This is a genomic window from Rhizobium sp. 01L419 (assembly GCF_056400025.1).
This window is the reverse complement of the sequence record NZ_JBFTSM010000007.1, coordinates 217,251-272,805: the sequence shown is the minus strand read 5'-3', so window position 1 is coordinate 272,805 and position 55,555 is coordinate 217,251. Positions and strand designations below refer to the sequence as shown.

General features: G+C 60.6%; 52 protein-coding genes and 2 pseudogenes (1 of these 54 running past the window's edge). 27 read left to right on the top strand and 27 right to left on the bottom strand.

Annotated features, from left to right (window positions below; translation table 11 throughout):
• Positions 1-236 precede the first annotated feature (236 nt).
• Both AC1DUP_RS16425 and AC1DUP_RS16420 read left to right on the top strand, forming a co-directional pair.
• Positions 237-1,532, top strand: coding sequence for a sensor histidine kinase (locus tag AC1DUP_RS16425; protein WP_477833202.1), 1,296 nt, complete (start codon positions 237-239; stop codon positions 1,530-1,532).
• A gap of 168 nt (positions 1,533-1,700) precedes the next feature.
• Entirely contained in the window at positions 1,701-2,279 is a 579-nt protein-coding gene (locus tag AC1DUP_RS16420) for an LOG family protein (protein ID WP_477833201.1), read from the top strand.
• A 198-nt stretch (positions 2,280-2,477) separates the two neighbouring features.
• On the opposite strand, the gene AC1DUP_RS16415 is transcribed toward AC1DUP_RS16420, so the two are convergent.
• Positions 2,478-3,641 (bottom strand): M20 aminoacylase family protein, encoded by a 1,164-nt coding sequence (locus tag AC1DUP_RS16415; protein ID WP_477833200.1) that lies wholly within the window; start codon positions 3,639-3,641, stop codon positions 2,478-2,480.
• A gap of 167 nt (positions 3,642-3,808) precedes the next feature.
• The gene (gene soxR / locus AC1DUP_RS16410; RefSeq protein WP_477833199.1) at positions 3,809-4,267 is read right to left on the bottom strand and encodes a redox-sensitive transcriptional activator SoxR; all 459 of its coding nucleotides are present in this window, start codon (positions 4,265-4,267) and stop codon (positions 3,809-3,811) included.
• A gap of 626 nt (positions 4,268-4,893) precedes the next feature.
• On the opposite strand from soxR, the gene AC1DUP_RS16405 reads away from it, so the two are divergent.
• Positions 4,894-5,814 (top strand): ornithine cyclodeaminase family protein, encoded by a 921-nt coding sequence (locus AC1DUP_RS16405; RefSeq protein WP_477833198.1) that lies wholly within the window; start codon positions 4,894-4,896, stop codon positions 5,812-5,814.
• Between the two features lie 199 nt (positions 5,815-6,013).
• Here AC1DUP_RS16405 and AC1DUP_RS16400 read toward each other — a convergent pair whose 3' ends face one another.
• Positions 6,014-6,583: a DUF308 domain-containing protein gene (locus tag AC1DUP_RS16400; RefSeq protein WP_477833197.1), complete on the bottom strand. Its 570-nt coding sequence runs from the start codon at positions 6,581-6,583 to the stop codon at positions 6,014-6,016.
• 156 nt (positions 6,584-6,739) lie between these two features.
• Between AC1DUP_RS16400 and AC1DUP_RS16395 the strand changes: the two genes are divergently transcribed.
• Positions 6,740-7,312: a TetR/AcrR family transcriptional regulator gene (locus tag AC1DUP_RS16395; RefSeq protein WP_477833196.1), complete on the top strand. Its 573-nt coding sequence runs from the start codon at positions 6,740-6,742 to the stop codon at positions 7,310-7,312.
• Positions 7,313-7,329: 17 nt separating this feature from the next.
• Here the strand turns inward: AC1DUP_RS16395 and AC1DUP_RS16390 are convergent, their stop codons facing one another.
• Positions 7,330-8,217 (bottom strand): LysR family transcriptional regulator, encoded by an 888-nt coding sequence (locus AC1DUP_RS16390; protein ID WP_113301860.1) that lies wholly within the window; start codon positions 8,215-8,217, stop codon positions 7,330-7,332.
• 116 nt (positions 8,218-8,333) lie between these two features.
• Here AC1DUP_RS16390 and AC1DUP_RS16385 point away from each other — a divergent pair, with 116 nt between their 5' ends.
• The 5 genes and pseudogenes from AC1DUP_RS16385 (at position 8,334) to AC1DUP_RS16365 (ending at position 12,662) form a co-directional block, all read left to right on the top strand.
• Complete coding sequence (locus AC1DUP_RS16385; protein ID WP_113301875.1) at positions 8,334-8,729, top strand: (R)-mandelonitrile lyase; 396 nt, start codon at positions 8,334-8,336, stop codon at positions 8,727-8,729.
• Between the two features lie 88 nt (positions 8,730-8,817).
• Complete coding sequence (locus AC1DUP_RS16380; RefSeq protein WP_113301859.1) at positions 8,818-9,138, top strand: carboxymuconolactone decarboxylase family protein; 321 nt, start codon at positions 8,818-8,820, stop codon at positions 9,136-9,138.
• Positions 9,139-9,179: 41 nt separating this feature from the next.
• Positions 9,180-9,287: pseudogene (locus AC1DUP_RS16375) on the top strand (oxidoreductase); the annotation flags it as partial.
• Positions 9,288-9,320: 33 nt separating this feature from the next.
• Complete coding sequence (locus tag AC1DUP_RS16370) at positions 9,321-10,547, top strand: arabinose transporter (RefSeq protein WP_477833195.1); 1,227 nt, start codon at positions 9,321-9,323, stop codon at positions 10,545-10,547.
• Between the two features lie 324 nt (positions 10,548-10,871).
• Positions 10,872-12,662, top strand: coding sequence for a heavy metal translocating P-type ATPase (locus tag AC1DUP_RS16365; protein WP_477833244.1), 1,791 nt, complete (start codon positions 10,872-10,874; stop codon positions 12,660-12,662).
• 28 nt (positions 12,663-12,690) lie between these two features.
• Here AC1DUP_RS16365 and AC1DUP_RS16360 read toward each other — a convergent pair whose 3' ends face one another.
• The 3 genes from AC1DUP_RS16360 to AC1DUP_RS16350 form a co-directional block, all read right to left on the bottom strand.
• Complete coding sequence (locus AC1DUP_RS16360; protein WP_477833194.1) at positions 12,691-13,161, bottom strand: nucleoside deaminase; 471 nt, start codon at positions 13,159-13,161, stop codon at positions 12,691-12,693.
• A 190-nt stretch (positions 13,162-13,351) separates the two neighbouring features.
• Positions 13,352-14,185 (bottom strand): universal stress protein, encoded by an 834-nt coding sequence (locus AC1DUP_RS16355; RefSeq protein WP_477833193.1) that lies wholly within the window; start codon positions 14,183-14,185, stop codon positions 13,352-13,354.
• A 107-nt stretch (positions 14,186-14,292) separates the two neighbouring features.
• Positions 14,293-14,697, bottom strand: coding sequence for a hypothetical protein (locus AC1DUP_RS16350; RefSeq protein ID WP_477833192.1), 405 nt, complete (start codon positions 14,695-14,697; stop codon positions 14,293-14,295).
• A 201-nt stretch (positions 14,698-14,898) separates the two neighbouring features.
• Here AC1DUP_RS16350 and AC1DUP_RS16345 point away from each other — a divergent pair, with 201 nt between their 5' ends.
• Both AC1DUP_RS16345 and AC1DUP_RS16340 read left to right on the top strand, forming a co-directional pair.
• Entirely contained in the window at positions 14,899-15,045 is a 147-nt protein-coding gene (locus AC1DUP_RS16345) for a hypothetical protein (protein WP_477833191.1), read from the top strand.
• Between the two features lie 100 nt (positions 15,046-15,145).
• Positions 15,146-15,742: a GNAT family N-acetyltransferase gene (locus AC1DUP_RS16340; protein WP_477833190.1), complete on the top strand. Its 597-nt coding sequence runs from the start codon at positions 15,146-15,148 to the stop codon at positions 15,740-15,742.
• A 54-nt stretch (positions 15,743-15,796) separates the two neighbouring features.
• Here AC1DUP_RS16340 and AC1DUP_RS16335 read toward each other — a convergent pair whose 3' ends face one another.
• Both AC1DUP_RS16335 and AC1DUP_RS16330 read right to left on the bottom strand, forming a co-directional pair.
• On the bottom strand, positions 15,797-17,794 hold the full coding sequence (locus AC1DUP_RS16335; protein WP_477833189.1) for an ABC transporter ATP-binding protein/permease: 1,998 nt from the start codon (positions 17,792-17,794) through the stop codon (positions 15,797-15,799).
• Positions 17,795-18,053: 259 nt separating this feature from the next.
• Positions 18,054-18,854 (bottom strand): AraC family transcriptional regulator, encoded by an 801-nt coding sequence (locus tag AC1DUP_RS16330; protein WP_477833188.1) that lies wholly within the window; start codon positions 18,852-18,854, stop codon positions 18,054-18,056.
• 74 nt (positions 18,855-18,928) lie between these two features.
• On the opposite strand from AC1DUP_RS16330, the gene AC1DUP_RS16325 reads away from it, so the two are divergent.
• The gene (locus AC1DUP_RS16325; protein WP_477833187.1) at positions 18,929-19,870 is read left to right on the top strand and encodes an NmrA family NAD(P)-binding protein; all 942 of its coding nucleotides are present in this window, start codon (positions 18,929-18,931) and stop codon (positions 19,868-19,870) included.
• 144 nt (positions 19,871-20,014) lie between these two features.
• Here the strand turns inward: AC1DUP_RS16325 and AC1DUP_RS16320 are convergent, their stop codons facing one another.
• From AC1DUP_RS16320 to AC1DUP_RS16310, 3 genes are all read right to left on the bottom strand, one after another.
• Positions 20,015-20,923 (bottom strand): sigma-70 family RNA polymerase sigma factor, encoded by a 909-nt coding sequence (locus tag AC1DUP_RS16320; protein ID WP_477833186.1) that lies wholly within the window; start codon positions 20,921-20,923, stop codon positions 20,015-20,017.
• Entirely contained in the window at positions 20,920-21,663 is a 744-nt protein-coding gene (locus tag AC1DUP_RS16315; protein ID WP_477833185.1) for an SDR family NAD(P)-dependent oxidoreductase, read from the bottom strand. Before AC1DUP_RS16315 ends, AC1DUP_RS16320 begins: the two co-directional genes overlap by 4 nt.
• Positions 21,664-22,116: 453 nt before the next feature.
• Positions 22,117-22,734 carry a TetR/AcrR family transcriptional regulator gene (locus tag AC1DUP_RS16310; protein WP_477833184.1) on the bottom strand — a complete coding sequence of 206 codons (618 nt, stop codon included), beginning with the start codon at positions 22,732-22,734 and terminating at the stop codon, positions 22,117-22,119.
• A gap of 103 nt (positions 22,735-22,837) precedes the next feature.
• Here AC1DUP_RS16310 and AC1DUP_RS16305 point away from each other — a divergent pair, with 103 nt between their 5' ends.
• Genes AC1DUP_RS16305 through AC1DUP_RS16295 form a run of 3 tightly spaced genes read left to right on the top strand, consistent with a single transcriptional unit; the run spans position 22,838 to position 28,034 of the window.
• A complete protein-coding gene (locus tag AC1DUP_RS16305; protein WP_477833183.1) occupies positions 22,838-23,914 on the top strand; it encodes an efflux RND transporter periplasmic adaptor subunit in 1,077 nt (358 codons plus the stop codon).
• A complete protein-coding gene (locus AC1DUP_RS16300; RefSeq protein ID WP_477833182.1) occupies positions 23,911-24,981 on the top strand; it encodes an efflux RND transporter periplasmic adaptor subunit in 1,071 nt (356 codons plus the stop codon). Before AC1DUP_RS16305 ends, AC1DUP_RS16300 begins: the two co-directional genes overlap by 4 nt.
• 11 nt (positions 24,982-24,992) lie before the next feature.
• Positions 24,993-28,034 carry an efflux RND transporter permease subunit gene (locus tag AC1DUP_RS16295; RefSeq protein WP_477833181.1) on the top strand — a complete coding sequence of 1,014 codons (3,042 nt, stop codon included), beginning with the start codon at positions 24,993-24,995 and terminating at the stop codon, positions 28,032-28,034.
• A gap of 84 nt (positions 28,035-28,118) precedes the next feature.
• Here AC1DUP_RS16295 and AC1DUP_RS16290 read toward each other — a convergent pair whose 3' ends face one another.
• On the bottom strand, positions 28,119-28,889 hold the full coding sequence (locus tag AC1DUP_RS16290) for an alpha/beta fold hydrolase (protein ID WP_477833180.1): 771 nt from the start codon (positions 28,887-28,889) through the stop codon (positions 28,119-28,121).
• A gap of 169 nt (positions 28,890-29,058) precedes the next feature.
• On the opposite strand from AC1DUP_RS16290, the gene AC1DUP_RS16285 reads away from it, so the two are divergent.
• Positions 29,059-30,084 carry an AraC family transcriptional regulator gene (locus AC1DUP_RS16285; protein WP_477833243.1) on the top strand — a complete coding sequence of 342 codons (1,026 nt, stop codon included), beginning with the start codon at positions 29,059-29,061 and terminating at the stop codon, positions 30,082-30,084.
• A 225-nt stretch (positions 30,085-30,309) separates the two neighbouring features.
• On the opposite strand, the gene AC1DUP_RS16280 is transcribed toward AC1DUP_RS16285, so the two are convergent.
• Positions 30,310-30,720 (bottom strand): hypothetical protein, encoded by a 411-nt coding sequence (locus AC1DUP_RS16280; RefSeq protein ID WP_477833179.1) that lies wholly within the window; start codon positions 30,718-30,720, stop codon positions 30,310-30,312.
• 113 nt (positions 30,721-30,833) lie between these two features.
• On the opposite strand from AC1DUP_RS16280, the gene AC1DUP_RS16275 reads away from it, so the two are divergent.
• The gene (locus AC1DUP_RS16275; RefSeq protein WP_477833178.1) at positions 30,834-31,982 is read left to right on the top strand and encodes a hypothetical protein; all 1,149 of its coding nucleotides are present in this window, start codon (positions 30,834-30,836) and stop codon (positions 31,980-31,982) included.
• Positions 31,983-32,093: 111 nt separating this feature from the next.
• On the opposite strand, the gene AC1DUP_RS16270 is transcribed toward AC1DUP_RS16275, so the two are convergent.
• The 3 genes and pseudogenes from AC1DUP_RS16270 to AC1DUP_RS16260 form a co-directional block, all read right to left on the bottom strand.
• Positions 32,094-32,996: a dihydrodipicolinate synthase family protein gene (locus AC1DUP_RS16270; protein ID WP_477833177.1), complete on the bottom strand. Its 903-nt coding sequence runs from the start codon at positions 32,994-32,996 to the stop codon at positions 32,094-32,096.
• Positions 32,997-33,010: 14 nt separating this feature from the next.
• Positions 33,011-33,646, bottom strand: coding sequence for a LysE family translocator (locus AC1DUP_RS16265; RefSeq protein ID WP_113302025.1), 636 nt, complete (start codon positions 33,644-33,646; stop codon positions 33,011-33,013).
• Between the two features lie 85 nt (positions 33,647-33,731).
• A pseudogene (locus AC1DUP_RS16260) lies at positions 33,732-33,803 on the bottom strand (amino acid transporter); the annotation flags it as partial.
• A 350-nt stretch (positions 33,804-34,153) separates the two neighbouring features.
• Here AC1DUP_RS16260 and AC1DUP_RS16255 point away from each other — a divergent pair.
• Positions 34,154-37,435 (top strand): autotransporter domain-containing protein, encoded by a 3,282-nt coding sequence (locus AC1DUP_RS16255; RefSeq protein WP_477833176.1) that lies wholly within the window; start codon positions 34,154-34,156, stop codon positions 37,433-37,435.
• Between the two features lie 123 nt (positions 37,436-37,558).
• Positions 37,559-38,389 carry a DeoR/GlpR family DNA-binding transcription regulator gene (locus tag AC1DUP_RS16250; protein WP_113302024.1) on the top strand — a complete coding sequence of 277 codons (831 nt, stop codon included), beginning with the start codon at positions 37,559-37,561 and terminating at the stop codon, positions 38,387-38,389.
• Between the two features lie 96 nt (positions 38,390-38,485).
• On the opposite strand, the gene AC1DUP_RS16245 is transcribed toward AC1DUP_RS16250, so the two are convergent.
• A complete protein-coding gene (locus AC1DUP_RS16245) occupies positions 38,486-39,094 on the bottom strand; it encodes a LysE/ArgO family amino acid transporter (protein WP_115034787.1) in 609 nt (202 codons plus the stop codon).
• Positions 39,095-39,194: 100 nt separating this feature from the next.
• On the opposite strand from AC1DUP_RS16245, the gene AC1DUP_RS16240 reads away from it, so the two are divergent.
• The 3 genes from AC1DUP_RS16240 (at position 39,195) to AC1DUP_RS16230 (ending at position 41,565) form a co-directional block, all read left to right on the top strand.
• Positions 39,195-40,091, top strand: coding sequence for a LysR family transcriptional regulator ArgP (locus tag AC1DUP_RS16240; RefSeq protein WP_477833175.1), 897 nt, complete (start codon positions 39,195-39,197; stop codon positions 40,089-40,091).
• Between the two features lie 242 nt (positions 40,092-40,333).
• Positions 40,334-40,663, top strand: coding sequence for a hypothetical protein (locus AC1DUP_RS16235; protein WP_477833174.1), 330 nt, complete (start codon positions 40,334-40,336; stop codon positions 40,661-40,663).
• Positions 40,660-41,565 carry a hypothetical protein gene (locus AC1DUP_RS16230; RefSeq protein ID WP_477833173.1) on the top strand — a complete coding sequence of 302 codons (906 nt, stop codon included), beginning with the start codon at positions 40,660-40,662 and terminating at the stop codon, positions 41,563-41,565. The genes AC1DUP_RS16235 and AC1DUP_RS16230 overlap by 4 nt, the downstream gene beginning before the upstream one ends.
• A 522-nt stretch (positions 41,566-42,087) precedes the next feature.
• Here the strand turns inward: AC1DUP_RS16230 and AC1DUP_RS16225 are convergent.
• Positions 42,088-43,215: a hypothetical protein gene (locus tag AC1DUP_RS16225; RefSeq protein WP_477833172.1), complete on the bottom strand. Its 1,128-nt coding sequence runs from the start codon at positions 43,213-43,215 to the stop codon at positions 42,088-42,090.
• Complete coding sequence (locus AC1DUP_RS16220) at positions 43,212-43,460, bottom strand: hypothetical protein (RefSeq protein ID WP_477833171.1); 249 nt, start codon at positions 43,458-43,460, stop codon at positions 43,212-43,214. Before AC1DUP_RS16220 ends, AC1DUP_RS16225 begins: the two co-directional genes overlap by 4 nt.
• A gap of 524 nt (positions 43,461-43,984) precedes the next feature.
• Between AC1DUP_RS16220 and AC1DUP_RS16215 the strand changes: the two genes are divergently transcribed.
• The 4 genes from AC1DUP_RS16215 (at position 43,985) to AC1DUP_RS16200 (ending at position 47,976) form a co-directional block, all read left to right on the top strand.
• Positions 43,985-45,112 carry an alpha/beta hydrolase gene (locus tag AC1DUP_RS16215; protein ID WP_477833170.1) on the top strand — a complete coding sequence of 376 codons (1,128 nt, stop codon included), beginning with the start codon at positions 43,985-43,987 and terminating at the stop codon, positions 45,110-45,112.
• Positions 45,113-45,212: 100 nt separating this feature from the next.
• Positions 45,213-46,088, top strand: a complete 876-nt coding sequence (locus tag AC1DUP_RS16210; protein ID WP_113508740.1) for a hypothetical protein — start codon at positions 45,213-45,215, stop codon at positions 46,086-46,088.
• Positions 46,089-46,099: 11 nt separating this feature from the next.
• Positions 46,100-46,717: a DUF2272 domain-containing protein gene (locus tag AC1DUP_RS16205; RefSeq protein WP_113302018.1), complete on the top strand. Its 618-nt coding sequence runs from the start codon at positions 46,100-46,102 to the stop codon at positions 46,715-46,717.
• A gap of 461 nt (positions 46,718-47,178) precedes the next feature.
• Positions 47,179-47,976 carry a metallophosphoesterase gene (locus AC1DUP_RS16200; RefSeq protein WP_477833169.1) on the top strand — a complete coding sequence of 266 codons (798 nt, stop codon included), beginning with the start codon at positions 47,179-47,181 and terminating at the stop codon, positions 47,974-47,976.
• A 35-nt stretch (positions 47,977-48,011) separates the two neighbouring features.
• On the opposite strand, the gene AC1DUP_RS16195 is transcribed toward AC1DUP_RS16200, so the two are convergent.
• The 7 genes from AC1DUP_RS16195 to AC1DUP_RS16165 all read right to left on the bottom strand — a co-directional run bounded on the left by AC1DUP_RS16195 (position 48,012) and on the right by AC1DUP_RS16165 (position 54,486).
• Positions 48,012-48,938, bottom strand: coding sequence for an AraC family transcriptional regulator (locus AC1DUP_RS16195; protein ID WP_477833168.1), 927 nt, complete (start codon positions 48,936-48,938; stop codon positions 48,012-48,014).
• Positions 48,939-48,998: 60 nt separating this feature from the next.
• The gene (locus tag AC1DUP_RS16190) at positions 48,999-49,394 is read right to left on the bottom strand and encodes a hypothetical protein (RefSeq protein ID WP_477833167.1); all 396 of its coding nucleotides are present in this window, start codon (positions 49,392-49,394) and stop codon (positions 48,999-49,001) included.
• 137 nt (positions 49,395-49,531) lie between these two features.
• Positions 49,532-50,263, bottom strand: a complete 732-nt coding sequence (locus AC1DUP_RS16185) for a molybdate ABC transporter substrate-binding protein (RefSeq protein WP_477833166.1) — start codon at positions 50,261-50,263, stop codon at positions 49,532-49,534.
• The gene (locus AC1DUP_RS16180) at positions 50,263-51,048 is read right to left on the bottom strand and encodes an ABC transporter ATP-binding protein (protein ID WP_477833165.1); all 786 of its coding nucleotides are present in this window, start codon (positions 51,046-51,048) and stop codon (positions 50,263-50,265) included. Before AC1DUP_RS16180 ends, AC1DUP_RS16185 begins: the two co-directional genes overlap by 1 nt.
• Positions 51,038-52,072, bottom strand: coding sequence for an iron ABC transporter permease (locus AC1DUP_RS16175; protein WP_115034779.1), 1,035 nt, complete (start codon positions 52,070-52,072; stop codon positions 51,038-51,040). The genes AC1DUP_RS16180 and AC1DUP_RS16175 overlap by 11 nt, the downstream gene beginning before the upstream one ends.
• The gene (locus AC1DUP_RS16170; RefSeq protein WP_477833164.1) at positions 52,069-53,136 is read right to left on the bottom strand and encodes an ABC transporter substrate-binding protein; all 1,068 of its coding nucleotides are present in this window, start codon (positions 53,134-53,136) and stop codon (positions 52,069-52,071) included. The genes AC1DUP_RS16175 and AC1DUP_RS16170 overlap by 4 nt, the downstream gene beginning before the upstream one ends.
• 450 nt (positions 53,137-53,586) lie before the next feature.
• Positions 53,587-54,486, bottom strand: coding sequence for a LysR family transcriptional regulator (locus tag AC1DUP_RS16165; protein ID WP_115034778.1), 900 nt, complete (start codon positions 54,484-54,486; stop codon positions 53,587-53,589).
• A 179-nt stretch (positions 54,487-54,665) separates the two neighbouring features.
• On the opposite strand from AC1DUP_RS16165, the gene AC1DUP_RS16160 reads away from it, so the two are divergent.
• Positions 54,666-55,555: the 5' portion of an MFS transporter gene (locus tag AC1DUP_RS16160; RefSeq protein ID WP_115034777.1), read on the top strand. 445 nt of this gene lie beyond the right edge of the window; 890 of the gene's 1,335 nt are visible here — the first part of the coding sequence; its start codon is at positions 54,666-54,668; its stop codon lies beyond the right edge, outside the window.

Genomic DNA, 55,555 nt, shown 5'->3' with positions numbered 1-55,555 from the left:
CTGTTGACGGAAGCGGGCATTGTGCCGCCCTTGCCCCCGCTTTAACCTGCCACGACTCTATTCAGCCTGATGGCTACTATCATGACGGATGTGGTGTCGCCAATGGCGGCCGCGAGGTCGACGCGCGCTCAGAAACGGCGCGCGCCGCGACGGGGAAGTATTGTCTCAACCAGAATGTTGCCCAAGCCGAAACATATTGGCTGAAACATTTGGCCTGAAACCTATAGGAAGAGCCAATGGCCGACACGCCGATAGCGAGGAACGCCGCTGCCCGATGGAACGACCCCAGCCGGGGCGAGCGCTCTGCCGGGCTTGCTCCGATCGTCGTCATCAAGGGCGGCGCCGAAGGCAATCCGTCGGCAAGACGCCCGCGCGGCGAGGCGCACTATACGGCTTCCATCCATCACCTTCCGGTTCCGGTCCTGCAGCTCGATGCCGCCAGGCTCAGTGCGCTCTTTGCCGGATCGAAAGCCAGGGGCGATGCCGAGCACCTGTTCACCACTGCAATTTCCCGCGCCGGCCTGTTCATCGCCGATGCCAATGAGATGGCCGTTTCCCTTTTGCAGGCCTCTTCGTCGGACGATCTGGCAGGGCCGGCCAGCTACCTGTTTGCGGCATCGCCGGAGACCATCAAAAGGCTGATACGCGCCTGGTTCGACGGAGCGAAGCTCTTCAGCGAGCCAATGAAGATGCGCAGCTTCAAGGGCGCCGTCCTGGACGTCAAACTGTCGGTCACCTTCTCGCCCGACAGTCTCGACACATTGCTCGTCGTGCTGGAGGATATCACCGCACGGAGACAAGCCGAGGAACACGAAGTCGACCCGCTGCATACGGCGCGGCTCTCCACCCTCGGCAGGCTTGCGACCTCGATTGCCCATGAGGTGAACCAGCCGCTTGCCGCGATCGTCACGGACTGCGAGACGACCATGCGGCACCTTTCGCGCGACGAGCCGAACCTTGCCAAAATCAGCGAGCTTGCCACGCGCATGGCGGCGAGCGCCCATAGGGCAAGCGAAATCGTCAAGCGCGTCCGGGGCATGGCGAGCGGCCAACTGAACACGCGAATGCCGCTCGATCTCAACGACATCGTCAGGGACGCGCTGTCCTTCGTCCGCCATGAGACCGATATGCATGCGATCTCGCTTTCGGTGGTCTGCCGGCCCGGCCTGCCCACCTTCCTCGGCGACCGCATCCAGGTGCAGCAGGTCGTCGTCAACCTGCTCGTCAATGCCATCGAGGCCGTCGTCAGCGCCGCGAGGCGGCCACGCCGCATCGAGATCGCCACCAGCGAGGCGGACGGGAGAATCCAATTCTCCGTCCGCGACAGCGGTGACGGCATTTCGGCTGCCGATCTCGGCCGGATCTTCGACTGCTTCTACACGACGAAACAGGACGGCGTCGGCGTCGGCCTCTCGATCTGCCAGTCCATCGTCCTCAGCCACGGCGGCGATATAAACGCCGCCAATGCCGGCGATGGCGGCGCCCTCTTCCGCTTCTGGCTGCCGGCAGCCGAAACGCAGCCCGATCGGTAAGGCTTTATCGCAGCCCGAAACGTCACCCTTCCATTCGCATCTTTCCGAATAGCGGGATGGGGTTTGTGCATATCGGGGCTGACGCCGGACAGAGCCTCCTGCCAGCTTTCCTTTGCGGCGGCCGGCCGCTAATGCGTGTGAGCAAAAGCACAGGAAAGGCGCCCGAGCATGACACGTTCCATCAAATCCATCGCGGTATTCTGCGGATCGAATTTCGGCGCAACGGAAGATTTCGCCGATGGCGCCCGGGCGCTTGGCCGGGCCATGGCGCGTGAGGGCATCGGCCTCGTCTACGGCGGCACGACAAAGGGCCTGATGGGCGTCGTCGCCGATGCGGTGCTCGAAGCCGGCGGCACGGCGCATGGCGTCATCACCGAAAGCCTGCACCAGCGCGGCCATTCGCACCCGAAACTGACGACGGATGAAATCGCGCCGACGCTTCGCATCCGCAAGCAGCGCATGGCAGACCTTGCCGATGCCTTCATCGCCCTGCCGGGCGGTATCGGCACGATGGAGGAATTGCTGGAGGTCTGGACCATGAACCAGCTCTCCGAAATCGACAAGCCGGTCGGGCTGTTGAACTCCGCAGGCTTCTTCGATGCCTTTCTCAAGTTCATCGACCACATGGTGGAGACGAAATTCCTGCCGCCCGCGCATCGCTATTCGATTTCGGTCAATGCGGATGCGGGCGGGTTGATCGGGGATCTCAGGGCGTTTCAGCGGGTTGAAGTGCCGAAGTGGTTGTGAGGGGGTAGGCACCTCCGACATGCTGGTCTGTATCGTGGCAAAACCCCTCCCCAACCCCTCCCCACAAGGGGGAGGGACTAACCTGGACCACCGCCTCGCTCCTCCCGAAACGTCGAAGATACAGAACGCGATTGCGGCAGGTTAAGCCCCTCCCCCTTGTGGGGAGGGGTTTGGGGCGGGGTCTTTTCCGGCAGCCGCCTATTCCCCCCCAAGCTCCTGCCCGACCAGCGACAGCCAGTACCGCACCCCATGCGCAATCGCCTTGTCGTTGAAATCATAGGCCGGGTGGTGCAGACCCGCACTCTCCCCATTGCCGATCAGGATCATCGCACCGGGCCGCTTCTCCAGCATATAGGAGAAATCCTCCGCCCCCATCGACTGCTCGTAGGCCGCATCCACCTGGCTCTCGCCAGCCACCCGCGCCGCCGCAGAAACGATCGCCGAGGTCTTGTCGGGGTCGTTGACCGTGACCGGATAACCCGGCCGCCAGTCGATCTCGGCTTCCGTCTCGAACAGCTTCGCCGTGCCATGGACGATATCGCGGAACCGCTGCTCGACGGCCTTCCTCGTGTCCACCTGCATGGTGCGGATCGTGCCGCCGAGACGTACGGAGGCCGGAATGACGTTCAGCGCCTTGTCGTTGCCCGCTTCCGAGAAGGTGATGGAAACGACGACGGGATCGAAGGGATCGGTGAAGCGTGAGGCGATCGATTGCAACGCGGTGACCATATGGGCGCTGACGAGCACCGGATCGCGCGTCATGTTGGGCGAGGCCGCATGCCCGCCCTTGCCGTTGATGGTGATGACGAAACGGTCTGCACCCGCCATGAACGGGCCTGCGCGCGTGGCAAAGGAACCGATCTCCAGGCCCGGCTCGTTATGCATGCCATAGACCTCGTCTATGCCGAAGGTTTCGAGCAGACCTTCCTCGATCATCACCCGCGCTCCGCCGCCGCCCTCCTCCGCCGGTTGGAAGATCAGCACCACCTTGCCGGCAAAATCCCGGTTTTCGACAAGGCACTTTGCGGTGGCGAGCAACATGGCGGTATGCCCGTCATGGCCGCAGGCATGCATGCGGTTGGCATTTCTGGAGGCATAGGGAAGATTGGTCTGCTCCGACATCGGCAGCGCATCCATGTCGCAGCGAAGCGCGATCACCTTGCCCGGACCTCTCGCCCCCTCGATGACGGCGACGACGCCGCTCCTGGCAAGCCCGGTCGTGACGTCATCGCAGCCGAATTCCGCAAGCTTGCCCGCCACGAACGCCGCCGTCTCCGGCAGGTCGAAGAGCAGCTCCGGATTCTGATGGATATGACGCCGCCAGCCCTTGGCCTCTTCGGCAACGGCTTCGATGGTGCTCATGATAGTATCCTCGTGATAGTGCGGCCGGGATGGGGTGAGACCTCGACCGAAGGTGGGGTGGTGGGAGATTAGCCGCTGCGGCGGCGATTTGCCAACCCGGGAGTGGATCGGGAAGATGTGAGAGCCGGACATATCGATCGTCGCCGGCCATGCGTGTTCCAAGGCTCTTAGTTTTTGACTCTCCGCTTTTTCCCATCGATCAGTCGATGCGGGCCTGGCCCCCTCAACGCAAGTTTGTCTGCCCAGTTGACCAGCCCGCATTTATCGAGGGAAAGACACCCACAGCCGATGCAATCGGAAAGTCCATCGCGCAATTTCTGGAGTTGATGTATCCGCGAGTTCAATTCTTCTCTCCATCGCTGGGACATGGTCTCCCAGTCTTCTTTGGAGGGTGGTTGTCCCGCTGGAAGGCAGGACAACGCGTCACCAATGGAATTCAAGGAAATCCCAAGATTCTGAGCGACTTTGATTACTGCTACTCGCCGTAAAACATCGCGTGAATACCGTCTCTGATTTCCCGCCGTGCGGTAGCTTCGGATAAGGCCCTTGGTCTCGTAAAAGTGAAGCGCGGAAACCGCTACCCCCGACCGTTTGGCAACGTCTCCAACAGTAAGTTCTCGCGCCATTTGTCTGCCCCTTGACCTAAAGTTCACTTAAGGTTGTAGAGAACTTATCGCGGCAGGACAAGATACGCGATTTTCGCAGCTGGCCGCGGTCAGGATGACGGATGGCTTTCTTCAGATATTCAAAAAATCGGACCTCCAGGGGACGCACGGCGATCGCGGCAGCGGCCTCGCAAACCTTTGTCATTGCGTCCCTCGTGCTTACGTATCGCGCGATCAGTGGCTATAGCGGAGCATCAACTGACGCTGTCCCGGAATTGGTGACAGCGATCGTCGGTTTTGAAACGGGTTTTTTCTACGCTGCATTAGCCTGGCCGCTGTCGGTTCGACGGGCCGTCCTCGTTTCTGCCGCTGTAGTTGCTTTCGCAGCCGTTTACTGGGCGGTTTCACCGGAGCCTCAAGACCGGTGGCTTGCCGAAATCATAGCTGGCGCCGGCGTTGGACTTTTGACCGCGGTGGCATTTCGATGGCGGTTCTTCACACCCCCTGCTTTTCCGAGGGTGCCATAATTGTCGCTTCAGTGGCGGGGCCGGAGAATGCCCGATCAGCCCAATTGGTGATGCTTGTATCTGGAGATCTCACGATGCGTAGCATCAAGGCAACTCTCTCAGTCATCGGAAGGCGTGATAATGGTCAAGCTGCTCGGCGATCACGACCTCATCGGCCACGATGTGATGGCGAAGGCAATCGATGTCTTGGAACTCGCCTTTCGAGCGAGGCTCGATAACAAGATCGTATCGCCGCCAAGGCATCACGTCTCCTTCGGAGAGCATGGCGATCTGGTCTTCACGGTGGGCGGGATCCTTGGCGAAGCTCCACTGGCCGGATTCCGTGTGTACGATACGTTTCAGAATTCGAAGCAGTCTCAAATCGTCGCCGTCTGGTCGACGAACGAGGGAAGACTGAAAGGCCTGGTTCTCGGGGAACGTCTCGGTGCCATCAGGACCGGCGCAATCGGCGGCGTTGCGATCCGGCACCTGAGCTCACAGAATGCCAGGTCCGTGGCCGTAATCGGTAGCGGCGTCCAGGCGCGAGCCCAGCTTGCTGCGGCCGTAGCAGTCAGAACGATATCCTCCGTTCGTGTGTACAGCCGGGATGTGGTCAACAGAAGAGCTTTCGCCCAAGAGATGCAACGCGAACTCAGTGTAGAGGTCACGCCTGTTAAAAGTGTTGCGAAGGCGACGGCGGATGCCGACATCGTTATCTGCGCGACCTCGAGCCGGACCCCAATCCTGCATATTGCGGATCTGACGCCGGGCGCTCACGTCAACACCGTTGGCCCCAAGCTTGTCGGAGGGCATGAAATTGGGCTCGACGTCGCTGATGCTGCCAAAATCATAGCCACCGATGCGCCTGAACAAACGCGAGCCTACGCCTCGCCCTTTTTTCTCGCTGGCACGCGACACGAAAATCGAATGGTCGATCTCGCCGAGTTGGTTTCTACGACCGGAAGGATCCGGTCCTCGCCAGAGGACATAACTCTATTCTGCTCTGTTGGGCTCGCCGGAACCGAAGTGATGTTGGCATCAGCTCTGCTCGACGCATTTTGACCTCATAGATATTCCTGCGGCGTATGCGCGGTAGCTGGGCTGCCGTGGCGTCCCAGCTACCGCGCGTCCACACAGGAATTAAGGAGGTATATGGGTGCCTCACCGACAGCCCATCTCGCTGGGATACCTCTGATCTCGCGCGAGAAATTCGCGAAAAACACCCCACATTCCGGTTTGGGGCTGGGCGCCCCCTCACCCATCACGCATTCGCTTTCCTATTCGCGGCAACTGTCATCCATATTGCCGACAGAAGGAAATAGAAGGCACCGAACCCGGCATAGGGTGCAATGTCGAGGATGCTCGGCGGCGTGGTACCGAGCGACTGGCTGATCATGAACCCGCCGGCGAGCGTCGACTGCGCGCCGCTGAGGATCATCGCCCATTGAGCGCCGTAGGTGCTCCAGCGCCGCACGGCGGCCGAAAGCTGTAGCAGGCCGGATAGGATCGCCCAGACGCCGAAGACGGCGAGGACGGCATAGGTGCTGTTCAGGACGGCGATGATGACGGCGACGGTGGTGATCGTGCTGACGGCGACGTTGAACGTCTGGGCGGGGTTCGCCTTCAGGCCGCCGTTCGAGCGGGCGTCCACGAGGTTCGCCACCGCATCCCAGGCCGGATAGATGACGAGCAGCACGGAGGCGAGTGCCGATTGGCTTCCCGACAGAGTGGCTGAAAGAATGGCGGCGACGATCCAGCCGATCGAAAACAGCGCACGGACGAAGTAGTAGGATCGCAACCAGCTCGATTGCGGGGAAGATTGGTTCTGCATGACAGGCTCCTTGTTGTGTCTTCCTACTAGTAGGTAGATAAATTCATGGAGTCAATCGTCAAAAGCTCCTGCTTTGAGACGGCTGGAACACATGCTCGTGAGCGAACCAGCTGCGCCAACTTGACAGCCTTGCCTACCAGCAGGTAGCCAAGATCCATGGAACAGACGACCGCAGAAAAGATCCTTGACGTCGCGCAGTCCCTCGTCGTGGCGGGAGGCTATAACGGGTTCAGCTATGCCGATATTTCCGATGCGGTCGGCATCCGCAAGGCGAGCATCCACCACCATTTCCCCAGCAAGGCCGAGCTGGTGCAGGTGCTGGTCGACCGCTATACGCAGCGCGCCGAATCCGGCCTGAAGTCGCTGCGCGAACACGTCCCCGGCCCCGTCGAACAGCTGCAGGCCTATCTGAACTATTGGCAGAAATGCATCCTCGACGCGTCGGAGCCTTTCTGCGTCTGCGCCATGCTGGCGGCCGAAATACAGATGCTGCCTGACCATGTGGCATCACACGTGCGCCGGCATTTCGAAAACCTGGCCGCCTGGCTGACATCGGTGCTGAAGGCCGGTGCGGAGCAGAAACTCTTCCGGCTGGACAAGTCGCCCGAGGAGGAAGCGCAGATCCTGATGGCCTGCGTCCACGGCGCCATGCTGTCGGCCCGCGCGCTTGGCCATCCCGACCTCTTTGCCGCAATCGTCGGCCCGCAACTCGCCAGGCTCAGGGCCTAGAGGCGACGGCTGCGCCCTCACCGATGGCGCACGGCATCGACGAGCAGGGAAAACGCGGGCGAGGACTGGCGGCGCGTCGGGTAATAGAGATGATAGGGTTCCCAATAAGGGCACCAGTCTTCCAGGACGCGGCGCAGACGGCCGGCCTTTATGTGCGGGGCGGCCATCGGCTCCGGAACATAGGCGAGCCCGTATCCCGCGAGCGCGGCATTCAGGATCTGGAAAATTCCGTTGAATGCGACCTGGCCGTCGACACGAACCCTGAGCTCGCGGCCGTCTTTCTCGAATTCCCAGGCATAGAAATTTCCATAGGTCGGAAGCCGAAGATTGATGCAGATATGCTCGGTCAGATCCTGCGGCACCGTCGGGATCTGGCGATTTTCAAAGTAATCGGGGGACGCAACGACAGCGAAGCGTGAAGCGCCGCTGATCGGAACAGCGATCATGTCCTTCGCCACGACGCCGCCCAGACGTATGCCGGCGTCATATCCGCCGGCGGCGATGTCGGTCATGCTGTAATCGACGGCAATCTCGATCCTGATATCGGGGTGCTTTTGCAGGAGGGGCATGAGCTTCGGCCAGAGGATGTAATCGACGGTGAAGTCGATCGCCGAGATACGGAACGTGCCGGCCGGCTTATCCCGCAGCTCTTTCAGGGAATCCAGCTCAGCCGTGATTTCTTCCAGTCGCGGCCCGGCGGTCTGCAGGAGGCGCTGGCCGGCTTCGGTCGGCGAGACGTTCCTCGTGGTGCGCACCAGAAGACGCACGCCAAGCCGCTCTTCCAGCGCGCGAATGTTCTGACTGAGCGTCGGCTGCGCAATGCCGAGCTTTGCGGCGGCACGGGTAAAGCTCCGCTCCCGCGCGACCGTCAGAAACGCCATCAGGTCATCGAGACTTTCGGCCATTTATTGCCCCTGCCTATAGGTTCATTCGGATTATACCATCTAATCGGATGAGTTTGCAGGGCGTATCTTCTTTGTGAATGGCGGACATCACTCGCCAAGCAGCAATGGAGACGATCATGGATATCAGGCGCAGCGGCTCGCAGCCTTCGGTCAAAGGCCCGGAAGACTGGTTTACGGGCACGGTCCGGATCGATCCGCTCTTCGCGCCCCCGGAACCGGCCCGCGCAGCCGGCGCTCTCGTCACCTTCGAGCCCGGCGCACGTACGGCCTGGCACACGCATCCGCTCGGCCAGACGCTGATCGTCGTGTCCGGTCTTGGCCTGGTGCAGCGTGATGGCGGCCCGATCGAGGAAATCCGCCCTGGTGATGTCGTCTGGTTCTCCGCCGGCGAAAAGCACTGGCACGGCGCGAGCGAAACTGCGGCCATGAGCCATATCGCCATCCAGGAAAAGCTCGACGGCAGGAACGTCGACTGGATGGAGAAAGTTTCCGACGCGCAATATCGCCGCTGAACCGGAGGAGCGTCTCATGGATCGACGCTCGTTCCTTGCCGCCACGACGATGCTTGTCGTGGCCCCTCTTTTACCAGGAAACACAGCAATGGCAGATACACCATCCAATGGCCGTAAAGCCTTCGGCGATATCGCCCCCGCTTTGGCCGACTATACTGACAAGGTTCTTTTTGGCGACCTTTGGGAGCGCCCGAACCTGTCGCCGCGCGATCGCAGCCTCGTGACGATTACGGCGCTGATTGCGCTCTACCGGCACAATGAGTTGCCGTTTCATTTGAAGCGCGCGCTCGATAACGGCGTCACCCGCGACGAGATCGTCGAAACCATCACCCATCTTGCGTTCTATGGCGGCTGGCCGGTTGCCAGCACGGCCCTGTCGGTCGCCCGCAAGGTCTTCGAGGAGGCTTGAAACCATGACGGAAGGTATTGCCGGCAAGGTCATCGTCATAAGCCATTCCGGCCAGCTCCTTCGCCCGCACGGTGGCTTTCGCCATCAGCCAGCCTGATGACGTCGACATCAACGAAGTCCTGTTCCGGCCCACGGTTCAGGCTTACTAGGTTCACGGCCGACCGGATCAAGGACGCACCGTAATGTCGACGACGTCGCTGGCTCCAGCCTCCAGGCGCACCGTGATCATGACGCTTTTGCCGATCATGATCATGGTGCTTGTCGCCTTCCTCGTGATTGGCCTGGCCCTGCCGGTCTTGCCGCTGCATGTCCACCAGGATCTCGGCTATGGCACGTTCACCGTCGGATTGGTAACCGGCAGTCAGTTCGCCGCCTCGCTCTTCTCACGCGTCTGGTCGGGCAATGTCTGTGATCGCAGAGGCCCGAAATACTCGGTCATTTTTGGCCTTGTTGCAGCTTCCGCCGCCGGCCTCCTCTATCTGCTCTCCTTATGGTTCACAGCTCATCCGATCATCGCCCTGAGTGTCCTGCTGGCCGGCCGCGCAGTTCTGGGCGGTGCGGAAAGCTTCATCATTACAGGCGCGACCGTGTGGGGGCTCGGCCTCGTCGGAGCGAGCAATGCCGGCAAGGTCATCGCCTGGATGGGAACGGCGATGTTCGCTGCTTTCGCCGCCGGCGCGCCGCTCGGCATCGCACTTTACAGCGCCGGCGGATTTGCTGCCATCGCAGCAGCCACCCTGATTGCGCCGCTTCTGACGCTGGCTGTCGTCTTCCCTCTTCGCGCAACGCCGCCGGAGCATCGCCGTAGAGCCGGAATCCTTGCCGTTGCCCGGCAGATCTGGTTGCCGGGTCTCGGAGCCGCGCTCAGCAGTATCGGTTTCGGCGTAATCCTCTCTTTCGCTTCGCTGCTCTTTGCCGCGAATGGCTGGACGCCTGTCTGGCTGGCTTTTACGACCTATGCCGTTGCCCTGGTCATCGCCCGCCTGGCCTTTGGCCATCTGCCCGATCGGCTGGGCGGCGCAAAGGTTGCGCTGATCTGCGTTTTGATTGAGGTCGCCGGGCTCGTGCTGATGGGCCTGGCACCCTCGACGCTGCCGGCTGCCCTTGGCGCCGGTCTCGTCGGCTTCGGTTATGCGCTGGTCTTTCCCGGCCTTGGCGTTGAAGCCGTTCGCCGCGCACCACCCGAAAGCCGAGGTCTGGCGATGGGTGCTTATACGGCCTGCCTTGACCTTGCGCTCGGCATATCGGGGCCGGCGCTTGGCCTGGTCGCAACCGAGGCAGGACTTTCGGCCGTATTTCTGGTCAGTTCACTGGCGGTTCTCGGATCGGCATTCATCTCCGTGAAGCTGATGAACCGCGATGGCACGCGGTCACAGCAAACTTCCGAGCATGCGTCACCGAGCGAGTAGAGCCGGAAAGGCGGATCCGATCTCCGCAATGGCGCATGGTTGCCATGCCCGTCAGGGGTTCCGGACCTCAACCTGAAAAGCCGGTGCAGCTTGAGTGAGATCAAGGAGAAATCCTGTAATTATGCCAGATTCCTGACCGCATGACGGGTGCCAGGCGACGAGTTCAAAGCATCGATCCTGCGCAGCCAAGAGGAAACGCCCAACCGGAACATGGGAGGCGTGCGGGCCATGAGCGTTCTGGACGAACCGAAAGCGCATCCCCGAATTCGCATTTTCGGTAAATTGCACGCATGGCTGCCCGATGTCGGGTTGAGGTCGACGATCATGGCGGCGGCAGCGGTGATCGGTCTGGCGGGCGCGTTCGTCCTTTTCCTGCTGGATTACGGTTCCGCAAGCCGCCTTGCCCTTGCTGCAAGCACCAGCGCCGCCCTCGCATTCCTGTTGATCGACATCATGGCCAAGCTCAGAAACGGCGATTTTGGTCTCGACCTGATCGCGGCGCTCGCCATGGGCTCGACCCTCTGGTTCGGTGAATATCTGGCAGGAGCGATCATCGCGCTGATGTATGCCGGCGGCCAGTTTCTGGAAGCCTATGCGCATCGGCGGGCCGACGAAGGCATGTCGGCCCTGCTGGCCCAGGTGCCGCGAACGGCACTTCGCCTCCTGGAAGACGGCATGGAAGAAGTTCCCATTCCGGACATTGCGGTCGGCGATATCCTGATGATCCGCAGAGGTGATGTCATCCCGGCTGATGGTACGCTGATGTCGGACAATGCATCGATCGATCAATCCGTCCTGACCGGCGAAGCCTTCCCGGTTCACCTGCAGAGGGGCGAGCGGATCGAAAGCGGCGCCACCAATGCCGGGGACGCGATCGAGATCAGGGTGGAAAGCCGCGCCGAGGACAGCACCTATTCCGGCATCGTCAAACTGGTCGAGGCATCCCGGCGTTCCAAGGCGCGGATAGCGCGGCTCGCCGATCGATATGCGATCGCCTTTCTTCTCCTGACGCTGGCAATCGCGCTCGGCTCCGCCATCCTGTCCGGTGACATGGCGCGGGTCGTCGCGGTTCTCGTCGTGGCAACCCCCTGCCCGCTGATCCTGGCCGTTCCCGTCGCCCTCGCGGCCGGAACCTCGAAGGCTGCAAAGGCGGGCGTGCTGGTGAAGGGCGCAGGTCCGCTGGAAATCCTGGCCGACGCCTCCGTCGCGGTCTTCGACAAGACCGGCACGCTGACGGCGGGCGATCCCGAGGTCGTCTCCATCGAGGGGCCCGAAGGCACAGACAGGATCTTGCGTCTCGCCGCCTCGCTGGACCAGGCATCGTCGCATGTGGTCGGCCGTGCGATCGTCAGGGAGGCGCGGAGGCGCCAGCTGACGCTGTCGCGTCCGACCGACGTATCGGAGCTTGCAGGCGCCGGCATTTCCGGGCTTGTCGACGGTATCAGGGTGAGCGTTGGCGGCGACAATTACTTCACGCCGGATGGCAAGCCTTCCCGCCCCGCCGAGGGGAAAGGCAGAATGCAGGCAAAGGTCTTCTTCGACGGCCAGCTTGCCGGCGAAATCGGTTTCGAGGATCGCCTGCGCGGCGATGCCGTCGACCTCGTGGCCAAGCTGCGCAAGCTGGGTTTTGGCCGGATCGTGCTTGCGAGCGGCGATGAGCGCAGCGTCGCCGCCGCCATTGCCGGCTCCCTGTCGCTGGATGCCGTCGAGGCGCGACTGTCTCCCGCCGAGAAGGTCGAGGTCATCGCCAGGGAACGCGCGGCGAGCAAACGCCTGGGCGGAAAGGTTCTCATGGTCGGTGACGGCGTCAACGACGCTCCCGCACTCGCAGCCGCCGATGTCGGCATCGCCGTCGGCGCCACCAATCTCGCGGCCGCGGCCGAAGCCGCCGACATCGTCCTGATCCGCAACGACTTGAACAGGATCGCCTCCGCCATCGAAATTGCAAGACGTTCCCGCGCCATCGCTATCCAGAGCATTCTCGCAGGCATTGGTCTCTCGCTCATCGCCATGCTCTTCGCCGGCGCCGGCTTCCTGCCGCCGGTGACAGGCGCCATGCTGCAGGAAGTAATCGATGTGGCCGTGATCCTGAACGCGCTGCGGGCACTACGCTAGGCCCGCATCGCGACCCCTGAGCCGAGCTCTAAGCCTTGGCCAGATGCTTCGGCCAAAATTCCTGATGGACTGCGGCGGCTTCCTCTTCGATGTTTGGTCCATCGACGGTGACGATGCGCGCCCCGGTTTGCAGCACCGCCCGGCTCGGCACGTTCAAACCGATCCCGGCGATCTGGCCGAGCCGCGCTTCGGAGCAAGCAAACACCATTCGCCCGATGCCCGACCAGTAAATCGCCCCGGAGCACATCGCGCACGGCTCCGTGCTGGTGTAGAGCGTGCAGTCAGCAAGATATGCGGTGTCGTAATGCTGCGCCGCCAGTTTGATCAGGTTCAGCTCGGCGTGGTTCGTCATATCGTGGCCGGTAAAGACGCTGTTTTCGGCACGCAGGATGACTTCGCCGTCCTTCACCAGCACCGAGCCAAACGGCTCGTCCCCGTTTTCCATCGCGGATTTCGAGAGCGCAATCGCCTCGCGTAAAAACGGCTCGTGGTTTTCCATCAGAGTCTCCCCCAGAAGTTAGAGCGGGATGATTTTGTCTGGGATCGGGGAGATTTCCAAGGGCTGCAATTCAGATTCAGGATCGGCAGCCTGTGTCTCTGCCACCGTTACGAGGAATAGACGACGTCACCGTCACCTTTGTCCCATCGGGATCGCAGACGACGGCGGCGATGTTTATCGGTTGTCTCGTTCAGTGGGCGAGAAACAGCGGCAGCTTGCAATCCTCGATCATCCTGCGGGTCACGCCGCCGAACAGGCTCTGCTGCCATCTCGGGTGGTTGTAAGCCCCCATGACGATGAGGTCCGCGCCCATATCCACCGCATGCCGGGTAATGATCTCGTCGGCGCTTTTGCCTTCGCTCGAAAGGCGATCGACCTGCACCTTGACGCCGTGGCGGGCAAGGAAGGCCGCTATATCGGCACCCGGCTCTTCGCCGTTCACGCCTGTCCGCGCCATCGGGTCGACCATGGTCACATGAACGATCTCGGCCTTTTCCAGGAGATCGAGCGACTGGCGGGCCGCCCGCGCCGCCTCGTTGCTGGAATCCCATGCAAGGATGACGGCTCTTGGGGACGTGGTAATCGCGTGTCGCCCGCGGTTGATCAGGATCGGCGTCGGCGCCTGAAAAAGCGCGCCATCGAAGATCCGCTTTCTGAAACTCGCGTCCTCGGCCGCATCGGATCCCAGGAGCACGACGTCGGCATAAAGCGCACGCTGCGCGATATCTTCGTCGGCCCAGGCAAATTCGGTATAGAGATCCTGGACCTCGAACGAGAGGTCGCTGGTGGAAAGCGTCTCCCTGATTTTGGCGCCCGTCGACGCGAGTTCGTCGATCTCCCGCTGCCTCTCATCCAGCCAGACGGTGGAGATGGCATTGTATTCGCCGAGCGACGGGGCCGCGCCCATGAAAACGGCAAGCGCTGTCAGATGTGCCCCATACGCGGCGCAGAAGCTCGCCGCGCTTTTCAGATCCTGCTCATATCTGTTGCTTTTGAGGATGCTCAGAACTGTCGTGATGGCCATGATGGCTGCCCTCCGTGACTGATATCACGACGTTAGCAATCCCACCCGATGTGGTCTTTGACATCAGTCAACCACGATCCGCCGCCCGATCTCGCCTGAAAGTCCTGCTAGCAGTTGGGGCGGACCTGTGCGGATGAATCCCCGCCGGGAAGCCCTGCCGAGGAACCGGTGCTGGTCATGCCATTGCAATCGGGCGTCCCGGTGCCCATGCCATTGCCGGTGCCGGAGGGGCCGCGCACGGACGGGTTCGTACTGCCGGGATCGGGGACGATGCTGTTGGTGGTGCTGTTTGCGTCCGGCGCCAGCGTATCCCCGCTATTGGTACCCGTGCCGACGCTGCCGGATGTGCCAGCCCCGCCAGATGCGCCGGAGCCGATCGTACCGCTGCTGGAAGCACCACCAGCACCTCCCGCCGCACCGCCTGCGCCACCGCCCGCACCCGATGATTGCGCCATCGCAGAGGTAGCCAGCCCAATGGAAAGGATGGATGCCGTGATGAACTTCAGAAGCATGAGAAACCTCCATTGTGCTTCATTGGTCATCGGGGACAACTTCGCCTGCCGGTCGAGGTTCCCCAAATCACGGATAAGTTTTGACGTCAGTCGATGCGCAACAGCGTCCGGCAGCGGACTGCGAACGCGATCGATGCCGGCCCCGGCAAGGGGCCTGGTTAAGGCCCGGCACTCAGTCGATGCCGGGCGGGACAGTGATTAATGGCACGCCGCACGAGCGCGCACGCGCCCTTTAAGATCATGGGTGCGACGATGTTCGACCGAGAGAATGTCGATCAGGTCGACAAGCTCGAAATGGTGCTCGACGCCGCCGACATCGATGTGAACCTGGCCGTCGCTGATGTGTAAAGCAACGGCAACGAAGTTTCTCTCTTCGCCCTCATCCAATACCGATACAATAAACAGAGGCCCCTCCCTCTTACGCTTATCTCTTTTATAGAGAAGATCGGTGAATGCTTTATTATTAGCAGTTAATAATAATTTGTATTCAATAGATTGTACAGCTCCATATGCGAACACTCCGGAGATAGCCACAAATTCGAAAGGTATTTCAGTGCTCACAATTCGGCTGGCGGAAGCGGCGAACCAAGCTGGCATCGTGCGCCTGTGGCACCAGGGGTGGCATGATGCCCACGCCGCCCTTGTGCCCCCGGAGGTTCTGGCGTTCAGGACGATAGACCACTTTCATACCTGGCTTGGCGAGGCGCGAGACACCTTCCACGTCGCCATCGACACCGAACTGCGGGGATTCGTGACGGTAAAAGACGCGGAAATCGTCAAGCTCTATGTCGGCAGGAATGCGCGCGGGCAAGGCATAGCGCAAAAGCTTCTATCCTTTGCGGAGCGAAAGCTCTCGGAAAACGGGGTGCGGGAGGCCGAGTTGTTCTGTACGGCGGGCAACAGCCGCGCCGAAAATTTCTATCTTCGAGAGGGATGGACGCTCTCTCAGACGTTTGAAGATTATCTGTGGATGCCGAAAGGCAGCACCACAGGGCCTACTGTGCTGACCCATCGTTTTCAGAAAAATCTGTTGGCAGCGGCGTAACCTGCCGTTCGCAAGAGATATGTTCGCAGCAGCCGTGACTCGCCCAGGCGCTCTTCAGCTTTTCTTCTGTGACGCCGCCGCCTTGCTGGAACTCGTGCTGCCCTTCGGCCGCTTGTCCAGAAGGCGTGAGAGCACATTCCCTTTTTTCCTGCGGGGGACGAGATCGATGTCGCTCACGAGCTTTGCACCGCCCTCGCGCCGCTCCAGGGTGATCTTGCGGCTGTGGAAGGCTTCGAGCTCGACGCGGTGCGCGACGCTGACGATGGTGACCTTGGGCAATTCCCGGATCACCATCTCCATCATCTTGTCCTGGCTCTTCTCATCGAGAGCTGACGTCGCCTCGTCGAGTACGATGATATCGGGATTGTGCAGCAGCAGGCGCGCGAAGGCGAGCCGCTGCTTTTCGCCGCCCGACAGCGTCTGGTCCCACGGCGCGTCATCCTCGAGCTTCTCGTTGAGATAGGCGAGCCCGACCTTGTCGAGCGCGTTCTTGATCTCATCCAGCGGCCAGCCGTCGGCGGCATTGGGATAGGCGACGGCGCGGCGCAGCGTGCCCGAGGGGATATAGGGCCGCTGCGGCAGCATGAACAACCGCCTGTCGGCGTGGAAATCGACGCTGCCGCGACCCCACGGCCAGAGACCGGAGATGGCGCGCACCAGCGTGCTCTTGCCCGAGCCGGATTCACCGGCCACGAGCACCCGCTCGCCTGGCTCGATCTCCACCTGGGTTTCCGTGACCACGGCAGTACCGTCATCCAGCGACACGGCGAGATCGTTGAGGCTGAGTATCGCCTCGCCTTCCGTCTCACCATGCTGGATGCGTCCGAGCGCGTCGCTCTGTTCTGCGCGTTCCAGCCCGTCGAGCGACATCATCAATGAGGCGACGCGCCGCGCGCAGGCGTTCCAGTCGGCAAGCCGCGGGTAGTTGTCGACGAGCCAACCGAAAGCGGTCTGGACGATCGCGAAGGCTGACGCTGCCTGCATCACCTCACCCAGCGTCATGCTGCCTTCCAGAAACTTCGGCGCGCAAAGCAGCACCGGTACGACAGGCGCAATCAGCATCGACCCATGCGACACGAAGGTCGTGCGCATATATTGATGGGCAAGCTGCGCCCATTGGCTCAGCACATTGGAAAACGTCTTGTCGAGGTCGCTGCGCTCCTCCTCTTCACCACCGAGAAGCGCGATGCTCTCGCCGTTTTCGCGCACATGCGTCAGCGTATAGCGAAACTCGGCTTCCACCTGGTTCTTAACCTCGGAGACCTGAACGAAATGTCGGCCGATGACGGCAATCGTCGTCGACGTAATGAGCGCGTAGAGCACCGCCGTGACGACGAGAAAGCCGGGAATGGTGATCGACATCCCACCGATCGGCAGGGTCAGGGCACCACCGATCGTCCAGAGAACCACAATGAAGGTCGAGGCCGACAGAAAGGCCGAGATGACGCCGGCGGTGAAATCGACGGGCGACTCCGTGGCAATCCGCAGATCCTCGGAGATACGCGCCTCCGGGTTCTTGTGATCGCCACCGATGAGGTTCAGCTGATAGTAACGGCCGTTCGCCAGCCAGCGCGCAATGAGCCCGGTCGCCAGCCACCGGCGCCAGTGCCGCTGGATCATCATGCGGACATAGACCTGGCAGGTGACGAGGACGACACTGCCGGCCACCAGCGGCAGGAAGACGGCGCTCAGATAATAGACGGTGCCGGCATCGTGCCGCTCTATCGCGTCGAATATGCCGCGGTTCCACCTGTTGATCCCATACTGGAAACCGACATTCATGCCGATCATGATCAACAGCCCGATGGAGCATGGCCAGGCAAAACCGTCGCCGCCACGGCCCCAGTAGCCGCGCGCACTGATCCAGAAACGCTTCAGCAGATATTTCTTGCGCGCCCTCTCGGCCTCCTCGGGCGTCAGGCCCGGATCCGGTTCGATAACATCTGGCGGCGGCGCGACCTCGACAGTCGATGCCTTGCCCTGGTGCGTCTCCTCGGCACCATCAGGCTTGGCGCCGTCGACCGATGTCGGTTTCAGTTTTGCGTCGGTCATGCCAGCGGAAACGGATTACCGATCGAAAGGTTTCACGATGGGGCAAGCTTGGTGCTTGCCGGAAACCGGAAGGTGCATCGACGGCTTCGATCGAACCGATATCTCGGCGAGAACCCGAACCGCACCGCCGCAGGACACAACCAGGCGCGAAAATCCGCTATTCGGCAGCAGATACCGCCGTGACCGCAGCCGGCCCATTGCGGTCATGGCATGTGCCGCAAAGGCCGACCAGCGTTGCCGAATTCGGCCACTCGGCAAATCATCTCGCGAAGTAGCGTGTTGGTGTTGTGCCCAATGCCTTCTTGAACATGACGATAAAGGCGGTAGCCGATTCATATCCCAAGTCGCCCGACACCCTCTGGACCGTCGCGCCGCTGGCCAGTTCGCGCAACGCGATGACCAGGTGCAGTTGCCGCCGCCATCGGCCGAAGGTCAGTCCCGTTTCCTGGACCATCAGCCGCTTCAAGGATCGCTCACTCATGGCAACGTGTGCCGCCCAATCGACCAGGGTGCGACGGTCGCTCGGCTCCGCCATCAGGGCAGCAGTGATCGCGGCGATTTTGGGATGGCTGGACGCGGGCAAGTCCAGCCCCTGTACCGGCATTTGCGCGAGTTCATCCAGCAAGACCCGCACCATACGGCCGACATGATCGTCCGGAGCAGAGCTGACCGGTACATCCGCCAGTCGGAGGATCATCTCGCGGAGCATCGGCGACACAGACAGAGTGCAGCACTCCTGCGGCAGCTTGGCCGCTTCGGGTTGAACGAACAGATAGGACAGGCGTGCGATGGACGTGACCTGGTTGCTGTGGGGCACGCCGCCGGGTATCCAGACTCCGCAGTCTGGTGGGACAATCCAGATGCCATTCTCCGTCCTGCATGTGACGGCCCCGTGCAGAGCCAAAATGAGCTGCCCTTGCTTGTGCTGGTGCTGGGGCACTTCAGCCTCATAGTCACTGAAGTCGAGGCGGACAGCGATGGCCGGGCGATCTGACCAGTCGGGATCAAAGTCGTCGTAGCAGGAAGGCAGTTTTGCGGATTGACCCGATTTGGAGATCATTTGGCATTATCTCCAAATTCGTACGGACTGCAACAGTCTACAATCGGGCGATCAACAACCGAAAGGAGACTGTCATGCGAATTTCTGTCGTCGGCGCCACGGGACGAGTTGGCGCCAAGCTGACCCGGACCCTGCTGAGATCAGGGCATCAGGTCAGAGCGTTGTCGAGAGGTGGCCCAGCGCTTGACGCACTGGTCGAGCTCGGAGCAGAGCCATTCCTGGGAAGCTTTGACACAGGAGCGGGAGACCTTGACCAATTTTTCCAGGGTGCAGATGCCGCGTTCCTGATGGTGAAGACCGATTGGAACAACATCGAGGGACACTACCCCGCTGTTGCCCAGCGCTTTGTCGATGCGCTCGAAAAATCCTCCGTCAAACTGGCCGTAAGCCTGACGGCCATGGGTTCGGACGTGAAGGGGAAGACGGGTCATTTCGAGTGCTTCCACGATCTGGACGAAAAGCTCAACGAACTCGGCGATATCAATCTGGTCCACCTGCGCGCCGCCTGGTTCATGGAAGACGTGTCGGCGTGGACGGGGCCGGTTGCCAAATACGGTCGAATTGCCTGGTTCTGCAAACCTGATTTGAAGATGCCCTGGGTGGCGACCGATGACATCGCATGGCTGGCAGCGAAGGAACTGACCAATCCGACGGGCAGACACCGCGTCTATCTCGAAGTCGGCTCGGAAGATGTCTCGATGAACGAACTGGCGGTGATCATTGGCAAGGAGATCGGCAGGCCGGTGGAGTACCGATACATCGAGACGACCCGCAAAGACGTGGAGGCTGAATTTCTGGCGCGGTTCGGGACGCCGGAAAAATGGCAGGACGACACGCTGAGTGCTGACGCTTTGAACAATGGCATCGTAAGGTTCCATGGGGAGCACGAGGATCGTCCGAAATTGCCCACGACGATGGAGGTCTTCATTGCTGGCGTTTGGAAGCCGCGTTACCTGGAGGCGGTCAGAGCGGGAGACCAACGAGAGACGTTTTCCATGTGGACTGCCAGGGACTAGCTCGACGTCATGCTGGTTTTGTGAACCCTCCCAGCAATCTCCAGTCTTTATTGGACGCTGCCGCAAATTATTAAATTGCGGCAGCTATATGACCGCAATTGGCGCCATGCGGACGTCGAGAAGGCACGCATTACCTAATGTCGGTCACCGCGATGCAGCCAGCACGACATCAGCCCCTTCAATGACATAGGTCGCATAGCGATGGTCGCGGATCAGGCTTATCTTTTGCTCCCGCCATTCGAGCAGCATGAAATAGGAAGAACCATCAGGCGGTTCGGCTGATACCAGCAATATTTCCCGGCCTTCCAGCCAGGCCGGTTCGATCCTGACCGGCGGATATTCAGCATAATAGGTGAAAAATCGACCGACGTCGGCGGCACCGGAGATTTCCGGCCGTCGCGCCTGACGAAGCCGAACATCCTGCGCCAGCAGGCGACGCAGAGCGTCCCAGTCCCGGGCGTTGAAGAGCGCTGCGAAGTTCAGGACCTCGGGACTCGGCGGTGGCGCAACCTCGGACCGCACGTCGGAGATGGCGCGCAATCTCGCCCGACCGCGCGACAGATGGGCCTTGACGGCATCGACACTGAGTTCCAGCAGCGATGCGATGTCCGCAAGCGACTCTCCCAGCACATCCTTGAGAATGACAGCGCTGCGTTGCGGCACAGGCAATTCTGCAAAGTGGCCGAGCGCCACCCGCACCGCATCCTGCCGGATCAGCGCGTCCTCCGGGCCGACGGCGCTGATATCGGCCAGATCGAAAGCCATCTCAATGGGCTCAGATCGCAGCGTGCTGCGTCGGCGCAGCGCATCTATGGCTCTGTTATGGACGATGCGAAATAGCCAGGGTCGCAGCGGGGTGCCCGGCGGGATCGAGCCGGCCGTCGCAAATACCCTGGCAAACGCGTCCTGAATCACATCCTCGCCGTCGATGACAGAACCCACCAGACGAGCAGCATAGCGATGCAGTTCGGGGCGAAGCGCATCCGCTTCGCTGGCGAGCGCTGCGAGCAGTGCTTTCCTCTCTTCGTCTTCGAGAGCAGCGTCTTCTGTCATTCGATGACCGTCACACCCGTATCCCCACGCACCGCGTAGACCATGGCCTCGGCGAGAGCAGTCCTGCCGATCAGGTCGGCGACCATATCGCCGAAAGCCCGCGGCGTCATGTCCGGCCAGGTGGCGGCCTGTTCGGCAAATGTCCGACCCGCCGCCGCAGCATAGGCACCGATGCCGGTATCGCCCACACCGGTTCCGGCAAACATCTGCCGGGGAACGATGACCCGGAAGCGCAGACCCAGACCGAGTTGCGCCGACAGGCCCTCGGCATATTTTGCAATGAACCACTGCGCGCGCTTGGCGCCCGCATAACCGCCCGATAGCGGCGACCCTTGCACGGCGGCTCCGCTGGAAACCAGGACGACAAGCCCGCCCGGCGTCATCGGCAGGGTCAGGGCAGCCTGTACCCAGTGCAGCGCGGCCTTGACGTCCACATTCCAGTTGGCCGTGAATGCCTCCCAGCCAATCCGGTCGATCCGTTCCATGGGCGGTTCGGCACCGGCATTCATGATGACGAGATCGGGTCGCGTCTGCTCCATGATCCGCCATGCCGCGTCGACATCGGTTGCATCAGCCGATATGGCACTGGCGGCCGATTGCTCGCCTGCCCCCTGCACGGCATCAGCGTTTCGGGCGACCACGGTGACTACGGCCGCGCGAGCAACGAATGCCTCGGCGAGCCCCCTCCCCAGGCCGCGGCTTCCGCCGACAACCACAATTCGCTTTCCTTCCAGATCCATCTCTCAGTCCTCATTCGGGTCGAGTCCGACCGCTCGACGACGGTCGCAACAACGACGTTCCAACGAGGTGAAAAGAGTCATCGCCATTTGCGATTTGTGGGGGCCAGTGTCCAAAAGTCTGGCTCGACCGAAAATCGGCGGTGATCGATTGCGAATGGATTTCCGCGCCGGTCATGACGGCGGATTACAAATCGAAAGGTTTCACGATGGGAAGAGACGGGTAGCTGTGCGCTCGGCAAAGGACCCGGTCTGTAGTGCCCGGAGCCCCCTCACCCTAACCCTCTCCCCGCTGGGTAGAGGGGACGTGGCATACGACGCCCTTGAGATTGCCGAGGCGGTGCAACACACCCCTTCTCCCCTAGGGGAGAAGGTGCCCGAAGGGCGGATGAGGGGGCCACATACACCGTCTTTCACGGCTTGGATCACCTGACCACAACCCCACCACCGTGCCGATCAGGCCAACAACCCGTGGAGGACAAGATCGATATGCGCTTTCACGTAAGCATCCCTGTCCAGGGGCCGCCGCTCGTCGAAGAGAAGCTTGAAGAACAGGAAGGTTATGGCAGGCGCCACGACGGCATCGGAGAACGCAGCCGGCGCCGAGCGGAATTCGCCAAGCCTTACGCCGTCATCGATGAGGGACTGCATTTGCCAGTCGAGAGGATCGATGAATGCCTCGTGGTGCCTGTCGACGATCTGGGGGAAGCGCGAACCTTCGGCGATGATGAACCGCATCAGTTCGCGCAATCTGCGGTCCCTGACCACGAGATCGTAGATCAGCTCGATCGTCTTCTGAAGCCGCTCCGTGGCGGTTCCCTTCAACTCACTCGCGCTCGCCAGCAGACCTTCCAGGGGCACCGAAATGTGCCGGATCATCGCTTCGAAAAGCTGCTCCTTGGTCTCGAAGTAAACATAGACGGTTCCCTTCGTGACCCCGACCCTGCTGGCAATGTCTTCGACACGCGTCGCGACATAGCCGCGCTCGACGAACTCTTCGAACGCCGCATCCAGGATCTCTATGGGCCGGCGGGCCTTCTGCTCGGCACGCGTCAGTTTCTTCGTATCTAGCATGGCTCACCTTGAGCGTTTTTCGTGGTCAAGCGTCAAGAAATTTTCATTGACTGATGGGTTAGTCAATATTATTCGTCTGCCGAACCGATGCAAGAGGTAAATCATGAAAACTGTCCTTGTTGCCGCCTGGCTGGGCGTCAGCGCAGTCGCGCTCGCCTCATGCGAAGAGCAAAGCGCGAGTGAGGCAAAGCCCAGAAATGTGGAGGCTGTCGTGGCCAAGGTCACGCCAACAGTCGAAAGCAACGCCATCACCGGCGAGGTCAGCGCCCGCGTCGAAAGCGACCTTTCCTTCAGGGTCAGCGGGCGCATCATCGAGCGTTTCGTCGATGTCGGATCGTCGGTGAAGGCGGGACAGGTGCTGGCGCGCATGGACGCCGAAGAGCAGAAGGCCGATCTCGGCGTCGCCACCGCGAACCTGCAGTCCGCACTTGCCCAGCAGACGCAGGCCCAGCTGGCATTCGGCCGGCAGCAGAACCTCTTCAGGACGCAGGTTGCGACCCGTGCGGCACTCGATCAGGCGCAGGAAGCGCTGCTGACAGCCCAGGGCAGCGTGAAACTGGCGCAGGCTCAATTCGATACGGCACAGGATGCACTTTCCTACACGGAACTGCGCGCCGATGCCGATGGCGTCATCACCGCCAGGAACGCCGAAGTCGGCCAGGTCGCGCAAGCGGCGCAGCTCATCTTCACGCTTGCGCATGATGGGCCGCGCGATGCCGTCTTCAACGTCTTCGAGTCCCTTTATCTCGGCCGAAACCTTGAAAACACGGTCGCCGTCAGCTCCCTCTCGGCGCCATCGCACAAGATAGAAGCTTCCGTGCGCGAAATCTCACCCACGATCGACCCGTCGACGGGAACGATCAGGGTCAAGGTGGGCCTCGAAGCGACGCCCGACATGCAGCTTGGCGCGCCTGTCGTCGGCTCCTTCCGCTCCAAGGCGCAGAACGCAATCGAATTGCCGTGGTCGGCAATGGCCTCCAAGAGCGGCCAGCCGGCCGTTTGGATCATCGACCCCGCCTCCTCGAGCGTGTCGCTGCATCCGGTCGATGTCTCCGATTATGAGACCGGCCGTTTCGAGGTGCGCGCGGGTGTCTCCCCGGGAGACATCGTCGTCGTCGACGGCACGAAATTCCTGCGATCGGGCGAAGTCGTCGCATACGGCAAGGGAGCCGCAGAATGAATATCCGTATCACAGCCGGCCTTGCGATCCTCGGGTCACTGCTGCTGGCTTCCTGCGAGAAGCAGGAGGAAGCCCATGAGCAGCCGCCGCGTCCCGCCCTTTCCGTCGTCGTCAAGCCGACCGCGGCCTCCGCACTGACCCTGCCGGGAACAGTGCAGGCCAGGATCGAGACCCAGCTTGCATTCCGCGTCCTCGGACGGGTCATCGCCCGCAAGGTCAGCGTTGGCGACGTCGTCAGGAAGGGCGATGTCATTGCTGCCATAGATCCACTGGCGCTGGAGCTTGCGGTCAAGAGTTCGCAGTCCGAGCTTTCGAATGCCCAGGCACAGTTGGCGAATGCCGCATCGTCTGAAGAACGCCAGCGCTCCCTGCTCGCGAGCCGGTCGGGAAGTGAAGCAGCCTATGAAGAGGCCGAACTCGGGCGCAAGAGCGCCATAGCTGCGGTCGCCAAGGCGCAGGCCAATCTGGACAAGGCCGAAGAGCAGCTCGGATACACGCAGCTCAGGGCGGAATTCGACGGCGTCGTGACGGCGACATCGGCCGAAGTGGGCCAGGTCGTGGCCGCCGGCCAGAGCATCGCCACCATTGCCCGCCCCGAACAGAGCGACGCAGTGATCGACATACCGGTCGCAAGCTTCGATGGCCTCAAGGTGGGCTCGCCCTTCGAGGTCGCCCTCCAGCTGGACCCGACCATCCGCACGAGCGGCACGGTCAGGGAAATCGCGCCGGAAGCCGAGGCGACGACGCGCACGCGGCGCACGAAGATAACGCTCGTCGATCCGCCGCCAGCCTTTCGACTGGGCTCGGTCGTCACGGCAACCGCAACCGTCCATGCTGAGCCGATGATCCTGCTCCCCTCCTCCTCCATCCTGACGAAGGACGGAAAGCCGAACGTCTGGGTGGTCGATACCGCCTCGGCTAAGGTTTCCATACGCCCGATCAGGATCGACGGAGACATCGTCGAAGGAGGCTCCGTCCGCATCGCCGAGGGCGTCAGCCCGGGCGATCGCGTCGTCGTCGCCGGCGTTCACAAGCTTGTCGATGGCCAGGCCGTCAGAGTAGACTGAGGAAAATCCACGTGAAAAAATTCAACCTGTCCGACTGGGCGCTCGAACATCGTTCGCTCGTCTGGTACTTCATGATCGTCTTCATTCTGGCCGGCGCGTTTTCCTATATCGGCCTCGGCCGCGAGGAAGATCCCAACTTCACCATCAAGACCATGATCATCCAGGTGCAATGGCCTGGTGCATCAGCCGAGGAAGTGACCAAGCAGGTCACCGACCGCGTCGAAAAGAAGCTCGAGGAGCTGGAATCACTCGATTTCACCCGCAGCGAGACGGTTGCCGGGCAGACGACGATCTTCGTGGAACTCCTGCCGACGACCAAGGCCAAAGATGTGAATGCCATCTGGGTGCGCGTGCGCAACATGATCGGCGACATCAAGGGAGATTTTCCGAGCGGCGTTATCGGGCCGTTCTTCAACGATCGCTTCGGCGACGTCTTCGGTAATATCTACGCCTTCACCAGCGACGGGCTGACACAGCGCCAGCTTCGTGACCTCGTCGAGGATGCACGCGCAAAAGTGCTGACGGTTCAAAATGTCGGCAAGGTGGATGTTATCGGCGCGCAGGACGAGGCGATCTATCTCGAATTCTCCACGCGCAAGATTGCAGCACTCGGGCTTAACCAGCAATCCGTGATCGAAACGCTCCAGGCGCAGAATGCCGTCACACAGTCGGGCTTCGTCGACGCCGGTCCCGAGCGCATCGCCTTGCGGGTCAGCGGCCAGTTCACGTCGGAGGAAAGCCTCAAGGCGATCAATCTTCGTGTCAACGACCGCTTCTTTCCGCTGACCGATGTCGCGACGATCAAGCGCGGCTATGTCGATCCGCCATCCGCGCTGTTCCGCTATAACGGCCAGCCGGCCATCGGGCTCGCCATCGGCATGAAATCAGGCGCAAACCTGCTTGAATTCGGCGAAGCGCTCGACAAGGAGATCGAGCAGGTCACGGCAGACCTTCCCATCGGCGTGGACGTCGAGCGCGTCTCCGATCAGCCCGCCGTCGTGGATGAGGCCGTGTCGGGCTTCACGCGTGCACTCTTCGAAGCGATCATCATCGTGCTTGCAATCAGCTTCATCAGTCTCGGTGTTCGCGCCGGGCTCGTGGTTGCCATCTCCATTCCGCTCGTACTGGCGATCACCTTCCTCGTCATGGCCTACTCGGGTATTTCGATGCAACGTATTTCGCTGGGCGCCCTGATCATCGCCCTCGGTCTTCTGGTCGATGACGCGATGATTGCCGTGGAAATGATGGTGGCCCGCCTGGAGGTCGGCGATGACCTCCGAAAAGCGGCGACATATGTTTATACCTCGACCGCCTTCCCGATGCTGACAGGTACGCTGGTGACGGTCGCGGGCTTCATCCCCGTCGGCCTCAACTCCAGCGCTGCCGGCGAATTTACCTTCACCCTTTTCGTCGTCATCGCCGTCTCGCTGCTGGTGTCATGGGTCGTCGCGGTCCTGTTCACGCCGTTGCTCGGCGTGACCATCCTTCCGAAAACCATGAAATCGCATCATGACCAGAAAGGCCGTTTTGCACGCGCCTTTGCGTGGCTGCTCAGCGTGGCCATGCGCTGGCGCTGGATAACCATCGGCGCGACCGTGGCAACCTTCGCTCTTTCCATCGGCGGCATGAGCCTGGTGCAACAACAGTTCTTCCCCTCCTCCGACCGGCCCGAACTGATCGTCGACTGGAACCTGCCGCAGAACAGCTCGATTTCGGAGACGAACAAGCAGATGGCCAGGTTCGAAAGCGAGATGCTGGCCAACAACGGGGATATCGATCACTGGACGAGCTATGTCGGCCAAGGCGCTCCCCGCTTCATCCTGTCCTTCGATGTGCAGACGCCCGATGTCTCGTTCGGCCAGACCGTGATCGTCACCAAGGGGCTCGACGTCCGCGACAAGGTCAAGGAAGAGCTGCAGGCCTATCTGACGAAGACCTTCCCCGGCACCGACGCCTTCGTAAAGCTGCTCGACATCGGCCCGCCGGTCGGCAAGCCCGTGCAATATCGCGTCAGCGGGCCTGACATTCAGAAGGTCCGTGATCTCTCTCACCAGCTTGCCGGCATCGTCGGCCAGAATCCGCTGCTGTCCAACATGACCTTCGACTGGAACGAACCATCGCGTGTGGTCAAGGTCGATGTCCTGCAGGACAAGGCACGGCAGCTGGGCGTCTCGTCGCAGGATATCGCAACGGCGCTCAACAGCATCGTCGAGGGATCGGCGGCCACGCAGATCCGCGACGACATCTATCTCGTCGATGTCATCGGCCGCGCCCAGACCTCGGAGCGAGGGTCGATCGAGACGCTGCAGAACCTTCAGCTTGCCGGTTCCAACGGCAACTCCGTGCCCTTGTCCGCAGTTGCCAATTTCCACTACGAGCTGGAGCAGCCGACGATATGGCGGCGCACGCGCACGCCGACCATCACCTTGAAGGCTGCGGTCATAGGACCAACCCAACCGGCGACGATCGTCACCGAACTGCAGCCAAAGGTCGATGAGTTCCGCAAGGGCCTTCCGAGCGGCTACCGCGTCGTCGACGGCGGCTCGGTCGAGGAAAGCGCGAAAGCGCAGGGGCCGATCGTGGCGGTAGCGCCGCTGATGCTGTTCGTCATGGCGACGATCCTGATGATCCAGCTGCAGAGTTTCAGCAGGCTCTTCCTGGTCTTCGCCGTCGCCCCTCTGGCCTTGATCGGCGTCGTCGCGGCTCTGTTGCTCAGCAACGCGCCGCTCGGGTTCGTCGCCATCCTGGGTGTGCTGGCGCTGATCGGCATCCTCATCCGCAACTCGGTGATCCTCATCGTCCAGATCGAACACCTTCGAAGCGAGGGCATGCCGCCCTGGCAGGCCGTCATCGAGGCGACGGAGCATCGAATGCGCCCGATCATGCTCACGGCCGCCGCAGCGACGCTCGCGCTGATCCCCATTTCCAGGGAGATATTCTGGGGGCCGATGGCCTACGCGATGATGGGCGGCATTGTCGTCGGTACGGTCCTGACGCTGCTCTTCCTGCCTGCGCTGTATGTTGCCTGGTTTCGAATACCCCGCGAGGCCTGACAACATCAGACCCGTCCGGATCACTCCGGGCGGGCCACCTATCGGTCACCCAGGGGTAACCGATAGCGTCGCATTGCGGTGGGCCTATTTCGCGCCCGCAGCGGATTCGATGACCGCAGCCACCTCTTCGGCGTGCGACGCCAGCGAGGCATGGCTGCCGTCGACGGTCGTCACCTTGGCCTTCATCCGTTCGGCAAAGAAGGTCTGAGCGTGCGGATCGAGGAGTTGATCCTGTGCACTGAGAACGTACCAGCTCGGCTTGACATGCCATGCGGCGATCTTGGTGACCTCGTCAAAGGCGGTGTGATTGAGCGGCATCTGATGGGTGGCCAGATACTCGCCGATATTCTTGGGCAAGTCGCCTGCCACGGCGCTTGGGAATACTGCCGGATCGATGGTCAGATAGCCCCTGCCGTCGGCCCGGATGGCCTTGACGCCTGCGGTCGCCGGTCCGCTTGCCGCGAGCGCCGAAACCGTTTCACCCTTGTCAGGCGCGAAGGCCGAGACATAGACCAGGGACGACACCTTGGCATTGATGCCGGCTTCGCCGATCACCACGCCAGCCCAGGAATGACCGACGAGAACGGTCGGTCCATCCTGCGCATCGAGTGCCGCATTCGTGGCGGCGACATCGTCGGCAAGCGAGGTCAGCGGATTCTTGACGGCGGTCACCTTGTAGCCTTTGGCCGTCAGAATGGCGGCGACGCCATTCCAGCTCGTCTCGTCGACGAAGGCGCCGTGAACCAGCACGATATTCTTGACGACGCCGGCGGGAAGCGTCGGCTGGGCGGAAGCCGGCGCAGCGCCGAAAACGGCGGTGGACAGCATGAGGGCGGAGAAAATGAGGTTTTTCATTGGGGGCTCATTTGGTTGCATTTACTGCGGGGTTGATTTCAGTCCGGATAATCTGCAATACTCCTGGCCATCGGCAGGCTTGTCAGAACCATCCGCTCATATTTTCATAAGCATCTGTATATTCAGGATTTTATTCGCTGAACACACCCAAAACATAGGATCTGAAGCGATGAAGCGCCATGACCCGAACCCCGCAAGTCATGCTCCATCGTCCGGAAATGCGAGCATGCTTGCGGCCCGGGTCGATCTCCTGTCGCAGATACTGACGCTGATCAGGCTTGAGGGAGAGCTGGTGTTCGCGGCGGAGCTGACACAACCTTGGGCGTTGCGCTTCGAGCCCGGATCGGCCTATTTTTTCGTCGTTCTCGAGGGCGAGCTGACAGTTCTGGCTGCCGACGGGCCTCCGATCCGCGCCGTGACCGGTGATCTGGTCATGCTGCTGCGCGGCGTGGGGCATATCCTGAGCGACGGCGGCGGTTCAGCCGCGGCGCCGGTGAGCCAACTGATGGGCGAGCAGTTCACGACCGAGCGGCTGAGCGTGCGGCACGGAGGTGATGGCGCGCGAACCAAACTTATCGCGGGCGCTTTTCATTTCGAGAACGAGTCCATGCCCTGGGTCGTCTCGTCGCTGCCGGCCGTGATCCACATCCCGAAGGCGGGAGGCCAGACGGCAAGCTGGGCGGAGGGTCTCGCTCATTTCATGATGGTCGAGGCACAGGAGGTCCATCCCGGCTCGTCGATCATGATCTCGCGGCTCATCGACGTGCTGGTCATCCGGATCCTGCGCACCTGGGTGCAGACGGAAAAGGCCGGCGATACCGGCTGGCTGGGGGCGCTGGCCGATCCGCGCATCAGCCGCGCCCTGAAAGCCATTCACGACGAGCCGTTCCGGCGCTGGAGCGTCGTCGAGCTTGCGCATGTGGCGGGCATGTCGCGCTCGAGCTTTGCCGAACGCTTCTCCGCGCTGGTCAAGGAAGCGCCGCTTTCCTATCAGAGCCGATGGCGGCTGACCCTTGCGCACGGCATGTTGCGTCATGCCGATTCAAGGGTCAGCGACGTGGCGCGACAGGTCGGCTACGATTCCGATGCGGCATTCAGCAGAGCCTTCAAAGCACAGTTCGGCATTGCTCCAGTGCATGCCAGGCTGGCCACTCCGCCGGGGCTGCAACCGAGCCACGTTCAATCTGACAGCTAGGTTGAGGGCTCATCTTCCGGCTCCGATTTAACGAGTCCTGACCCTAGCAGTCGAGCGCGGCGCTGAGGCCCTCAAGCACCTTGCGCACCCGCCCACGCGCCTGCTCCCGAAGGCCTCGTCGCGGATCAAGTGGGCATGGCTGCCGCTCGAACGGCCGACCTGGCGGGATCAGCAGCTCCGATGGCAGCTTCGGCATCGTAGGGGATGCACGTTGATTGCAACCTCCTACTTGGTGACCTTCATATTGGCCACCTTCTCTTCGAGGCGGCCGTATTCGACGGGAGTCCTGAAAATGAACCTGTCACTGCCGATGTAGCCTCGCTGCGACGTGTAATAGATAGCGACCCCATTCGCTTTGACTTTATCGCATTTCATCTTCTTGCCCCCTGAATCGAAGACAACCGGTTGCTGGAGAATCTCGATGCGCCCATGCTTGGGCTGCTCCACCATATCTATCTGAGGATAATCAACAAACTTGCAGTCGCCATTGAGATGAATGTTCTGGTAAACCAATTCCCCTTCGCCACTGCGTGCTGTTATAGAGTGGGGGTCGCGTTTGAGATCCGACGTCGTCGTGCAGTTCGAAAGCGAAATCGCCGCGGTTGCCAATATCGAATATGCAAAAATATTTTTCACTATAAATCCTCAACTTTTGCTTGAACAAACATTGAATATTTCGGGGAGTCAAGCAGAGTGCAGGCTCAAATCCGGCAGTTTCTCCTGCTTCCAAACATTGGCGAGGTTCGATCTTGAAAAGACGTGTCAAGGCGTGTGTGTCCTCGCTTGCAGCAGGGATTGGGCTGCTAGCGGCGGGCATGGGAAATGCCGATGACATTCCTTTTTTCGTCAGCCGTGATGTGCCCGATTACAGGGCACTGATGACGGTTCGAGAGGCGGATCGCCCGACAAATACACATTTGCGCTCGGTTCTTCATCATCATGGATGGACAAGGGTCGAAGAGGGGACAGGCATTTCTTATGGAAGCTTCTTCGATAACGTCTTGTTGTCGACATGGAAGGCTCATGACGACGAAGACGTTACTGATATGACCATCACAAAGGTCGTACCGCTGCGTAGGGGCATCAGCGTTAAGAACACGAAGGAAGTTGGGACTGTCATCCATCCGGCCGGTGAAGCTTGCAAATGGTGGGAGGTCATCGACAAGCCCGAGCTGAAGGGGACTTTCGGACCCTTCTACTACAGCTGTCTATCACATGATGGCATTGAAGTTGCCACAAAGGGGTTGATAAAGCGCAAGGAGCCTTACGGCGAAACGCAACTGGTCAAACTGGAACGAACACCTGTCGAGGAATCGGAAGTCAGACCTCCCAAGCGGCTCTTCGACCCCGCATTCTGGCTGAAGCCGCTCAGGCACTATCCCAAACGACCTGCAAATCTTCCCGATTTTGAAGCGAGAATGATCGGCGACCGGTCGGAGAAAAGAGTGCTCAGGCACTATCCCTGGCGATTTGAAGAAGAGCGCGGCAGCGATGGAAGGGTGGTGTTTTCGGTCTGGAACATGCTCGACGATCAAAGATTGACTGTCAGTTACTCCAAAAACGAGCGTCATTTCGAGGCTCGTCGCTCATCGATTGATTTCCGGCCGTCAAGTAACCTTATCGGTGTTGAGATCGGTCCGACCGACTTAAAAAAGAGCGATCGTTACCTTGGAGAGTCCTGCGCCTGGTTCGAAACAACCCACTTTGCTGATGCGAGCGGGAGCGAATGCCTGACGCCGGATGGCGTGGCGCTGAAAGTCGAGTTCAGCTCGTGGGTGGGTCTCGTTGAAAACTATACCGCCGTCGAGGTCAAGCGTCGCCCCGTCGACCTCAAGGAGATGATCCCGCCGCCGGAATTGATCGATCCGTCCTCATGGGGATTCACCGTCAGCGACTGATCTGTCGACTGCCTGGTTTACCTGACCACCCTCACGCTCAACACGCCTTCCTCGGTGTAGGCCGCCATTCGACTTCCGCGCAAGGACGCGATCGGGCTTGCTGCGGCCGGATTAGCGGCCGACTGCGGCGCTGAGGCTTTCAAGCGCCTCGCGCACCCGCCCACGCGCCTGCTCAGGAAGGCCGAGCACCGGGCGTGGCGGCGCAAACCGGCCGAGGCCGATGAGATCGGCAATGGTGTACATGACGCGGAAACTGCCGAATTCCCTGAACAGCGCCCAGAGCGGCGCGAAGGCATCGTCGATACGTCTTGCCTCGCTCGCGTCGCCTGCCTGAGCGGCCCTCGTCAGCTTCAGTGCCTCGGCGGGCAACAGTCCGCCGGCAACACTATACCAGCCATCGGCGCCCGCCAGCAGCGCATCCGCTGCACCCCAGTCGCCACTATAACCGACCGCGAAATCATCGGGCGTCACCGATCGGAGACTTGCGATCTCGGCTGCGATATCGCCATTGGCAGGCAGCGGCATCTTCACCGCTTTGACGGTGCCGAGCTTGGCGAGCCGGGCGATCAGCTCAGTGCTGAAGGTGAATTTCGTCGTGCCCGGATTGTTGTAGATGCAGAGCGGCAGCTGCCCGACATCGGCCACGGCAGCGAAATGCTCGTAGACCTCGTTGTCCGTCAGCGGCGTATAGGAGACCGGCGCCAGCAGCAGGCCATCTGCCCCGAGCGCCCGCGCATCACTAGCCAGCGCCTGCGCTTCATCCGTCCTGAGCGCCCCGACGCCGACGATGACGGGGATCTTGCCGCCGACGGCAGACATGGCCGTTTCCACCGCGCGACGTCGCTGGTCGCGCGACAGGAAGGCATAACCGCCGGTGCTGCCGAGCAACCCGATGGAATCGGCGCCGGCGGCTTGAATGCGGGTCAGCAGCGCGGCGAGCGCGCCGGTATCGACGATCCCGGAGGCATCCGTCGGCGTGATCGGAAAGGCGGAAAGACCGTGAAAAAGCGGCATCGACAACGTTCCTTCTATGCGCGAGACAGCAGGAGCTTCATGCCCGCCGCACCGAAGACGAGCGCCAGCGTGCCCTCGATCCAGCGCCGCGCGTGGCGATACATGCGGATCATCGGCGCGGTGGAAAAGACCAGCGCATAACCGCAGAAGATGGTGACGCTGAGAATGGCGCAGCCCGCGAGGATGATGGCGACGGTCGTCGGCGTCGCACCCGGGCCGAGCCCGAGCGTCATGGTCGCAATCCAGCCGAGCAGGGCTTTCGGGTTGGTCAGATGCATGAGGAGGCCGCGGCGATAGAGGCTGAACCCGGAGGCCGGTCTGATGGCATCGATCGCCCTGCCCTGCTTCTCATCGGAGGTCATGGCCGATTTGCCGGCCTTGTAGGCGAGGAACAGCAGGTAGAGACCGCCGAAGACCTTCAGGATGATGAGCGCCTGGGCATATTGGGCAAGAATGGCCGAAACCCCGGTCGCCGCCATCGAGCCCCAGAAGAGCGAGCCGCTGACGACACCTGCGGCGATCATCAGCGCCGACTGGCGCCCCTGATGCATGGCCACGCCCATGATGCGCATGTTGCTGGGACCCGGGCTGGCTGCGGCAATGATATAGGCGGTGAAGACAAGCGCGAGATGATGCGGATCGAATGACATACTGATTTCCCTGAGAGGTATGCAGCCACCACATGCCGCTCAGGAGCCTGGACGCGATCAGCCACATCACGCAAGCGGTGACGGTTTAGAGAATGCGCCGGGAAACCGGCCGTGAAAAGATGGGACGAAGCCAGGTCGCACCATATCCCAACGAAAACTTGTCTCCGTGACATTACCCGGCATCGACAGGCGCGATCAGCGCCGCCCGAAACCGCAATTGATTTTCGGAAAGATTGATGAGGAGATTCAAATCATTATGTCGATCTTTATGCGTCCGGATGGACGCGCAAATGGTGCTCCAGGCTCACACGATGGAATGGCGCCTTCCACCGGCCAACTCCAATTTTGCAACAAGCCACCAGCCTGCAAAGTGATCGTCCGGCCCAAAATGTAAAAAAACTGACATTGAAGTATGAAAGATGACGTCCCGTTAATCGCCGCACGGTGTTGGGAGATTTTTTCGGTTTCTCGCACTCGTGTGGAATTCTTATTTCAGCGGGGTGTGACGTGTTTATCCAAAATGCAATTTCCAGGCCTGTTACCAAGAGGCGTGAACTGACAGTGCGCCTGCTATCGGGTGCAGCCCTATCTATATTGGTTGCCGGTTCGGCTCATGCAGGCGATGGCACCCTTCGGCTGCTGTCGCTGAATATCTGGAACCAGTTCAAGCAGACGCCTGCACTGACCAGGGACTTCATGGTCGCTGGCAACTGGGACGTGCTGATGTTTCAGGAAGCCAACGGCAGCAGATACGTCTCCGACATTCCCGGCATGCTGCAGAATGCCGGGCTTGGAACCTATAGTGGCCAATTGATCGGGGACGTCGGCGTGATCTCGCGACTTCCCGGCACGTATGGCACCTATACCGCTCCGGGTCTCAGCTCCCAGGGACGCTACGTGAACTATCAGGTTCTCGACGGCGAGGCCGGACGGCCGGTGACGACAGTCGGAACGGTTCACTTCGATTACGCCGACAAGGCAGACCAGCGCGTCAAGGAAGCCAAGGCCCTGAATGCCTGGGCGAAGTCTTCGGCCAATCCGCTGATCGTGAGCGGCGATTTCAATGCCGGCGACGTATCGGAGCGCGGCCTGCATTCGAAGAGCCAGCAGGAATTGCTGCTGCGCATCTATACGAAAAACGCCAACTCCTTCTATTACAGCCTGCTCCAGCAATATGCCAAGGACAAGACGGCGCTGGACAAATTCATCGCCGACTGGAGCCCGAAGAACGACGCGGCGATCGATGCGGCGACCATTCCCTCCGGCCTTTTCGAGGACGAGACCTATCCCGTCGCCGGCAACACGCCGCAGACGATGAATGTCCTCAAGAAGCAGTTCATGCTTCTCCAGACCGACCGCGAACGGGAGCAGTTCAAGCCCCACGAACTCAATGACGGCAGCGTGACCTGGCCGTCGGCCGGCGAGGACGATACGAACACCTGGGGCAGCTGGCACCGGGTGAAGATCGATCACTTCCTGGCCTCACGGCCGTTCGGCAAGTGGTACACGATCGCGGATGACCCCAACGATCCCTATCTGGGTGTCATCCGCGACGTCTATGTGACCAAGCCTGATGGCACCAAGGCGCCCCTGTCCGACCATGATCCGGTCGCCCATGAATTCAAATGGATCGGACCGAGCCTGCAGACCTATCAGCAGACGGTCAACGGTGCACAGGTCGACAAGACACGTCTCGTATGGGGCAAGGACGCCACGACCTTTGCCGGTAACGGCAAGGAATTCTACCTGTCCCGCAACAACATGCGCCGCGACGTCTATCTCGGCCAGGTTTCCGATGCGGACGGCAAGCCGAACCTGACCGGCCTCACCGAGGCGGAGAAGAAGACCTTGCTCGACTGCAAAAGCAAGGATCCGCGCTTTGCCCAGGCCATTATCGACTACTGTATCGACGATCACAGTTTCATCGGCGAGACATTGGTCACCGATGGCGGCACCGTCATCGTTGACGAGGATCTGGCTCTCGGCGGCACCGAGGCGAACCTGCGTCTCGACAACGGCGCGCTGCGCATCGCCGGCACGGGAATGAAGAAACTTGACAGGTCTGTGGTCCTGGAATCCGGCGGCGGCACGCTCGATGTCGCCAATACGGCCAATGCCGTTGTCGTGGACCGGGCAATCTCGGGCGCAGGCAGCCTGACCAAGACGGGCCAGGGCACGCTCAATCTGACGGCGACCAATACCTATACCGGTGACACCAGCGTCAAGGGCGGACGCCTTGCGGTCAACGGCTCCATCGCAACATCGGGCATGACCACCGTCTACGACGGCGGCGTACTCGGCGGCAACGGCACTGTCGGCAACCTTGCCGTCGCGAATGGCGGCAGGATTGCGCCTGGCAATTCGGTCGGGACGCTGCACGTCGCCGGCAATCTCAACCTTGCGTCGGGCTCCGTCTACGACGTCGAAATTGACGAAACCGGCAGGACGGATCAGATCATCGTCACCGGCCAGACGGTGATTGCCGCGGGTGCGGCCGTCAATATCGTGGCGGGCGCCACCTACAAGCCGCTCACGAACTACTCCATTCTCACTTCGAACGCCGGCATCACCGGCTCCTTCGATGCGATCACCTCGAACTTCGCCTTCCTGGACCCCGGTCTGACCTATGGAGGCAACAGCCTGACGATGCGGCTGGAACGCAACGCTACGGCCTTCGCCGACGTCGCGACGACGTCAAACCAGCGCGGTGCCGCCTACGGTGTCGACAGCCTCGGCTTCGGCTCCACGGTGTACGATGCGATCATATCGCTCGATGCGGAAAGCGCCCGCGCGTCTTTCGCCCAGCTGGGCGGGGAAATCCATGCATCGACCTACAGTGCGCTGCTCGACAACAGCGACATCGTCCGCGATGGTGCGTTCGATCGCCTGCGGTCGAGAATGGGCGTCACCGATCGGGCCGTGACAGAAGCCGAAATCGGCGCGGACACCCCTGCCGGCCGTGAGCAGGCGCTCGGCATCTGGAACAAGAGCTACGGAGCCTGGACGAAAAAGGACAGTGACGGCAATGCCTATGGCGTGGACCATTCCGCCGGCGGAATCATCGTCGGCGCGGACGGAACGCTCGGCAACGATTGGCGGGTCGGCGTGTTCGGCGGATATGGCCGCACGGCCGTTTCCATCGATGCGCTGGCGTCGAAAAGCGACACCGATCAGATCGATCTCGGCGTCTATGCCGGCACCAATCTCGGTCCGGTCGGCATTCGGTTCGGTGCTGCCCATACATGGAACAGTATCGATAGCGCCCGTTCGGTCTTCCTCCCGACCTTCAGCGAGCGGCTGACCGCCGACTACAACGCCTCGACATCGCAGGTCTTCGGCGAAATCAGCTACCAGCAGTCGATCGGAACCGTCATGCTGGAACCCTTCGCCAATCTCGCCTATGTGAATTTCCGCAACGACGCTTTCTCCGAGCACGGAGGCGTAACGGCGCTTTCCGTCGAAGGCACGACCCAGCAGGCGATCTTCACGGAAATCGGCCTCAGAGCCGCAACGGAGTTCAACCTGCAGGAAACGGTTGGAAGACTGCAAGGCTCGGTCAGCCTGCGTCATGCCAATGGCGATACCAAGCCAGAGACGAAGATGGCCTTTTCGGGCGGCAGCTCGTTTGACGTAAACGGTGCGCCGCTTGCGGAAAATGTTGCCGTGGTCAACGCCGGCGTGAATTTCGATCTCGGCTCGAACGCCGCCCTGGCCGTCTCCTATACCGGCCAGTTTGGTTCCGGCGCCAGCCAGAACGGCATCAATGGCTATCTCGGCGTCAGGTTCTGACGCCTTGCCGCATTATTCTTCCTGAATTAGTTTTCATCAAATGAGTTTTCACCCCGCACGCCGCTTGATAAGCGTTGTGCGGGGTTTTGATATGCTGAACACCCCGGAAAGGCCGGCACCACGATGCATTTTGCAGACAATCACGATGATGGCGGCAAGAAGGAGCGCCGGCAGGATTTCCTCATCCGTTATCTTGAGCAATATCAGTATATCTCGCTGGACGACATCGTCTCGCTCTGTTCCGTGACGGCCCAGACCGCGCGTCGCGATATCATGGCGCTGGAACGGCAGGGCAAGCTGCGCCGAACACATGGCGGGGCTGTCATTTCGCTTCCGATCGAAACCGGCATTTATCATCAGCGTCGCGTCAACAATGCCGAGGCCAAGCGCCAGATTGCCAACAAGATAGCCGAGCTTCTCCCGGACAACTGCTCGGTTTTCATCGACACCGGAACGACTTGCGAGGCAATTGCCCGGGCGCTCACGGTGCGCCGGAACCTTCGTGTCGTGACCTATAGCCTGAGAGTGGCGACGACCCTCAGCGAAAACACGGATTTCACGATAGCCGTTCCCGGCGGCTTCATCCGCAATGTCGATGCGGCGGTCTTCAGCGAAAATGCGCAGAATTTCATCCGGGCATTCAAGTTCGATTACGTCATCATCTCCGTCAGTGGCGTCGACAATGACGGCGACATAGGCGACGACGACTACGCCGAAGTGTCGGCTGTTCGGGCCGCCATGGGTCAGGCGGCCCGCGTCATCCTGGCGGTAGACAGCACCAAATTCGAACGCCGTGCACTCGTTCGTCTCGGCTCGATCTCCGAGATGGACATCGTCGTCTCCGAAGCGAGGCCAACCGAAAGGTTGCTGTCACTGCTGGACGGCAGCAAGACTGTCTATCAGGTGGCGAATATGGACAGCAATTCTTCAGGCCTCGTCGCAAAATCGGCGTGACATCCTGACGACAGTTCCGTTGCAAAGCCCCCTGGATCGGGAGCGGGCCGGCTCTCCTCTGATCGACCCATTTCGGCACCGGAGCGCCCGTGCCCCTCACATGCCGTTCAGGAGCCTGAACGCGATCAGCCACATCACGCAGGCGATGATGGTTTCGAGAATGCGCCAGGAAACCGGCCGCGAAAAGATGGGGCGAAGCCAGGCGGCACCATATCCCAGCGAAAAGAAGAACAGGAAGGAGCCGGTCACGGCGCCTGCGGCGAACGCCGCCTGATGCCCGGCAAAACGCGTCGAGATCGTGCCGAGCAGGATCACCGTATCGAGATAGACATGCGGATTGAGCCAGGTGAGCGCAAGGCACATGGCCATGGTCTTGCCGAAGCTCGCCCCCGCCCCGTTCGAAACCTGCAGCACGCCCGGTGACCGCACCGCCGAATACAGGCTTTTTGCCCCATACCAGATGAGAAATGCCGCCCCGCCATACCGCATGACCGGATCGAGCCAGGGCATGAGATCCACCACCTGTTTCAGGCTGGTAACGCCGACGACGATGAGGATCGCATCGGAGAGAGCACAGGCGAGGCAGACGGCAAACACATATTCGTTGCGCAGCCCCTGCCGCAGGACGAAGGCATTCTGTGCGCCGATCGCCACGATCAGGCTGAGGCCGGCGGCCAAGCCGGTGAAATAGGTCGTAAGGTCCATGATATCAGAGGTTTCCGTCCCGTTGCTGAGACGCTTCGTAGACGGATCGAGCGGATTAGGCTAATTAATCATCCTTACGTCAATTAAGCGCAGCTTACCCATGATCGATTATCCCGCCCTTCGCGTCCTGCTCGCCGTCGTCCAGACCGGCAGCTTCGAAAAGGCCGCCGCCGTGCTGAACGTCACACCATCAGCCGTCTCCCAGCGCATCAAGCAGCTCGAAGAGCGCCTGGGTGCCGCCCTCGTCGTGCGCGGAACGCCGTGCACGGCGACGGAAAAGGGCGACTGGCTCTGCCGCCACATGGAAAATGTCGGCATGCTGGAAAGCGAATTGCTCGAACACCTGCCGGCACTCAGCGACCGAGACAGTCCCGAGCAACGCGTCACGCTGCAGATCGCCACCAGCGCCGACAGCCTCGGCACCTGGTTTCTGGAGGCGATGGCGGATTTCTCGAAAAGCTCGAACTACCTCCTGAACATTTCCATCGACGATCAGGACCACACGGCCGAATGGCTCGAACGCGGCCGTGTCATCGCCGCCGTCACAAGCATGGAAAAGCCGGTCTCCGGCTGCCGCCGCTACTCGCTCGGCGCGCTGCGCTACCACGCGACCGCCAGCCCCGAATTCGTCCGCCGCTATTTCCCTGACGGCGTCAGCCCGCAAGCGCTTGCCCGCGCCCCGTCCATCACCTTCAACCAGAAGGACCGCCTGCAGGCGGAATGGATCCGCCGCACGTTTGCGACAGATATCAACGCACCGACGCACTGGCTGCCGACCGCACAGGGCTTCGTCGATGCCAGCCTGCTCGACATGGGCTGGGGCATGATCCCGACCCACCTGACTGAGGACCACATCAAGGCCGGCCGGCTCGTCGAACTGATATCAGGCACGCCTCTCGATGTCGTGCTCTACTGGCAGATCAGCCGGCTTGCCGCAGACCGGCTTACGGGCTTGACGCAGAAGGTGATCGAGGTGGCGAGGCGGTCGCTGGTGTGAGGGGGACGTGGGGTACAGGGGCGTCTGGCTTGCGCTAGAAGCGGACGTAACTTGCTCGCGATTGATGTTTGACTTGGACCGAAGCGGACCGGCAGGTTCGCGGCTTTGCTTATATGAAAGCCATGATCCGTCTTCGGCAAGCTATAACGAACAGCGACTTCATATTGGCCAGCCGCAACAGAGGGATTGCGATCTTGCATTGACCGGAGATTGATACCACATCGGTCGCTAAGAGGTGATTGATGGGTCCGATGACGCTGTTCGACAAGTCGTTTCTTGAGATGCTTAGCGTCGATGAGGCGGCCATCTTCGACATGCTATACATGACGATCATTTCCCCGGTATTCATAACCGAGGCCATTGCCGATCTATCCAAGGTTCCGCCCGGCTCGAGGACGGTTGAAAAGATCGTGTCTGATCTGGCCAATAAGAGTCCGAGCTTCCACTCCTACCCGAACGTTGAGTATACGCGGCTTTGCCTTGGTGAGCTTTTTGGTCATTCGGTGGACATGCGCGGAGTGCCGGCGCGAGGTGGGGGCGCATCGTTCGAAAAGACAACAAGCTTGCCGTGATCTATGACGAGTCCGACGAGGCGAAAGCCTTCATCCGGTGGCAGAACGGGGAGTTCCTCGAACTGGAGCGCGAATTCGCCAGCTCTTGGCGCGAGCAAATGAAGTCGGCGGACCACCGCTTGCTTTCTGATGTCGTGCGTAATGCTCTTAACATAAGCGAAAAACCAAAGACACATGCGGACGCTTACCGAATAGCGCGCCAAATCGTCGAAGGCGAGACAACCGGCGCGCTTCTGCGTGTTACCACTGTCCTTCTTGGCTTTTCCTCAGATGTTCATAACGCCATCCACGAGCGCTGGATTAGTCGGGGAAAGCCGAATATAGCGGCCTTTGCGCCGTACACAGCCTATTGCCTGCTCGTGGAGTTGTTCTTCCACATCTGCATCGACAAGTGCCTGATCTCACCGGACCGCCCAAGCAACCGCGTGGACATGTCCTATCTGTACTATCTGCCGTTCTGCGAATTGTTCGTCTCGAACGACAAGCTGCATAGGACGACCGCACCCCTGTTTCTCGGGCGCGCTCAGCAATTCGTTTTTGGGGGCGAGCTTAAGGGTGACCTGACCCGGCTGGACGCGCGCTATGACAAGCTTTCGGCGGATGAGAAAGCGACTGGCTTGTTCCGTATCGCTGCCTATCCGCCGGAGGACAATTCCTATTTAACTACGCGTCTCTGGACGGAGTTCGGCCGGAGTACGAAGGAAGAGGCCACAAAGCCTCCGGCTTCGCCTGCCGCCCACACCAAGATTCTGGCGGAACTCGGGAACATGAAGAGCGGTGCGCTGGTTAGTCCGGAAGAAGCAGCGATGATCGACCAGAACGCCCTCGACAATGTGATGATTGAGCGTCGAGTCCCTAGGCGTATGGGGAAGTGGAAAATCCTGCCGGACCACATCAAGTGATCGCGATCGACGATGTAGATTGAAGGCCGAAAGTAATTTCGTTATGCGGCTGGCGGTGCGTTGCTTTGCGTCCATCGATCATAATTGCCAGCGTCTTATGAAACTGAGCAGAACATGGCGGCGACTTTTCAAAGAGCCGTTCTCGCAAGTTTCTCCCCTAATGCCGTTAGTCCGCACCCCAATCTGTCATCCACGTTTTCACTAGCTATGAGGACTGGCAGCGGAAATAGTTTCCAGGCACGCGCAGTAGTCCCAGGCTCAGGACTTGGCCCTGAGCCTGCGAGATTTGCAAAAGTCGGTATGCTCGGCCTGCGCCAAACCTTATCTTCCGCGTCAGCTATGTGCTGCCGCTCGAACTCCACAAGATGGATGCCAGCACTCCCCGCCCTGCGCAATGCAACTTCGGCACCAGACGCAACGGTTCGCAGAAACTGCCAGACTTCAACGTCAACAGTACTGGGGGAGCCGACAATTCATTCACATGAAACGCGGATACTCCCTTGGGGCATGCCAAGATCGTCCTCAGCGCGACCCTAGGAACCGGAATTCCGCAAAGCTGATGATGTCTTTCTCACCGAGGCCGAAACCACCGCCGTAGTGTTCAACTCGTCTAGCTTCCACATCGCGCAATCGGCAGTAGTCGATTTTAGCAAGTGGCCACTCAAGTGTCGCCACATTGATCCTACCAGAGTACTTTACAGTCGCGGAGCTGCTGGCGCCAATTGCAACAGGCAACAGGGGGGAGCCGGATTGGTCTGCAATAACCGTCAGAGGTGTGAAATACTCGGTTAAATCTTTTGTGAAGGATCCGATAATGGCATCAAATTGGTCATGTGCTAGGAATACGGGGGAAGCCAGATTGTTATCAATGAAGGCCGTGACCGCGACACTCCCGTCACTCGCGACAACGCATGCCGCATCCTTAACCTCAATGGTGGCCGGTCGCGGCTTGACCGTTAGTGCCTGAATTTGCCCCACTATTATGAATCCAATGGCTATCGCCGCAATTTGAACACCAAATACAATCGGCGCCGACAATAGGGCGAACGCGCCTAATACGATTGCGGATCCGTTGACCCGTTGCCTTAGCAAGTGGCCTGAGATGATGAACAACGGATATGCAGTTGGGACCATTAGGAGCAAGATGTAAAATATCGCATCGGGAAAGATCGCCGACGACGACGCGTATGCATTGCCCCATTTGATCAAGACTAGACCGCTCATCAGCCAGAACAAGCATGTCGAGGCAGCGATTCCGTAACGAACCAGGTGGATCGATCGCGCTTGCCGGCGCTTAGAGGAAACGAGAACTCCGATAAGCATCGCAGTTATATCGAGAAACACGTAGACTGCTAGGACAGCGAGAGACCACTCGTACCAAGTCGCACCATATATCTGCAGAATGCGTTGATACGCGGTTTCCAGCGTAAAGATGGGGCCTGAGACGGCAAGCGCGCTTGAAACAAATAAAGCAGTCGACGAAGAGATTTGCTGGCCTTTTCGTATGGAAGAAAGGGCATTGAGGCGGGCGGCGTTTTTCAGAGGCCTGAACCACAACCGAACAAACGTCTTGAGAGTATTGTAGATGAAGACGATCAGTCCTTCGACAATCTCTTCAATGAGCTTCTGAAGACCGGTCACCGCTTTCATTGCTGCAGGACGAGCCCGCTTCCAGACAACAGGTCGGCCGGGGGGAGCAATCCGAATTGCAAACCAATTAGTATCGGATTATCAAATGGCGGTGTTTCGCCTAAGAGCTGCTTCGGTGCCCCACGCACCCCGCCAATATAGGTGAATTCCTGAATCAACAGGGACACGCATCTACCAGTGAAGTATTTAAGGTTACCAGGTTCCACGCACTCCACCACCACTTTATAGGCAAGGTCGGTGCGCATCAGTTCTGCCCCCACTCCGATCAATTCAATTTGCACCGCCGATTTATTTTTATAGGGCGAGAATGGACTTAACGCAACTTTCTAAGGCTCCCGATCCCCACGAGCTTTTCTTCAGGCGTAAAGTAATTGACATACAACGGCCCGGCGAGGTTATTGTTATTGCCTGCATCGAAAGATCTCCGACATGAATCTCGCTGAGCACACGCGGTTAGGCGCCGGAACGGTATGAGGTCGGCCGTTAAAAGCCTTCGCGATAACCAGGGCAGCCGGTGGTGGGGCACGTCCTTCGTGGGTGCCCCTGAGAGAACCCGATTCCTGTTGCAATCACCGCTAGATTGTATTAGCTAATTCTTGAAGAAATATTCAAATAAAACTTGCAGACAGTAAAATCCATCTGCTCTGGCGCAAATAATACGCCCCGCATGACGGGATCTATTGTCTGCTTGCTATCGCGCTCATCGTGCAACGGGAGTGTGGCCGGATAGCTATGCTGTCGGTCGCGCCATCCGGAGGCGAAGAGGATCATGATCAAGACGGTTTACTTCGCAACCAATCGTCAGCCGCTGCTCGATCCCTCCGATCCGCAGCATCAGCGGATCATCGGCTTCGGTTCCGAACTCGGGCCGACCAGCGGCATCGATGTGCGCTACGGAAGCGCCAAGGTCGACGTCAATCTGTCGAAGAAGACGAACGTGCTCGTGCCGGGCTCGCTCGCCGTTGCCAGTCAGCAGCTTCTCTTCGCCGAGGGAGAGGCGCCGACGCTCGGCAGCGACACGATCTTCGATGCCATCCGCGCCTCGATGAAGACCGACAACAAGCCGACGATCGCCTTCATCCACGGCTTCAGCAACAGTTTCGTCGATTCCATCGAACGCGCCGGCTGGCTGAGCGCCTTCTACGGTCTCGACGTCAACATATTCGTTTTCTCCTGGCCGTCGATTGCCGCGCTCCTGCCCATACCCACACCGTTCGGCGATTACGCCCATGACCGAAGGACCGCGGAGGCATCGGGCATGGCGATCGCCAGAACCCTGCGTCGCCTGAGCGACTTCGTCGACAAGCTCAGTCAGGAAGAGCGCTGCGATCAGGCCATTCACCTGATCTGCCACAGCATGGGCAATTATGTCATGCGAAACGCGCTGCAGGCGCTGATGAAACTGCCCGAACCCGCCTCCCCGACACTCTCGGCCGTCAATGCCATGACCTCGCTTGACGGCGCACCATCATCCTCCCTGCGCCGCTATTTCGACAAGGTAATCCTGGCTGCCGCCGACGAGGATGCCGACGCCTTCGACGACCCCCTGAAATTCAAGTTCCTGCCGCGGATCTGCAGGTCGATCACCGTCTATTATTCGGAGAAGGACTGGATTTTGAGCACGCTCAGCAGCGGCACGAAATTCAACGGACCGCGCCTGGGCGCCGAAGGCCCCGACAATATGGGCACCATCAGCGACAAGGTGACGGCCGTCGACGTCAGCGCAATACTCGCCCCATCGGAGCCGGAGAACCACCAATATTACCGCGTCTTTCCGCAGATGCGCGACGACATAAAGGCGGTCCTTACCGGCACCCCGCCCGAAAAGATCGCCAATCGCCAGGCGATCGGGCAAGCCAGGTGGCGGATCGTCAAGAGGGCTGGAAGAAGCGGCTGAGCAACAGCGGACCTGCCGCAACTTCCGAAAATCCGAAATTGCAGAATTAAGGACGACGAAACATCCAATCTTCCACGTGTCTCGATCAGAGGGGGCGTCGATGGCAATCGAATTCGTAATCGAACGCAATGACAGGACCTACAAGGCAAGAGCAGACGGCGCGGCAGCGTTTTTCATCGGGCTGTCGACCCATTTCCGGGACAGGAGCTCGGGCGAGGATTTCCACGGGCTTTTCAACGTTCCGACAAACGGGCTTCCGAAGCTGCTCTATTCCGCCGCGGATCAGAGACCGGCATTCGGATTCTGGGCTGATTTCATTGAGCCGACCTCGAAATGCGAGGGCGGCAACTACCTGACGCTCAATACCTATGATCGCGCCAAATTCACCTTCGGCTTCGGCCAATTTGCGGCGCATGTGCCGGACGGCGATTTTGTCGTCTACTTCCGCGACATGCTGGGGCGACCCGAGGCCAGGGATTATTTTCCGGACCTGATCGTCAAAGGCGGCCGGATCGTCAGGCTCTCGACAATCGGGGAAGCTCAGCTCGAAAACGCGAGCTCGACGAAGCCCCTGATGAATTACCTCAATCCCACGACCACGCATATCGAGGATGACGAAGTCGTCGCATCCGCCAAGTTCATACACTGGACCGCCAACCATGCGGCCGCCCAGGCATTGCAGGCCTTTCACATGATCGGGACATTCAAGGACAAGATGGCGGCAGCGGACCGAAATCTCGGGCTCGACGGGCGAGCCGCGGATCGATGCGCCATCATCTGTGACATTCTGCACCAGGGACGGGCAAAATATCCGGCGATCCGCCAGGCGCTTGGGACGGGTACGCGGGATGCCTTGCTGGCACTTGGCTCGATTGCCTATCCCGACCGCATCAAGACCTTGAAGACCGCTCTGGATAAAGCCGGAGCGGTCCTGACCGGCAAGCATTGGAGCGCATCGAAACAGGATTTTGTATGAGGGAGAGCGCCATGTCGTTTAACGAGGAACTTGTCAAAGTCACGTCTGACGAATGGGAAAGATGGGGATTTTCCGCAGCCCCCCTTCACAGGCCGAAGGCAATCGCGGGGCTGGAGGGAAAGCAGCCCTTTGTGGGATTTGTGCATGACTACTGGGTGGTGGTGAACCGGCCCGAGCGCAACGGCCTGACAGACAAGCCATGGTCTGCCGCTTTCATCTCGTTCTGCTTCAAGACGGCCAATGCCGGAGACGATTTTCCCTATAGCGAAGGTCACTACGGCTATTGCCAGAAGATCCTGAAGGGAATGAGAGCCGGAAATCCCAAAATCACGATCGAGAAACCGGCAGAGACCGATCTGAAGCTCGGAGACCTGATCTGGGCCGGCCGATCGGGCACGGGATGCGGCACACCACCGCAAAGCTTTGACGGCGCGCTGACGGCGCTTCGAAAGAGGGACGGCTTCTTCTGCAGCCATGCCGATATTGTCGTCGCGATCCGCCCCGGCGAAGTCGACGTCATCGGCGGAAACGTGTCGGACTCCGTGACCAAGACGACCTATGTCACCAACAATGGCAAGATCGCGGATCCGCGTCACGCCTGGGTCGGCGTTATCAGGAATACGCTCTGACCTTTTGAAACGACGCATCACGCCTTCCGAAAATCGGCTCCGATTTCCGGGCCGATACTGTCGGCGAAGGCGACGCATGAGCCCGCTCACCTTCCCCATCTGGGCTTTGAACCTGGTGTCAGCGTTCGGGCGCGGCCGGCAGGCGGAGCTTTATGCCCATAAAAAACCCCTCCCCAACCCCTCCCCACAAGAGGGAGGGACTAACCCGAGGCGCCCGCATTGCTCCTTCCAAAACGTTGAAGAAGTGGAAAGCGAGTGCGGCAGTTTAAGCCCCTCCCCCTTGTGGGGAGGGGTTTGGGGCGGGTCTTTTTCTCACCAGCACAATCGCCCTTAAAAAACGACGCGAAGCCATTTGGACCATCGCGTCCGGTACATCCATCTCCGTCACGGTTTCTGCCTTCTCCGCCCACTTGGCGCAGCTCATAAACAATGCCATACCGAACGCCACGACGGAGCCATCGATGACCGCGAACGCTTCTCTTCACACATTCGCCATCGGCGATGTCCACGGGCGTGCCGACCTGCTGGAGGAGATGCTGTCAGGCATTGCCGGCAAGGCGCGTGACGAGACGATCGACTACCGGATCGTCTTCCTCGGCGACATCATGGACCGTGGGCCGGAGAGCCGCAAAGCGCTGGATCTCGTCATCGCGACGCTGCGCGACAGGCCGGGCTCGAAACTGATACGCGGCAACCACGACGCGCTCCCCCTTCAGATCCTCGACGAGACGGACCCGGCCGTTCAGGCAGATCTTGTGAACCACTGGCAAGACCTCGGAGGCAGCGAGGCGATGCTGTCCTACGGCCTGCCCCGTGGGGCAGCCATCACCGCAGACGAGATCCGCCGCAGGTTTGGAGACGAGCGCCTGCAATGCCTGCGCGCCGCGGAACGCTATGTCGAACTCGACCACCACATCCTCGTCCATGCCGGCCTGAAACCCGGCATTCCCCTGGCCGAGCAGGATGCGCACACGCTGACGTGGATTCGCGGCGAGTTCCTGAACGCCAGCGCCTCGTTCGGCAAGATCGTCGTCCATGGGCATACGATTACCGCGAGCGAACGCGTCGAGATTTTCCCGAACCGGATTGCCATCGATACCGGCGCCTTCGCGACGAATATCCTGTCTGCGCTTCACATCAGCCCTACAGGCGATGTCGCGGTACTGCAGACAACGGAAGTCCGCCCCGGTTCGTGCCATTTTCAGGAAGGCAGCCCCCTCAAGCGGACTCATGAAGATGATGCGAATATGCTCTTCTAGGACTGGGCGGAGCGACAAGGACGGAGTGAACGCGATCAATTCGGCTCTCGTCTGAACGGCACCAGATTGGACGTGGAACCCTTCGCAATATCCCGGTCCTTCTCTTCATTCCGGCTATCGTCTTCGCCCGGTTCTGCGCGCCGATCCGCCGTGATTTCCAGCCTGCGCGGGCTCGCCGGCATCTGGTCGCTGAAATAGCGCGTCGGCGTTGTTCCCAGCATGCGGCGGAACATGGCGATGAAGGCACTGACGCTTTCATAGCCGAGATCGCCGGCAATGACGGTCACGAGATGCCCTGCCGCGAGCCGCTGCAGTGCGACACCGATATGCAGCTGCTGACGCCAGCGCACGAAGGACATGCCCGTCTCCCGCTGGAACAGGCGGCTGAGCGTCCGGTTGCTTGCGCCGACCCGCGCACCCCATTCGTCTACGGTGAAACGCAACCCGGGTTCGGCGACCATCGCTTCGGCCAGCCGCTGCAGCCGGCGGTCAGTGGGCATTGGCAGATGGATCGGCTCCAGCGGCGCGGCACGGAGCTCATCCAGGAGAACGCCGACCAGACGGTGAAGCCGCTCCGACTCCATCTCCGGACTGTCGGGGCGCGGCTCCAGGCGAAAAATCACCTCGCGCAGGAAGGGCTGGACGAAGAGAATGCCGCATTCGTCCTTCAGGCCGCCGGTCAATCTCGCGTCGACATAGAGATTGCCGATCTTGACATGGCCGCAGACCCGGCCGCTATGGGAGGTGCCGCCCGGGATCCACAGCGCGCAGTTCGGCGGCACCGTCCAGACACCGCCGGCCGCCCTCATCGTCAGCACGCCGCTCATCACGTAAAGCAGTTGCGCCTTGCCGTGGCGATGCGGCTCGGACTCGCCAACGAAGGTCGTCTCGGTGATGAAACTGAAGGCCGGGCGCGACACCTCGTCGATCACGGAGGGGTCAAATCTATCCTGAATATTCATTGCCGATCCTCACAGGCAAACTCAACCGACGGCGTATTGCTCTATCACAGAAGCCGGAGGTCAGAGTAACCACGCATCGTCCCTGCTGCCGATGAGGCTCCGTCCCTTCAGCTCCGCCTCCTCCTCATTTGCCGCAAAGACGATCGCGAAGCCAAACGCCTTTCCGGCCGTGACAGCCGCGATCTTGATCGCGGGCGACATCGGCCTGCCACCATCGATGACGATCATGCCGCGGCAATAGGCTCGCATCCGGTCCTTGATCTTCTTGAAAAACAGCGCCCGTTCCTTGCGCTCCTCCTGCGTCTCGTCCTCGTGATCGTCTGGCGCGTGATCGGTGACCAGCACGAAGGGCCGCCGCTCCTCCAGCAGGGCCTCGATCTGGTCATTGATGGAGGTTTCTGCATCGGCATTGGTGCGGATGAAGACGACAGGCAGGCGGGAACGATCCAGAAGCACGGGAGGCGGCCTTTCGAAATGGAAGCAAGTGAGGCGAGACTAGCATTCCGGGCGGGAGCCGGATTTCGCGAAGCTGCCAACAAATGTTCTGGATCGGCCAAGTTTTGCGAGGGAGTTCGGGATTGCATCTGCAAAATCTAGCCGACCCGCGAAAAGCCTGCTCCTTTCAATATCTCCTGTCCCTGATCGGATAGGAGAAAATCGCGCAGTTCTCTCGCATCGTTCGGAGCGCCCTTGCACAGCCCTAAACCATATTCGACCTTGGGAGAGAATTCCGCCGGGATTTCGACGACGCGGAAAGCTGGATCGGCCTCCAGCAGCCGGGCGTTGGAATAATAGCTCAGGAAAAGGTCAGCTTCGCCGTCGGCGATCAGATAACCGCCGTCCTTGCCGGGCGGTGTCGGCGGCGAATTGCGGCCGCCGACCAGTTGCCGCGCGCGGGCTTTCAGCGCGACGCCCATGCCTGGATGCTTCGCCTCCACAAGGTCGAAAACTTCGAAGGCATAGTCCCCGGAAGGATCGTCGCCTGGCGTCGATGTGCCGATCTTCACCGCAGGATCTGACAGGATGTCGAGAAAATTCTCCGTCGCGAGGCCGAGATCGGCGCGTGCGATCACGCAAAGCCGATTGCGCGCAAAGCAGATGGCCTCTTCCGTGATGCCGAGGGAAGCGAGACGTCGCGGATGCGCCATATTGGCCGAAGCAAAAAGATGGAATGCTTCGCCCGCCTCGATCCGCTCGCGCAACAGGCCGGCAGGTCCAAGTGACAGCGAAATCCCGATACCCGTCATCTGCCCGAAAGCGCCAATGATGGCAGGAAATACATGCCGCATGCTGCCAGCGGAGAGCACCTTCACGGATTGGGTCATCAATGTTCTCCTTTTCGGTCCCTTTGCCGGAAGAGCGGTACGAAAGCGGTTTCTTCACGCTCACCGCTGCCGAGGCGTGCTGACAGGATCGGAATGCCATAAAGCGCTTCCAGATAGGCTTCCGTCATCACCTTTTCGGTTGCGCCAAAGATGGTTCTCGTCTGTGGCAGCATGAGCAGCACCTTGTCAGCCACGGCGACCGCGTGGTTGGGCTGATGGGTGGTAAAGGCAATGGCGAGTTTTTCACGGTCGGCCAATTCGCTGAGCAGGGAGAGCACGACATCCTGATTTTTCAGGTCAAGCGCGGAAGCCGGCTCGTCGAGCAACAGAACCGCATTCTCACCCGCAAGCGCTCGCGCAATCAGCACGAGTTGGCGCTCGCCACCGGACAAAGCCTCGATATTGCGCGACGCGTAGTCGGCCATGCCGGTGGCGCTGAGTGCCTCCATCGCCTTTTCCACATCGCGCTTTCGCGGCGTCTGGAAAACCGGGATATGCCGGGCGCGGCCCATCAGCACCACATCCAGCACCGAATAGGGAAAGGAGCCGATGAATTCCTGCGGTACGAAGCCGGTGCCCCGATTGAGCTCCATCCGACCGGAGGTTGGCTTCAGAAGTCCCGCCAGAACCCGCAGCAATGTCGATTTGCCGCGGCCGTTCGGCCCCAGGATAGCGGTGATCTCCCCTGCCCTCAGGTCGAAGTCGAGATTGCGGAACTGCCAACGCTCGCCGTCATAGGACTGGCTGACGGCCTCGATGCGCAGCATGACCGGATCAGAATCCACGTGCGCCTCTCTGGGTCTGTTTCAACACCAGCGCGAAGACCGGCGTGCCGATCAGCGCGGTCAGGATACCGAGCGGGATTTCCGTGGCTGTGGCAGTGCGGGCGACGGTATCGATTATCAGCAGGTAGAGCGCGCCGATGATCAACGAGGCCGGCATCATCACCCGGTGATCGGGGCCGACCAGCATGCGCGCCATATGCGGCACGACCAGCCCGACCCAGCCGATAACGCCGCTGACTGCCACCTGCGCCGATACGATGCAGGAGACGAGGATCAGGATCAGCCAACGGAGCGGCTCGACATTGACCCCGAGGGCACGTGCATCCTCGTCGCCGATGGAGAGCAGATTGATGCGCCAGCGCAGGCCCAGCAGCAGAATGCTGCAGATCAGAACGGGTGCGGCGATCAACCCGAACTTCTCCCAATTGCCGGTGGCGAAACTGCCGAGCAGCCAGAAGACCATGGCCGGCAGCTTGTCTTCCGTATCGGCTAGATACTGGACGAGGCTGACGAGCGCACCGAAGAAGCCGGTGATGACGACGCCGGCCAAAACCAGCGCCAGGATATTCCGCCGCGCGACGATACCGTTCAGCGCATAGACCAGAACCAGTGCCGAAAGCCCAAAGACGAAGGCAGAGCCAAGCAGCCCGTAACGCGGAAAGCTGAAGAGGATGGCAAGCACACCACCGAAGGCAGCACCCGAGGAGACGCCCATCACCTGCGGCCCCACCAGCGGATTGCGGAACACGCCTTGCATCGTGGCGCCGGAGAGTGCGAGACCCGCGCCGGAAAGCAGCGCCAGCAGGATGCGCGGCATGCGCACCGTAAAGACGACATTCGCCTCCGTCGGCGTGACGGGCACGTCCGGCGGGGAAATCGGCGCCTGGAGGATCTCGATTACCCGCGCGAACGGAATGTCGTAACGGCCTATGCCAAGGGAAGCGACCGCGACGAGCGCCAGAATGACCGCCAGGATAGCGATGATCACGGATGGCGGGCGTCGCGGGAAGGCATCAGCGTTCATTGCTGCGCGGCACGATAGTCGGTGCGGTAGAACTCCCTGTAATAGGCATCCGCTTCCTTCTGCATGTCGATATCCTTGAACCGCTCGGGATAAAGCTCCTTCGCCATCCAGAGCTCACCGAGCGACATGGCTTCCGGCATCGGATAACCCCATGCCTTGGCATATTCCGGCATCAGATAGACCTTGCCGTCCTTGACGGCATCGATCGTCTGCCAGGAAGCGGTCTTCCTGATCTCGTCGACGACGGCCGGATAACGCTCCTGGACGAAGATGACGGCCGGGTTCCATTTCAAGACGTCTTCCATCGACACCTGCTTGAAACCGGCGATCGAGTTCGCAACGTTGCGGGCGCCGGCGCGCTCCATCATCAGGCCGGTATATTTGCCGCGGCCATAGGTGGAGAGGTCCGGATTGGCCATGTAGGTGGCGACGCGATTGTCTTCCGGGATGTCGGCGAGCCGGTCGGCAACCAGCTTGCGGGTCTTTTTGGTGACCGCGATCATCTCCTCGCCCTTTTCCTTGCGGTCAAGCACGTCGGCGATCAGCCGCACGCCGGTCGCGAAACCAGCGTCGATCGCAGCCGGCTCGTCCTTGACCGTCGGGTTGAGTTTGACGGCTTCCGCCGGCGGCACGTCGAGCAGCGAGATGGCAACGACAGCAAGGCCGGCATCCTCGATCTGCTTGACCATGTCGGCCGGCGCGTAGTTGGTGACGAACACCACATCCGGCTTCAGCTTCAGCAACTCCTCGATATTGACCTTGGTAAGGCCACCCGGCATGGCAAGGTTCGGAAGCTGTGGTGCGAGACGCACATAATTGGCGCCGAGCTGCTTCTTCCACTCGTCGAGTACACCGACCACCTTGTCCATCGCATCCATCTGCACGGCGATGTTGAGCGTCTGGTGTTGCAGGATGACGACGCGGCTGACGACATCCGGGATGTGCACCTCTCTGCCGATCTGGTCGGTAACCATACGGTCGGCCCAGGCCGGCGCAGATAGCAATAAACCACTGATAGCAATGGCGATTTTCGCAACGAAAGCGAGACGGGCGATCATGGGCATAGGTCCTCCAGGATGGAGCCGACCGCTAGCATGATATTCGGCCGTATACAACGGCGTTATATTCGGATGAATATGTCGATCATGCGGGAGCAAGCTGGCCGATGGTCGAGTAATGGTCTGTCAATCTGCGGGCAAAGCGGCACGCGCCAAAGCGCGGGTCCGGTTATTGTCGCGAAGAAGCTTACCGGCAGACCGCAGTTGCGCTTTAGCTCTCGACGAACGCCCCGCCCCTGGGATGACGGAGGAAAGGTGGAGCCCGATCAAACCCCTCCCCAACCCCTCCCCACAAGGGGGTGGAGGGACTCCTCGTGGCACCCACCTCAATCCTCCAGAAACGTCGAAGATGTGGAAAGTGGGCGAGGCAGGTCAGGCCCCTCCCCCTTGTGGGGAGGGGTTGGGGCGGGGTCTTGTTTCTTCGGCGCCGCGACTCTTCAACGATCGAATGCACACTCAGTTCATTGACTTGAACGTCTCAAAGATCAGCGCTCTCAGCCAACGATGAACGGGATCTGCATCCATCCTCGGATGCCACGCCTGGACGATGTCGAAACCCGGCACGGCTACCGGCAGCTCAAACGTCCTGATCTGGCTTGTTGCGGCGGATTTGCGATAAGAGTTCGGAATCGCGCCGATCAAATCGGATGCCGCCGCAACCGCGATCACCGCTGGAAAGCTTGGCACGATCAGTCTGACGTCGCGGTAGACGCCGAGTTCGGCGAGCGCCCTGTCGACCGGACCGGCAAAATCCGCGTGCGGTGAGAAGAGTACGTGGCCCCAGGCGGCATAGCTCTCGACCGTGATCGGATCTGCATCGAAAATCGGGTGTCCTGTCCGTGCAAGACCCACATACCGGTCTTGAAAAAGGGTCTGGCAACGCAGTTCCCCGCTCTCCGTCGGCAGGACGCCGATATCCAGATCCACGGCAGCGTCTCTCAGGGATTGAACGTCCTTGTCAGATCGCGGCGCAAATCGAAGCCTTATCCCTGGTGCCGCGTTCGCCACAGCAGCGCTCAGGCCCGCGGCAAAAATAAGCACGAACGCCTCATTGGCACGAATGGTGAAATCGCGGTGCACCTCGCGGATTTCCACTGTCGACGGCGGACTGAGCACCGCTTTCACGGCTTCTCTCAACGAATGCACGTCTTCGGCAATCGCCAGGGCATGGGGCGTTGCGACCATGCCGCGCCCGGCCGGCACAAGGATCGGATCGCCGAGCGCAGCCCTCAAGCGTGACAGCGTCCGGCTCATGGCTGATGTACTGAGGCCAAGCCGGCGCGCGGCGGCCGATACGCTTCTCTCGCGCAACAGCGCATCCAGAGCCACCAGCAGATTGAAGTCGAGATCGGACATGACTCCATTTACTCAGGCATGGCGTTTTATGCAACAGTCGTTTGATTTCGTTGCGTCTGGCGCTCGCAATCGGCAAGGCTTAACTAGTCGGCCATCCGATAATGATTGGGAGTTTCTCAATGTCCCTCGCCTCCACCGCATCGATTTCTCAGGATGGCCCGGCATCGCCCCGACAATACATGGCCATCACACTCATACTTCTCTCAGCCGTTCTTGTCGTTCTGGACGGCGCCATTGCCAACGTCGCCTTGCCCTCGATCGCGCTCTCGCTGCACGTGGAAGCGGGCAGCACCGTATGGGTCGTCTCAGCCTATCAGCTGGCCGTGCTGGTCGCCCTTCTTCCGTGTGGCGCGCTCGGGGAAATCTATGGCGCGCGGCGGGTCTTCCTGATCGGCGTCGCGCTGTTTACCGCGGCTTCGGCTGCCTGTGCCTTCGCGGGCGACCTTTCCCTGCTGATCCTTGCCCGTTTCGCGCAGGGCCTCGGCGCGGGCGCGATCATGGCGCTTGCCATGATGAACCTGCGCTCGGCATTGCCGCAGCACATGCTGGGTCCGATCATCGGCGTAAATGCCATGGTCATCGCGATTTCTTCCGCTGCCGGTCCGGGCATTGCCGGCGCCATCCTATCCGTCACGACCTGGCCCTGGCTCTTTGCGGTCAATATACCGCTCGGCATCATCGTGCTGCTCAGCGGCGGTCTGCTGGGCAAGATCCAGGGCACGAAGCGAAAGCTTAACGTCAAGGCCTTGCTCGCCAACACGTCGATGTTCATCCTCTTCTTCTGCGGCACCGACCGGATAGCGACTGCGCCGGCAAGTGGCACGGTCCTCATTGCCGCCTCGGTAGCTTGCCTTGTCATTCTGCTGCGCCTGGAACGCAAAAGCGATGCTCCGATCATTCCGACGGATCTCCTGGCGGCACCCGCATTCCGCGTGGCGGTCATCGCATCGGTATCCTGCTTCTGCGGCCAGATGCTGAGCTACATCGCGCTGCCCTTCTATCTCCAGAACAGGCTGCACATGACGCCGGTTCTGGCCGGTCTCTACATGATGCCCTGGCCGGTTGCGAC

What these genes read in the sequence shown, in the direction of transcription:
- AC1DUP_RS16240 (WP_477833175.1), top strand. Translation starts at nt 39,195, where the DNA reads ATGATCGATTATCCCGCCCTTCGCGTCCTGCTCGCCGTCGTCCAGACC.
- AC1DUP_RS16220 (WP_477833171.1), bottom strand. Translation starts at nt 43,460, where the DNA reads ATGCGCACCGACCTTGCCTATAAAGTGGTGGTGGAGTGCGTGGAACCT.
- AC1DUP_RS16205 (WP_113302018.1), top strand. Translation starts at nt 46,100, where the DNA reads ATGTCGTTTAACGAGGAACTTGTCAAAGTCACGTCTGACGAATGGGAA.
- AC1DUP_RS16315 (WP_477833185.1), bottom strand. Translation starts at nt 21,663, where the DNA reads ATGGATCTGGAAGGAAAGCGAATTGTGGTTGTCGGCGGAAGCCGCGGC.
- AC1DUP_RS16320 (WP_477833186.1), bottom strand. Translation starts at nt 20,923, where the DNA reads ATGACAGAAGACGCTGCTCTCGAAGACGAAGAGAGGAAAGCACTGCTC.
- AC1DUP_RS16335 (WP_477833189.1), bottom strand. Translation starts at nt 17,794, where the DNA reads ATGACCGACGCAAAACTGAAACCGACATCGGTCGACGGCGCCAAGCCT.
- AC1DUP_RS16385 (WP_113301875.1), top strand. Translation starts at nt 8,334, where the DNA reads ATGGATATCAGGCGCAGCGGCTCGCAGCCTTCGGTCAAAGGCCCGGAA.
- AC1DUP_RS16420 (WP_477833201.1), top strand. Translation starts at nt 1,701, where the DNA reads ATGACACGTTCCATCAAATCCATCGCGGTATTCTGCGGATCGAATTTC.
- AC1DUP_RS16415 (WP_477833200.1), bottom strand. Translation starts at nt 3,641, where the DNA reads ATGAGCACCATCGAAGCCGTTGCCGAAGAGGCCAAGGGCTGGCGGCGT.
- AC1DUP_RS16285 (WP_477833243.1), top strand. Translation starts at nt 29,059, where the DNA reads ATGAAGCGCCATGACCCGAACCCCGCAAGTCATGCTCCATCGTCCGGA.
- AC1DUP_RS16200 (WP_477833169.1), top strand. Translation starts at nt 47,179, where the DNA reads ATGACCGCGAACGCTTCTCTTCACACATTCGCCATCGGCGATGTCCAC.
- AC1DUP_RS16300 (WP_477833182.1), top strand. Translation starts at nt 23,911, where the DNA reads ATGAATATCCGTATCACAGCCGGCCTTGCGATCCTCGGGTCACTGCTG.
- AC1DUP_RS16225 (WP_477833172.1), bottom strand. Translation starts at nt 43,215, where the DNA reads ATGAAAGCGGTGACCGGTCTTCAGAAGCTCATTGAAGAGATTGTCGAA.
- soxR (WP_477833199.1), bottom strand. Translation starts at nt 4,267, where the DNA reads ATGGCGCGAGAACTTACTGTTGGAGACGTTGCCAAACGGTCGGGGGTA.
- AC1DUP_RS16185 (WP_477833166.1), bottom strand. Translation starts at nt 50,263, where the DNA reads ATGACCCAATCCGTGAAGGTGCTCTCCGCTGGCAGCATGCGGCATGTA.
- AC1DUP_RS16380 (WP_113301859.1), top strand. Translation starts at nt 8,818, where the DNA reads ATGGCAGATACACCATCCAATGGCCGTAAAGCCTTCGGCGATATCGCC.
- AC1DUP_RS16175 (WP_115034779.1), bottom strand. Translation starts at nt 52,072, where the DNA reads ATGAACGCTGATGCCTTCCCGCGACGCCCGCCATCCGTGATCATCGCT.
- AC1DUP_RS16170 (WP_477833164.1), bottom strand. Translation starts at nt 53,136, where the DNA reads ATGCCCATGATCGCCCGTCTCGCTTTCGTTGCGAAAATCGCCATTGCT.
- AC1DUP_RS16355 (WP_477833193.1), bottom strand. Translation starts at nt 14,185, where the DNA reads ATGGCCATCACGACAGTTCTGAGCATCCTCAAAAGCAACAGATATGAG.
- AC1DUP_RS16350 (WP_477833192.1), bottom strand. Translation starts at nt 14,697, where the DNA reads ATGCTTCTGAAGTTCATCACGGCATCCATCCTTTCCATTGGGCTGGCT.
- AC1DUP_RS16250 (WP_113302024.1), top strand. Translation starts at nt 37,559, where the DNA reads ATGCATTTTGCAGACAATCACGATGATGGCGGCAAGAAGGAGCGCCGG.
- AC1DUP_RS16360 (WP_477833194.1), bottom strand. Translation starts at nt 13,161, where the DNA reads ATGGAAAACCACGAGCCGTTTTTACGCGAGGCGATTGCGCTCTCGAAA.
- AC1DUP_RS16290 (WP_477833180.1), bottom strand. Translation starts at nt 28,889, where the DNA reads ATGAAAAACCTCATTTTCTCCGCCCTCATGCTGTCCACCGCCGTTTTC.
- AC1DUP_RS16370 (WP_477833195.1), top strand. Translation starts at nt 9,321, where the DNA reads ATGTCGACGACGTCGCTGGCTCCAGCCTCCAGGCGCACCGTGATCATG.
- AC1DUP_RS16270 (WP_477833177.1), bottom strand. Translation starts at nt 32,996, where the DNA reads ATGCCGCTTTTTCACGGTCTTTCCGCCTTTCCGATCACGCCGACGGAT.
- AC1DUP_RS16330 (WP_477833188.1), bottom strand. Translation starts at nt 18,854, where the DNA reads ATGATCTCCAAATCGGGTCAATCCGCAAAACTGCCTTCCTGCTACGAC.
- AC1DUP_RS16265 (WP_113302025.1), bottom strand. Translation starts at nt 33,646, where the DNA reads ATGTCATTCGATCCGCATCATCTCGCGCTTGTCTTCACCGCCTATATC.
- AC1DUP_RS16365 (WP_477833244.1), top strand. Translation starts at nt 10,872, where the DNA reads ATGGCGGCGGCAGCGGTGATCGGTCTGGCGGGCGCGTTCGTCCTTTTC.
- AC1DUP_RS16245 (WP_115034787.1), bottom strand. Translation starts at nt 39,094, where the DNA reads ATGGACCTTACGACCTATTTCACCGGCTTGGCCGCCGGCCTCAGCCTG.
- AC1DUP_RS16325 (WP_477833187.1), top strand. Translation starts at nt 18,929, where the DNA reads ATGCGAATTTCTGTCGTCGGCGCCACGGGACGAGTTGGCGCCAAGCTG.
- AC1DUP_RS16345 (WP_477833191.1), top strand. Translation starts at nt 14,899, where the DNA reads ATGGCACGCCGCACGAGCGCGCACGCGCCCTTTAAGATCATGGGTGCG.
- AC1DUP_RS16210 (WP_113508740.1), top strand. Translation starts at nt 45,213, where the DNA reads ATGGCAATCGAATTCGTAATCGAACGCAATGACAGGACCTACAAGGCA.
- AC1DUP_RS16305 (WP_477833183.1), top strand. Translation starts at nt 22,838, where the DNA reads ATGAAAACTGTCCTTGTTGCCGCCTGGCTGGGCGTCAGCGCAGTCGCG.
- AC1DUP_RS16235 (WP_477833174.1), top strand. Translation starts at nt 40,334, where the DNA reads ATGGGTCCGATGACGCTGTTCGACAAGTCGTTTCTTGAGATGCTTAGC.
- AC1DUP_RS16310 (WP_477833184.1), bottom strand. Translation starts at nt 22,734, where the DNA reads ATGCTAGATACGAAGAAACTGACGCGTGCCGAGCAGAAGGCCCGCCGG.
- AC1DUP_RS16390 (WP_113301860.1), bottom strand. Translation starts at nt 8,217, where the DNA reads ATGGCCGAAAGTCTCGATGACCTGATGGCGTTTCTGACGGTCGCGCGG.
- AC1DUP_RS16395 (WP_477833196.1), top strand. Translation starts at nt 6,740, where the DNA reads ATGGAACAGACGACCGCAGAAAAGATCCTTGACGTCGCGCAGTCCCTC.
- AC1DUP_RS16400 (WP_477833197.1), bottom strand. Translation starts at nt 6,583, where the DNA reads ATGCAGAACCAATCTTCCCCGCAATCGAGCTGGTTGCGATCCTACTAC.
- AC1DUP_RS16215 (WP_477833170.1), top strand. Translation starts at nt 43,985, where the DNA reads ATGATCAAGACGGTTTACTTCGCAACCAATCGTCAGCCGCTGCTCGAT.
- AC1DUP_RS16425 (WP_477833202.1), top strand. Translation starts at nt 237, where the DNA reads ATGGCCGACACGCCGATAGCGAGGAACGCCGCTGCCCGATGGAACGAC.
- AC1DUP_RS16405 (WP_477833198.1), top strand. Translation starts at nt 4,894, where the DNA reads ATGGTCAAGCTGCTCGGCGATCACGACCTCATCGGCCACGATGTGATG.
- AC1DUP_RS16195 (WP_477833168.1), bottom strand. Translation starts at nt 48,938, where the DNA reads ATGAATATTCAGGATAGATTTGACCCCTCCGTGATCGACGAGGTGTCG.
- AC1DUP_RS16165 (WP_115034778.1), bottom strand. Translation starts at nt 54,486, where the DNA reads ATGTCCGATCTCGACTTCAATCTGCTGGTGGCTCTGGATGCGCTGTTG.